Source organism: Streptomyces sp. NPDC039424 (genome assembly GCF_055639495.1).
Window position 1 is genome coordinate 103,279 of the sequence record NZ_JBVKAI010000017.1, and the last position, 56,890, is coordinate 160,168.

The following is a 56,890-nucleotide window of genomic DNA, read 5'->3' on the forward strand; positions in this document are numbered from 1 at the left end:
ACGCGCTCGCCCGCCGGCGTCAGGGACCGTACGCGTTGGAGCGGGTCACCGTACGCCGCGCCACGGACGCGGAGGAGTTCGGGCGGCTACTCGAAGGCCGTTCGATCGCCCGCACCTTCGCCCGGGACCGTGCCCTCACCAAGGGGTACGCCGTTGTCCGCAGAGCCCGCCAGGTCCGCCGGAAGGCCATCCGCTGCCGTGTCTGACACGACCACCACCGAGGCCGCGACCGCCGCCACCGAGGCGCCCGAGCGGCCGGGGCGCCGGCTCCGCCTGCCCGGACGCGGCCGGTCCCCGGGCGGCAGCCAGCTCTTCCGCAACGCCTACGCGCTGATGCTCAACACCGGCATATCCGCGGTGCTGGGCCTGGGCTACTGGCTGATGGCCGCCCGTTACTACTCCGAGTCCGCGGTGGGCCAGGGCTCGGCCGCGATCGCCGCGATGAAGCTCCTCGCGGGGCTGACCGCGGTGACCCTGACGGGCGCCCTGGCCCGGTTCATCCCGGTGTCGGGGCGCTCCACCGGACGCCTCATCGCCCGTACGTACCTGGCGAGTTCGGTCGTCGTGGCGTTCGCGGCGGGGTCCTTCCTGCTGACCCTGGACGCGTGGGGGCCGTCGTACCGGTTCCTGCACGGGTCCGTCAAAGGGCTGGGCTTCGTCATGGCTGTCGCCGCCTGGAACCTGCTCACCTTGCAGGACGGGGTGCTGACCGGGCTGCGCAGCGCGCCCTGGGTGCCGGTGGGCAACACGGTGTTCTCCGCCGTGAAGCTGGGGCTGCTGGTGTCGCTCGCCGCCACGATGCCCACGACCGGCGTCTTCGCCTCCTGGGTCCTGGCGATCGCCACCTCCGTGGTGCCGCTGGGCCTGCTGGTGTTCCGGCGGCTGGTCCCCCGGCATGTCGAGGCGACCGCGGAACAGGCCCGGCCGCCCACGCCGAAGGAGATCGGCAGGTTCCTCGCCGGGGACTACACCGGCTCGCTGTTCTCCCTCGCCGTGGTCTACCTGGTCCCGGTGATCATCGCCGCCCAGGTCAGCTCCGAGGACAACGCGTACTTCTACATCACCACCACCATCGGCGGCACGGTCAACCTGCTCGCCATCAACATGGGCGCGTCCCTCACCGTCGAGGGCTCGCACGAACCGGGGCGGCTCGCGGCCGACACCCGGTCGGCGCTGAAGCGGATGGCGCGGATCATGCTGCCGATCTGCGGCCTGCTGTTCCTCGCCGCGCCGTGGATCCTAGGTGTCTTCGGCGCCGGCTACGCGCACGCCGCGACCCCGCTGCTGCGCTGGTTCGCGGTCGGCGCGCTGCTGCGGGTGGTGATGGAGACGTACTTCGCGGTGCTGCGCGCCCAGAGCCGCACCTCCGGACTGGCCTGGCTGCAGGGCCTGTTGTGCGTACTGGTGCTGGGCCTGACGCTGCTGCTGCTCCCCCGTATGGGCCTGACCGGCGCGGGCGTCGCCGAGATCTCCAGCCTCGCGGTGATCGTGGCCATCGCGGCGCCCAAGCTGTTCAGGACCGTCAGGGCCGCCCCGGACACCGTCCCGGAGGCGGCGGCGCCGGACGGGGATCTCGCCGACCTGGGGGCGCGCGAGGTCCCCGCCCAGGCCGGGCCCCGCAGGCGGGGTCCGGCCTGGGCACTGGACGGCGACACCCTCGCCCTCGGCGTCCACGTCGACTTCGACCACCAGGAACGCCGTCCCGACGTACGTCCCGGGCCGGGCACCCCGCCCACGGGCACGCCCGCGGCACCCACCGGCCACCGGCCGGCCCGGGCGCCGAGCCGGGAGTGGGCGAGGGAACCGGGCGCGGAGGCCTCGCTGGGTCCCGCCGAGGCGTCGCTGCTGCGGGAGGCCGAGGCGGAGGCGGACCCGCCGTTCGGGACGGCGGCCGCACCCGAACCGGCGCGGTCACCGCTCCCGCGCCGTGCCCGCCTCCTGCCCACCCTCCCCGGAGTCGTCCTCGGCTGTCTGCTGATCGCCGCGCTCCTGCTGTACTGGGTGCCGGCGCTGCGGCTCGACGAGGCCGACCTGGACCGGATGGGCGGGCTCGGCCTGATCTCCGTACTGCCGCCGCCGACGCTGATCGGCGCGGCGCTGCTGGTCGCGGTGTTCGCCGCGCTGCTGTGGCTGCGCCGCGAGCACCGGACGCTGCTGCTGCTGACGCTGCTGGCGACGGTGGTGTCGCTGCACGCGCTGCCCGCCGTGATCGAGACCGAGCCGCGGTTCGCGACGGCCTGGCAGCACCTGGGGTTCATCGACTACATCGACCGCACCGGGTCCGCCGTACCGGACCTGGACGCGCGCTGGAGCTGGCCGGGTTTCTTCGCGGCGGCGGCGTTCGTCGCGCAGGCCTGCGGGATCGGCGACTTCACCGAGGTCATCCGCTGGTGGCCGCTGGCCGTCCAGCTCGCCTGTCTGGCGCCGATGTTCCTGCTCACCCGCTCGCTGCGGGCGGGCTGGCGGGCCAGATGGACCGGCGTGTGGATCTTCGTGCTCAGCGGCTGGGTCGGCCAGGACTACTTCTCGCCGCAGGGCTTCACCTATCTGCTCTATCTCGCCTTCGTCGCGATCCTCCTCGTCTGGTTTCGCGCACCGCACGTGCTGTGGGGCAGGTTCCGCCCCGGCGAGGCGGAGGTCGAGCCGACCGACCGGCGGCAACGGGCCGTGCTGCTTCTGGTGTTGATCGGCCTGTACGCGGCGAGCGTCCCGGCGCACCAGCTCACCCCGTTCGTGATGCTGGGCGTGCTCACCGTGCTGGTGCTGACCGGCAGGTCGGAACTGCGGGGCCTGCCCATCCTGTTCGCGGTGCTGGTCGCGGTGTGGGTCGGCTTCATGGCGGAGCCGTACTGGTCCGGGCACTTCGACGAGCTGTTCGGCGGAGTCGGCGGAGTCGGCAGCAATGTGTCGACATCCGTGTCCGGCCGTATCCAGGGCGGCGACCCGACGCACAAGCTGGTCCTGTACACGCGGGTGCTGCTGGCCGGCGGGGTGGTGGCGTTCGCCTGCCTCGGCTGGTTGCGGCGGCGCGGGAACGGATACCGCGAGCGGTCGCTGCTGGTGCTCACCTTCGTCCCGTTCCTCGGCTTCGGCATGCAGTCGTACGGCGGGGAGATGGCCCTGCGGGTCTTCATGTTCGCCCTGCCCGGCGCCGGGCTGCTCGCCGGACTCGCCCTCTTCCCGCGCACCGGCGCCACCGCGCGGGAGCGCGAGAAGGACCGCGTCCGGCTGGCACCACTGGCCGCGCTGCTGGCGGGCCTGCTGCTGATGGGCGGGTTCCTGGTGGCCCGCTGGGGCAACGAGCCGTTCGAGCGGATCCGGACCGGCGAGGTCGCCGCGATGGACTACGTGTACGCCCACGACAGACCGACGGTACGGCTGCTGTGGCTGAGCAACGACACGGTGAACAACGTGACGCCGGCGATGCCGTGGGGCGCGCAGGACATGGAGCGCGTGAACTACGTGCCGACGCTCGCGCCGACCGACCCGGTGCTGGTGTCGGGCCTGGTCAAGGCGCTCAAGGACGCGGGCCCGAACTCGTATCTGATGATCAACGAGAGCCAGGTCACCTACCTCCGGATGGACGTGGGCTACCCGGCGGCCTGGGAGTCCCGGCTGATTCGGAACCTGGACGACCGGCGGGAGTTGACCAAGGTCCTGGCCAACGACGACGTGACCATGTACGCACTGCGCGAACCGCCCGCGGGCAAGGTGCCGCGGCCGGATCCCGGGCCGATCGGGCCGCGGGTGACCTGGACGCCGTGGTCGGTGGTCGGTGCTCTCGCCGCCGTCGCGCTGGTCCTGCTGCTCACCGCGCGCGAGGTGGTCCGGGTCGCGGTCCGGCCGAGCGTGCGGCAACTGCGCCGGCTGCAGGGCAGTTTCTGGTTCTCGCTGCCGCTGCTGGCGGTGCTGCTGGCGTCTGTGGTGCAGCGGTTCGCGACGATGAAGTGACGGGACACGGGCCGTGGTGGCTCAGCGGGCGAGCCACTTCACCTCGTACGCCTTCATGTCGAACCGCTTGCCGTCGACCTTCGCGCTGATCGGCCGGTCGAGGGTGTTGACCACCAGGACCGTCTTGTCGGTGGCGAGGACGCGCAGGTTGGGCACGTCGTCCGGGGCGACCGGCACCGTCTCGTACCCGGTCCCCGGCGGGAACGCCTTCCCGAACCGCGCGACCAGGTCGTACATGGGCAGCGCCGCGCCGCCGTCCGCGCCGGTGGTCGGTGTCCACAGGCAGCCGGGGCAGTCGGTGCCCTTCTGCTCCTCCGGGTTCCAGTAGAAGCCGGAGTCCGCGCCGCCCCTGGCCATGGCGATCATGCCGGTGGCCTGGACGGCGACCCGGTGCGGCTCCGACCAGGCCTTGCGGTCGTCGTTGCCGTCGGCGGGCTCGACGTAGTACTCGGCCCACCACAGCGGCAGGTCGCGGGTCTGCCGCCGCACCCACTCGCTCACCGCCGTGAGCTTGTCGGTGGCCGCGAACTCGTTCGGCAGCAGCTCGTCGTCCTTGGTGTAACTGGAGCCGTCGACGACCACGAAGTCGGCGCCGGCCTTGTGCGCGTTCCAGTAGCCGAAGGCGTCGAGCACCCGCTGGTCCATGGCGCCCCACGGGCCCCGCAGGGTGGTGGAGGCGTTCTCCTGCTGCCGGGGGTCGACGCTGTCCATGACCAGGTACGGGCCGCCGACCATGATGTCCTTGTTCACCTTCTTCAGCGCCTTGTACACCAGGTTGTACAGCCGGGTGTAGCCCTCGTAGTCCCAGCGGCCCTCGGCGTTGTTCCAGAAGCCCTTGAACTCGTTCCAGACGATGAAGTGGCGTACGTCCGGATAGCGCTTGGCGACGGTCGCGGCGAGGTCGGCGAAGTCCTGGTAGTGGGCGGGCGTCGGGGCGGTCTCCAGGGCGGCCTGGCTCCAGTCCGTGTTGTCGACGCCGGCCCTGCCGCCCTTCATCCAGTCCGGGGAGCAGCACAGCGTGATCACCGGGGTGCCGCCGGAGGCGCGGACGAAGTCGACGCGCCGGTCCATCGCCGCGAAGTCGTAACGGCCCTTCACCGGTTCGGGGTTGTCGGCGCCCCAGCCCATGATGTGCTGGTTCTGCGGCAGCCCGCGGTCCTTCTGGAGCAGCCGCCGGACGCGCCCGGTGGCCGCGGCGCCGCCGTCGTCGGCGCTGTACCGGGTGTGGGTGAAGCCCCAGCCCACGTACGGCTCCGTCCGCTCGGGCGGTTCGGCCGGCGTGCCGTGCACCTTGTCGCCGTCGCGCGAGGTGCCCGCGGTGCCGCCCCCGCCGGGAAGCGTGTTGATCAGGGTCACCACCAGGGCCAGAGCGGCCACGCCCACACCGAGCAGGGCGGTGAACCGCCACCGCCGAACCCCCGAATTCCACCCATGACGTGCCATCAAGGACAACGGTAGCGGGGGGCGTCGTCCACCGGGCAGGGATCGCGCATGCACGGCTCTGTAACAGGACGGAGGGTGCGGCGGGGCAGAAACCGGGTGCGCGGGGCGGCCCCGTGCCGGATCATGGCGGCATGTCTGCGAACCCACACGACGCTCTGCCGATCCGGCTCAACGTCGACGACTCCGACTCGCCGTCCGACGTCGTCGACGCGCTGTTCCTCGGCCGCTTCGCGACGGGCGAGCAGCCGTACGCGCACGCGGCCAACATCGACCGCGTCCGCTCCGGCGTGACCCTGCTGCCACGCGAGGCCCGGGTGCTGCGCGTGGCCCGCGACGACGACCGCAGCGCCACGCTCGCCGAGGGCGACGGCTGGACCCTGCTGGTCTCCCGCTGGAACCGGGGCGCGGACGTCACCGTGACCGCGACCACCGCCGAGCTCGCGGCGAAGGTGCTGAACGAGGCGACGGACGGCGCGGCCGACGAACCGGAGCCGCAGCCGGAGAATGTCACGATGGGGTTCTGGTACGTGTCCCCGAGGCGCGGCCCGCACCGCACCACCCGTCAGATCTCCGCGGGTACCTGGGAGGAGATCCGCGCCAACTACACCGCGCCGGTGGCGGAGGCGATGGACCGGCTGATGAAGACGACCCCCGAGGACATCGCGGGCCGTCTGCTGCTGCTGCACGGCCCGCCCGGCACCGGCAAGACCTCGGCGCTGCGCACCCTGGCCCGCTCCTGGCGGGACTGGTGCCAGGTGGACTGCGTGCTGGACCCCGAGCGGCTCTTCTCCGACGTCGGCTATCTGATGGACATCGCGATCGGCGAGGAGGACGCGGCGGGCAAGGGCCGCTGGCGGCTGCTCCTGCTGGAGGACTGCGACGAACTGATCCGCGGCGAGGCCAAGCACACCGCCGGCCAGGCCCTGTCCCGTCTGCTGAACCTGACCGACGGCCTGCTCGGCCAGGGCCGCAACGTACTGGTCGGCGTCACCACCAACGAGGACCTGGAGCGTCTGCACCCCGCCGTGGTCCGCCCCGGCCGCTGTCTGGCCCGGATCGAGGTCGGCCGGCTGACCCGGCCGGAGGCGGTGGCCTGGCTGGGCAGTGAGTTCCCCGACCGGGAGGCTGCCGTGGGCCGGCAGGGGGCGACGCTGGCGGAGTTGTACGCGCTGCGCCGGGGCACGTCACCGGCCTCGGTGCCGGGGGCTCGGGAAGGGGCGGACGCGGGGCTGTATCTGTAGCCCTTCACCTCTGGTGCTTTGATGGAGGTATGACCCTGTTCGTCGGGACCTCGGGGTGGCAGTACAAGGACTGGCGGGACCTGGTGTACCCGGCCGGGCTTCCGACGCGGCTGTGGCTGGAGGAGTACACACGGTTCTTCGCCACGGTGGAGATCAACAACGCGTTCTACCGGCTGCCGTCACGGGAGACCTTCGAGTCCTGGCGCGACCGCGTACCGCCGGACTTCGTGGTCGCGGTCAAGGCCAGCCGGTACCTCACCCACATCAAGCGCCTGAAGGAACCGGAGGAGCCGGTCGACCGCCTGATGAGCCACGCGGCCGGTCTCGGCGACCGCCTGGGCCCGGTCCTGCTCCAGCTCCCGCCGACCCTGCGCGCCGACCCGGCCCTGCTGGACGCCTGTCTCGCCTGCTTCCCCGCCGGCACCCGGGTCGCGGTCGAGCCCCGGCACGACTCCTGGTGGACGCCCGAGGTCCGCGAGGTGCTGGAGTCCCGGCGCGCCGCCCTGTGCTGGGCCGACGTCCAGGCCCGTCCGGTGACCCCCCTCTGGCGCACCACCGACTGGGGGTACGTCCGCTTCCACCAGGGCCGCGCCCAGCCCTGGCCGCGCTACGGCCGGCGCTCCCTGGAGACCTGGGTCGACCGCGTCGCGACCACCTGGTCCGACGCCCAGGACGTGTACGCCTACTTCAACAACGACCCGGGCGGGGCGGCGGTGACGGACGCGGTGGCCTTCGGCAGGGCGGCGACGAGGGCGCGGCTGACGGTGACCCGCACTCCGGAACCGACAGCACTCCACTGACGCACGCCGTCCGCCTTTCGGACGCCGCCGGCCAGGCCCCTCACCCCTCCCCGTAAGCCGCCCGCAGGGCATCCCGCACGGCGGCGAGCGCCGCGTCCTCGTCCAGGCCCAGCCGCCGGACCCGCTCCACATAGGCCTGAGCGGCAGTCGCCGCTTCCCGGACCGCCGCCGAGCCCGCGGCAGCCACGAACGTTCCGTTGCGGCCCCGCGTCTCGATCACCCCGTCCGTCTCCAGCGCCCGGTACGCCTTGGCCACCGTGTTCACCGCGAGCCCCAGCGACTCGGCCAGCCCCCGCACGGTCGGCAGCCGGTAGCCCACCGGCAGCTCACCGGAGCGCGCCTGCTCGGAAATCCGCGCCCGCACCTGTTCGTACGGCGGCGCGCTGTCGTCGATGTGGATCTTCAAGGTCACGGGCCGATTGTCCCGTACCCGCGGGAAAATGAGAGGCATCCGGGTGTGGGCCCGCATAGCGTGCGGCCCCATGACAGTGATCGTGCGCGACCTGCGTCCCGATGTCCGAGCCGACCTGGAGGGCTTCGTCCGGGTCCGGTGCACCGCCCTGCCCTTCATGCTGACCACCCCGGAGTCCGTCGCCCACGACCTGGCCGGCGCCCACCCGGAGGCCCATCTGCGCAGACTCGTCGCCGAAGAGGACGGCGAGATCATCGGCACCGCCCAGGTCGGCATCGCGCACGACAGCGCGCAGCCGGGCCAGGGCTATCTCAATGTCTATGTGCATCCGGAACGGACCCGGCGCCGCGCCGGCACGCTGCTGGTGCGTAGCGCCGAAGAGCACCTGGCGGCACGGGGCGCCCGACGGATCTTCGCCTGGGTCCTGGACGAGCCCGGCAACCGGGCCTTCGCCGAACGGCACGGTTACCGGAGCAGTCGCTCCGCGCACTTCCTCCGCCTGGACCTGGCCGGCGGCACGCTGCCGCCCCGCCAGGACCCGCCGCCCGGCGTGGAGCTGCGCACGGCCGCCGACTTCGCCGACGACCCGCGCCCGCTGTTCGAACTGGACGCCGAGACGGTGTCGGACGAACCCAGCGACGTCGGGGCCGAGTTCACCGACTACCAGGCCTGGATCGAGCAGTACTGGCGGAATCCGCTGCTGGACCGGTCCCTGACCTCGGTCGCGGTCGCGGAGGGCCGCCCCGTCGCCTTCAGCGTGGTCCACACCGACGGCCACACCCTCCCCCACTCTCGAATCCGCTCGAGCGGGGGGACCCCCATCGGCACCGCCATGACCGGCACCGCCCGCGCCTTCCGCGGCCGGGGCCTGGCCAAGCTCGCCAAGAACGACTCCCTGCACCGCGCCCGCGCGGCCGGGTACACAGAGGCGTTCACGGGCAACGACACCGGCAACGGCCCGATGCTGGCGATCAACAAGTGGTTCGGGTACGAGGTCTGCGCCACGGAGGTGCGGTATGTCCGCGAACTCGGCTGAGCCCACGGGCCCGGTGGAGGTCGTCCTGGTCAAGGGCGGCCGGACGAAGATCCGGTACGAGAGCACGCTGCTTGAGGACGACGGCACCCGGGTCACCGTACGGGCCCCCTGGGCGGGCGCCGGGGTCCGCGACTTCGGCTTCGTCCGCTTCGAGCCGGGTGACGTCTTCACCGAGTACTACTGGCGGGACCGCTGGTACTCGGTCAAGGAGGTCCGGGCCGCCGACGGTGCCGTCAAGGGCTGGTACTGCGACATCACCCGCCCGGCGGTTCTCTCCGGCCGGGAGCTGGTCGTCGAGGATCTCGACCTGGACCTGTGGCGCTCCGCCGACGGCCACGACGTACGGCGGCTGGACGAGGACGAGTTCGCCGAAAGCGGCCTGGCCGGGAGGGACCCGGAGGCCGCCGCCGCGGCCGTGGCCGCGCTCGACGAGCTGGAGGCGCTGGCGCGCGGGGACGGCTTCGGCGCCCTGCTGTCCTGACGCGGGTGTCGAAAGCCGGGGCTCACACCGTCGCCACCACCGCGTACCGCTCGTCGTCCACGGCCTTCCCCCACAGCGACGCGTCGCCCGACAGCCGCTCCACGCGCACGCCCCCGGCGATCGGCGCGAGGAGACCGGCGACCCGGTCGGCGGACACGCCGACCGGGGAGAGCGTTCCCCACACGCCCTCCACCAGGACGAACCGCCCTCCCGGCCGCAGCAGCCCGCGCCAGTGCCGCAGGACGCGGGCCGGGTCGGGCAGCGTCCACAGCACATGGCGTACGAGCACCACGTCGAAGCGCTGTTCACCGACCGGGGGCGCCGCCGCGTCCCCCACCAGGAAGACCGCGTCGCGGCCGGCCAGCTTGGCGCGGGCCAGCTCCACCATTGGTGCGGACAGGTCGACGCCGGTGACGCGGTGTCCCCGCTCGGCGGCGAGGAGCGACAGGCTGCCGGTGCCGCAGCCGAGGTCGAGGACATCGGCCGCTCGCCCCGGGAGCCACGCCTCCAGCCGGGCCGCCCAGGCCGCGCGCACCTCGGGATCGCGCAGACCGTGGTCCGGCTCCTCGTCGAAGGAGGCGGCCTCGGCGTCCCAGTCGACACTCACCGCAGTGGTGCGGTCACCCTTGTTTGCCATGTCCTCAAGAGTGACACCCGCCACTGACAGACCGGGACCGATGAGGAACTCTCAGCGAAAGGGTCTACCTCCGTGACAACACGGAACCCGGTAGGCACTGAAGGAGGCAGCCATGCGCCGCGCAACCGTGCACAAGCCCCTGAAGAGGACGGATGCCCGCCGGGTCCGCGAGGAGGCCGAAGAGCGCCCCGCGGGACGCCCGGAGGTCCGCAAGGACATCGCCCGCACCTGGTGGCCGGACGGCTGAGCCACAGAGCGCAGAGGGCACCACGCGCGCGTGCGCAACCTGATCGCAGTCTCAGCGCTCCCTTAACGCGACCATAAGGACCTCCATCGACCGCCCTCGGCAGGCGATTTCGCGGTTCCTCGGGACTAGTTTCGGATCACCGGGTCGCACACCGACGGGACCTGTCCGGCGGCTCAGGCCGGACAGGCCCCGGCGACGGTCAGCTGAACACCGACGCGCAGGTGGTGGCGGTGGCGTGGGCCGGGTCGAGGGCGTTGACCACCTCATGGAAGGCGATCCGGTCGAAGAGCCCGATCGCCACGTGCTCGGAGAGGTCGAGCGGGCACAGGTCCTGCAGCAGGACGTTGGTGACGCCCGAGCCGCTCAGATACTGGCTGCGCCAGGGCGTGGCCACCTCGTCGTACTTGGTGGCGATCACCGTGTACCGCACTCCCGGGACGGTGTCGCCGCCCGCGTTGAGCTTGGTGAGGAAGGCGGACCCGGCGATCTGGTCCGCGAGACCGGGGGTGGTGGCCTTGATCAGGTCCTCGGCGCCGGGGAAGTACGGCAGCAGGTTGGTGAGGCCGCTCAGCGTGGCGCCGTGGTTGTCGGGGGCGATGCCGACGAGGGCGTTCACCTTGGCGGCTCCGCCGAGGAACTTGAGGTAGTAGCGGGGCATCAGGCCGCCCTGCGAATGGCCGACCAGGTCGGCCTCGGTGGCGCCGGTCGCGGCGAGCACCTTGTCGACGAAGGCCGAAAGTTGCTCCGCCGACTTGTCGATGGGGCCGAGGCCGTGAAAGAAGGGGACACCGGACAGCTGTCCGTAGTCGAGGGAGTAGACGCAGTACCCGCGGTCCTTCAGGTACGGCGCGAGGGACAGCCAGTTGTCGACGGAGTTGCCGAGCGTTCCGTGGACCAGGACGACGGGGCGGGGGTGCGCGGCGGACGGCTGGCAGGAGTAGTCGTTCCAGCCGCTGCTGGTGCCGGACGAGGTGGAGGCGTGGGCGGTGGCGGCGGGGACGGTGGCGACGGCGGCGGTCAGGAGCAGCGCGGCCAGGGGTCTGAGCACTCTCTTCCAGGGCAGCATCGGGTGATCTCCTTGCGGCTCAAGGGAGTTCGACGGCCTTACGCCCTGTGATCCGGATCACGGGATGCTGTTCATTCGTCAAGTTACGGACGAGTAGCAGACGTGTGAAGTTACGCGTCAGTAAAAACTTCCAGCGGTGACTGGTGCAGCGCTCAACCACCGATGGACCGTCACCAGGCGGGCCTGATCGGACCGTGCGGGGCGATCCGCGCCAGACGGTCCCGCAGCGCGCGCACCTCCCTCTCGCCGAGGACCTCGGCCCACTCCCCCACCGCCTCGGCCGCCGCCTCCTCCGCCGCTCGGGTGCAGGCCCAGCCGCGCTCGGTCAGCACGATCAGCCGCGCGCGGGCGTCCTCGGGATGCGGGCGCCGCTCGGCGTACCCCTTGCGCACGATCTCGTCGACGAGCTGGCTGGCGGCCTGCTTGGTGACGCCGAGGTGAGCCGCGATGTCGGTCACGGTCGCGCCGTCCGGTGCGAGCCGGGCGAACGCGAACCCGTGCGCCGGCCGCACCTCGAACCCACGGGCGACGACACCGTCGTTGATGCGCTTGGTCAGGTCGCCCGCGGCGGCGAGCAGGGCTGCGGTCAGGGCCAGGGCCTCGGAGTTCTGCACACCGCATTGAAACACCCTTGACAGGTTGGTCAAGCAGCTTGACCATATAGTCAAGTTGCTTGACCAAATTACCGGAGGTCGCCCGCCCATGCCCGTCATCCACTCGTCCCAAGCCGTGACCCACGAGATCCACGGCGCCCGCTTCGTCTCGTACGCCACCCCGCTCACCGGCGCCAAGGAACTGTGCGCCTGGCGGGGTGAGATCCCGGCCGGGACGAAGGCTCCGACCCACACCGTCAACCGCGAGGAGATATTCCACCTGCTCGTCGGCGAGCTGCTGATCACCCTCGGCGGCGACACCGAGCGGATCACCGCGGGCGACACCGTGATCATCAACCCGGGGGTGGCGTTCGGCGTCGAGAACCCGACCGACCACACCGCGATCTCCTGGGTCACCACCTCCATCGGCATGGAGGCCGAGCTGGCCGACGGCACGCGCATCGTGCCGCCGTGGGCCAACTGACGTAGAGAAAGGGGAGTTACGCGGCCAGCGTTCCCGGCATCACCGCCCGGGGCCCGAACTTCGCCCGCGCGCGGTCCGCGACCTCCTCGATGCGGCGGACCTTCTCGTCCACGGGGTCGAAGGTGAGCTGGTGGGAGGCCTGGTCGGCGGAGGCGAGCCCCTCGGCGCGCAGGCCGAGCGCACGGACCCGGGCGCGCTGGAGGCCAAGGGCCTCGTACATGCCGTACGCCGTCCTCGTCAGCGCCGCGGAGTGGGCGGTCGGCTCCTTGAGGGTGCGGCTGCGGGTCGTCGAGGTGCGGTCGGCGTAGCGCACGGTGAGGGTCAGGGTGCGGCAGACCTTCTCCAGGGCGCGCAGCCGGGCGCCCAGTTCCTCGGCGGCGGACAGCAGCGCCCTGCGGTGGCGGTCCGGGTCCAGCTCGTCGCGGTCGAAGGGGTGTTCGGCGACCAGAGAGCGGGAGACCGCGTTCGGGACCACCCGGCCGCGGTCGACCCCGTTCGCCTTCTCGCGCAGGTCGCGGCCCGCCTTCGCGCCGACCAGGCGCTGGAGCGTGGACAGGGGCGCGCCGGCGACCCGGCCCAGGGTGTCGAGGCCGTACTCGCACAGCGTGCGGGCGGTGGCGGTGCCGACGCCGGGGAGCGCGGCCACGGGGCGGTCGGCGAGGAACTCCCGGATCGCGTCCGGGTCTTCAGGGACCGCGCGGGTCAGCCCCGGCCGCGCGTCGCGCAGTGCCATGCGGGCCAGCAGCGGGCCGGGCCCGGCGCCGATCACGCAGTCGACGCCGTACAGCGCGAGGGCGCGGACCCGGAGCACCGCCGCCAGCTCGACGGCGCTGCGCCCGAAGTACCGCTCGGCGCCGCGCAGATCGGCCAGCGCCCCGTCCGGGGGCAGGGCCTCGACGACCGGGGTGAACTCCTCCAGCAACCCGAGCAGCCCGGGCAGGGCCGCCTCGTACATCGGCGACAGCTGGAAACGTACGCAGAGAATGGTCATCCCGCACTCCCCGGACTCTGGTGCCACAACTTCTTCCCACCCGCCGGGCCCTCGCCCGCGGGACGCAGATCGGCCCAGGGGTGCATCTCGTACCCCGTGGGCATGCGGATCGTCCGGTCCGCGGCCGGGTCTCCCCACCGCTGGGGCACGGGCTCCGCCAGCCGCGCCGCCACCTCGTCGAGGCCGCCCTCGGCGCGCAGTTCGACCAGCTCGGCGAGGTTCCAGGCGGCCGAGCCCACCACGCTGAGGCTGCGCGGGCCGCGCCGCTGCACCACCCCGCGCACCAGCAGCAGCCAGGAGTGGAAGACCGTGTGCGCGCAGGCGTCGTGGGAGTCGTCGAAGAAGGCGAGGTCGACCAGGCCCGTGCCGTCGTCCAGCGTGGTGAAGATGACCCGCTTGCCGGACCGGATCGGCGGGGTCTGGGTGGCCGCCTTGGCGCCCGCGACCAGCACCGTCTCACCGTGCCGGGCCTCGCGCAGCCGGCGCGCCGAGACCACGCCCAGCTCCTTGAGGAACTCCCGGTGGTCGTCCATCAGGTTGCGCGAGGCGTCCATGGACAGCACGCCCAGTTCGGCGCTGAGCCGCTCCTGAGAGGTGAGGTCGGGCAGCCCGGCCGGGGCGGTCTTCCGCCCGCCGGACAGGGGGAGCTGACCGCCGCCCGCGCCCCGGGCACCCCGGTGCAGCTCGGACAGGTGCAGCTGCAGATCGCGGCGGTTGGCGCCGAAGGCGTCCAGCGCGCCGACCTGGGCCAGCCGCCCGGCCAGCGGACGGCTCGGGCGGGCCCGCTCCCAGAAGTCCAGCAGGGAGGCGTACGGCTGGCCGTCGGCGATCCGCTTCGCCTCGGCCTCACTGATGCCGTGCACGTCGGAAAGGGCCAGGCGCAGCCCCCACACCCCATCAGATTCAGACACCAGTTCGATCCTGTGTGCGACCCCCGACTCGTTCACGTCCAACGGCAGGATCGGCACCCCGCGCCGCCGCGCGTCCGCCAGCAGCAGCCGCTTCGGGTACATCCCGGGGTCGTGCGTGAGCAGCCCCGCGTAGAAGGCGGCCGGGTGATGCGCCTTCAGCCATGCCGACTGGTAGGTCGGTACGGCGAAGGCGACCGCGTGCGCCTTGCAGAAGCCGTAGGAGCCGAAGGCCTCGACGATCTCCCAGGTCCGCTGAATCGTTTCCGCGTCATAGCCGTTCGCCGCGGCGTGCTGAGCGAACCAGAACCTGATCCGCCCCTGCGACTCCGGGTCGGACAGCCCGCGCCGGATCCGGTCCGCCTCGCCGCGCCCGCAACCGGTCATGATGGCGACGATGTCGATGATCTGCTCGTGGAAGACGACGACCCCGTAGGTGTCCCGCAGCGGCTCCTCCAGGTCCGGGTGCGGATACCGGACGGGCGCCCGCCCGTGCCGGGCCTCGATGAACGGCCGCACCATGTCGGCGGCGACCGGACCGGGCCGGAACAGCGAGATGTCGACGACCAGGTCGTGGAAGGTGGCCGGCTGCAGACGCCCGACCAGGTCCCGCTGGCCCGGCGACTCGATCTGGAAACAGCCCAGCGTCTCGGTGGAGCGGATGAGCCGGTACGTCGCCGGGTCGCCGGGCGGCACGGCGTCCAGGTCGACCTCGGCGCCCGTGGCCCGCTTCACCTCCGCGACCGCGTGCGCCATCGCCGACTGCATCCGCACGCCCAGCACGTCCAGTTTGAGCAGTCCGAGGTCCTCCACGTCGTCCTTGTCGAACTGCGACATGGGGAAGCCCTCGCCGCTGGTCGGCATGACCGGCGTACGGGAGAGGAGGGAGGCGTCCGAAAGCAGCACTCCGCAAGGGTGCATGGCGACTCCGCGCGGGAGGGCGTCGAGGGCCTCGACCAGCTCCCATAGCCGGCCGTACTTCGCCCCTTCCCGTCGGCACTCCCCCGCCAGCTCCCTGAGTTCGGGCAGCTCCTCCAGAGCCGCGCGGGCGTCACGTGCCCGGATGTGCGGGAAGGACTTGGCTACGCGGTCGATCTCGGCCGGGTCCATGGACAGGGCCGCGCCCACATCGCGGATCGCGTGCCTGACCCGGTACGTCTCCGGCATCGCGACCGTCGCGACCCGCTCGGTGCCGAACCGGCCGATGATCGCCCGGTAGACCTCCAGGCGGCGCGCGGACTCCACGTCGATGTCGATGTCGGGCAGCACGACCCGCTCCTTCGACAGGAAGCGCTCCATCAGCAGCCCGTGCTCGACCGGATCGGCGTGCGCGATACCGAGCAGGTGGTTGACGAGGGAACCCGCGCCGGAGCCCCGCGCCGCGACCCGGATGCCCATCTCCCGTACGTCGTCCACCACTTGGGCGACGGTCAGGAAGTACGAGGCGAAGCCGTGGTGGGCGATGATGTCCAGCTCCCGGTGCATCCGCTCCCAGTAGGCGCGCCGGGTGTCGTAGCCGCGCAGCACCATCCCCGCCGCCGCCCGCGAGGCCAGCGTCCGCTGGGCGGTGCGGCGGCCGGCGCCGACCAGGTGCGCCTCGGGGAAGTGGACGGTGCCGATGCCGAGATCGTCCTCGGGGTCGACCAGGCACTCCGCGGCGGTCGCCCGGGTCTGCTCCAGCAGGCGGTGGGCGGTGTCGCGCCGGTAGCCCGCGGCCTCCACCACCCGCTCGGCGACGCGCAGCATCGCCTCCGCGTCCTTCAGCCACGCCTCGCCGGAGTCCAGCTCCTTGGCGGGGTCGACGGGGACCAGCCGGCGGGCGGCGTCCAGGACGTCGGCGACCGGGCCCTGTCCGGGGTCGGCGTACCGGACGGCGTTGCTGAGCACCGGCCGGATCCGCTGTTCGGCGGCGAAGCCGACGGTACGGGCGGCCAGGCGCAGGGAGCCGGGGCCGGTGCCCTCACGGCCGTGGCAGACGGTCTCCAGGCGCAGGGCGTCGCCGTAGACCTCGCGCCAGGGCACGAGGAGTCTCGCGGCCCGGTCGGGGCGGCCCGCGGCGAGGGCGCGGCCGACGTCGGAGGCGGGGCCGAGGATGACGATGAGGCCGTCGGCCCGGTTGTCGGACCAGGGCAGCAGCGGGGTGCCCTCGGCGGTGTGGGCGGCGGTGACCAGCCGGCACAGGTCGGCCCAGCCGCGGGCTCCGTCCCGGGCGAGGAAGGTCACGCGGGGTGTCGACTCGTCGATGAAGGCACCGCCGCGGACGGGGGTACGGCGCCGTTCCGTCGATACGGCTTCGTCTCGTCGTATGGCACCGTCCCGGCGTACGGCACCGTCTCGTCGTACAGCCCCGTCCCGACGTACGGCACCGTCCCGGCCCACGCCCCTCTCCGGCTCCCCCACCGCCAGCTCCACGCCGAACAGCGGGCGGACGCCCGCCTTCGCGCAGGCCTTGGTGAAGCGGACCGTGCCGGCGAGGGTGTCGCGGTCGGTGAGGGCGAGGGCGTCCATGCCCCGCTCGGAGGCGCGCTCGGCCAGCCGCTCCGGGTGCGAGGCGCCGTAGCGCAGGGAGAACCCGGAGACGGTGTGCAGATGCGTGAAACCCGGCACACGCACCTCCCGCACTCGTGAACCCCGAACGGCTCTCGAACATCAGTTCCCTACTCTCAACCCCACCATACCCCTATCCCCGAACAAGTGTGCGACATCCATTCGGGCGCGTCCTACCTGCGCAAACGCGGAAGTCCCGCCCCTCGCGCGCGTGGGGCGGGACTTCCGGGAGCATGATCCCGGCGGGTCAGCCGATCTTGGCGCCCGTCGCCGACAGGGCCTCCGTGACCGGCTGGAAGAACGTCTCGCCGCCGGAGGCGCAGTCGCCGCTGCCGCCGGAGGTCAGGCCGATCGCGTTGCCGCCCGAGAAGAGCGAGCCGCCGCTGTCGCCGGGCTCGGCGCACACGTCGGTCTGGATGAGGCCGCCGACCGTGCCCTCGGAGTAGTTCACGGTGGCGTTCAGACCGGTGACCGTGCCGGAGTGCACCTGGGTGGTCGAGCCGCTGCGGGTGACCTTCATGCCGACGGTGGCCTCGGCCGCGCCGGTGATCCGCTGGGCGGAGCCGTTGTAGAGGTCGACCTCGCTCGGGTGGTCGGTGTCCGAGGTGTACTTGACCAGACCGTAGTCGTCGCCCGGGAAGCTGGACTGCTCGTTCTTCCCGATCACGGTGCCGGACGAGTCCGACCAGGTGGAGATGGACTCGGTGCAGTGCCCGGCGGTCAGGAAGTACGGCTGCCCGTCCTTGACCACGTTGAAGCCGAGCGAGCAGCGTCCGCCCGAGCCGGTGATCGCGTCGCCGCCCGCGAGGAAGGGCTTGAACTTCCCCTTGGACCGCTCCAGTTCGGCCGTGCCGCCGAGCCCGTCCACGACCTTGGAGAGCTTGGCCCACTCGGTCTTCGAGACGGTCCTGTCCGCCGTGACGACGACCTTGTCGGTGACCGGGTCGGTCGCCCACGAGGTGCCGGGGATGGTCGCGTCCCGCTTCAACGTCGCCCGGGCGCCGTCGAGTTCGGCCAGGGAGTTGGCCACGACTCTGGCCTTGGCGCCGGCCGCCTCGACGACCTTGGCGGCGGTCTCGTCGAGCACGTTCACGACGAGGTTCCTCGCCTTCGCGTCGTAGTACGTACCCGCCGCGTCCGCGCCGAGGTCGTCCACGAGCGTGGAGGCGAGCTTTCCGGCCGCCGGTGCCGAAAGGGTCTCCGGCGTGGCGGTCTTCGGGGTCTCGCTGGCGTTCGCACTCTGGAAGGTGACTCCCGCGGCGACCAGTGCGGCGACACCCGCGCCTGCCACGGCCGCCCGCCGCCCGGGTATGCGTCGGTGCTTCAACTCACGTCCTCCTGTGGGGGATCGGTCCGAGAGGTTGTGGGGACCTCACGGCCGGAAGGCTGGTTGACGGGCGCCTACTATTCCGAGATCCACAGGGAGCACACAAGGTCGACTTCAGGACGCGCGTACGAAGGCACCACACGCCCCCCTGGCGCCATTGACCGTCCACGGTCGCCCCAGGAAATTCGCACTGCAAACACTACGTGCGAGTAACCCTCAGCGGACGGTGAGGTTCCGCCCTGTCCTGAATTCGCCCTCGGAGGGCAAGAGAGAGCCCCCGCACGCGGATTGCGTGCGGGGGCTCGCCCCGAAGCCGACCCGGAGGGATCGTCAGCCGACGCTCACGCCGTACGCGCTCAGCGCCTCGGTGACCGGCTGGAAGAAGGTCGTACCGCCGGAGCTGCAGTCGCCGCTGCCGCCGGAGGTCAGACCGTAGGCCACGGAACCCCTGTAGAGCGGGCCGCCGCTGTCGCCGCCCTCGGCGCAGACCGTGGTCTGGATCAGACCGGAGACGATGTCACCGCTGCCGTAGTTGACCGTGGCGTTCAGCGCCGTGACCCGGCCGCTGTGGGTGCCGGTGGTGGAGCCGCGGCGGTAGACGGTCGTGCCCACCGACGGGGTGGCCGCGCTGGAGATGGTCTGGCTGCCGACCGCGCTCGGGTGCGCCACCGAGGAGTTGGTGTAGCGGACCAGCGCGTAGTCGTTGCCCGGGAAGCTGTAGTTGACGTTCGTGCCCAGCACCGTGGTGTGGCCGGAGTTGCTGTACCACGTGGAGGCGACCTCACCGCAGTGCCCGGCGGTCAGGAAGTAGTAGGTGCTTCCGCTGTGCACGTTGAAGCCGAGTGAACAGCGGTAGGAGCCGCCGTAGATGGCGTCGCCGCCGGTGATCAGCTTGTTGAACTTGCCGGGGGTGTGCTTGATGGTCAGGGCGCCGGCGTTGGTGCCCGCCTGCTGCTTGATCTTGGTGATCTCGGTCGGCGAGACGGTGCTGTCGACGGTGACGACGACCCGGTTGGTCTTGCTGTCGACCGCCCAGGCGGTGCCGGGCACGTCCGCCTTGAGCACGGAACCGCTCACCGTGGTGAGCTGGGCGGCGCTGAACGTCTGCGCGTCGCTCGCGTTCGCGGTGGGGACGGCGAACGCGGCTGCAGCCACGAAGCCGGTGGCCACGGCGATCAGCCGGGTCCGTCTCGCGATGGGGCTGCTGGGGGTGGTGCGCTTGATCCTCACTTTTCGTTCCCTCCCAGGGGAAGTCGGGGGCCCGCGTGGGGGTCGGGGCCCGTGAGGCGCAGCCAGGGGTGGGGGGTCAAAGGCCCGGATTCCGGACACGCCGTGCCCCTGACAAGCGCTGTGGGGGAGTATTCGGCCGAACGGCCGGTAGGCGCAAGGGCGCCTTTCGGCCGTGCGACTGTGTGCGATCTGTGCCGACTGTGTGCGTTCTTGGTGCGGTTCGGGCGATTGACGCCCGGTCATATCCCCCCGGAAGGAAGGAGGCTCAGCGCAGTCGCCGCTCCCCCGCCTCGACGGCGAGGCCCAGCGTGTTCCCGGGCGGCGGGAAGGGGCAGAGGAAGTGGTCGGCGAAGGCGCACGGCGGCAGCACGGCCCGGTTGAAGTCGACCGTGGTCCACCCGTAGGCATCGGGGGCCGCCGTATGCAGGAACCGGAACCGGAAACCGCCGTCGCCGCTGGTGGCGTCGGCGAACACCGCCCACAGCGAGCCGTTCGCCTGCCGCGCCACCTTGAGTGTCAGATTCCGGCCGTTCAGCGCGAAGCCGAGCTCACCGGCGAGCGCGAACCCGCGCTCGACCCCGTCCGCGTTCTCCAGGCGGACGGTGCGCGTGCCGTCGTACGGGGTGAAGTGTCCCGGCACCGACCAGCGCGGATCGTACGGGGTGGCGTCGATGCCCCGGAACGTCCGGCGGGCCTCGGCGTCCGGGTCGTAGTCGCGTACACCCCAGACCCCTCGCGTATCAGTACGAACAGCCGCCGCTCGCCGAGCGCGACCCGGGCCGACTCCTCCGGCCCGCTGTCGGCGGCGAGGCGCGTCTCGCCGGAGAAGGGCCGTCCGTCGACGGTCAGGCCGTCGGCCGCGGTCGCGGTGAGCACCACCGCGTCGCCGTCCACGGCCCAGGTCCCGGGGATGTCCGGAAGTCGCCCCTCCGGATAGTCCTGGATCCAGTGCGTGCCGGTGAGCGAGAGCGGCCCGTAGGGCCCGGACACCGTGTCCACCCGGTGCTCGTGCCACCGCTTCCACTCGTCGGCTGCGTCCGTCGTCATGCGCTCAAACCTTCCATATGCTGATCAACGCTTCCATATAAGATCACCCATTCCCTACCGGATCGGGCAGCCCGAGGTGCGAGCGCAGCGTGTCGCCCCGGTATTCGGTGCGGAACGCGCCACGCTCCTGGAGCAGCGGGACCACCCGGTCCACGAACTCGTCGAGCCCACCGGGTGTGAGGTGGGGGACGAGGATGAAGCCGTCGGCGGCGTCGCGCCGCACGAACTCCTCGAGTTCGGTGGCCACCGCCTCGGGTGTGCCGATGAAGGACTGGCGGCCGCTCGCCTCGATCACGGTCTGCCGGATGGACAGCCCCTTCTCCTTCGACAGCGCCCGCCACTTCTCGGCGATGGCCATGGTGTCGCCGGGCCGGGTCCGGCCCTGGGTGATCGACGGATCCGGCACCGGGTCGGTCTCGGGGAGCGGGCCGTCGGGGTCGTAGCCGGAGAGGTCGACTCCCCAGATCTGCTCGAGTGTCAGGAGGGCGTTCTGCGGCGAGACCTGCTGCCGTCTGATCTCGGTGGCCCGCTCCTGCGCCTCGGCTGCGGTGTCACCGAGGACGACCGAGACGCCGGGCATGATCTTGAGATCGTCCGGTGCGCGGCCGTACCTCTCCAGGCGGCGCTTGACGTCGGCGTAGAAGGAGCGCCCGGCCTCCAAGGTCCCGTGCCGGGTGAAGATCACGTCGGCGGTGGACGCGGCGAACTCCCGGCCCTCGTGCGAGTCCCCCGCCTGGATCACCACCGGATGCCCCTGCGGTGAGCGCGGCACGGTGAACTCGCCCGCGATGTCGAAGTGCCGCCCCTGGTGCGCGAACGGCCTGGCCGGCCCGTCCGGGGTCCAGGAGTCCCACAACTCCCGCGCGGTGGCGACGAACTCGGCCGCCCGGGTGATGGGGGTCCCCCCGCTCGAGCGAAGCCGAGAGTGGGGGAGCTCGGCCCGGTCCAGATAGCCGCCGCGCCGGAAGTTCTCGCCGGTGAAGGCGTCCGAGGAGGTCACCACGTTCCAGGCGGCCCGGCCCCCGCTCAGGTGGTCGAGCGTGGCGAGCCGGCGGGCGAGTTCGTAGGGCTCGTTGAAGGTCGCGTTGACCGTGGCGGCGAGCCCCAGCCGCTCGGTCACGGCGGCCAGGGCGTTCAGCACGGTGAGCGACTCGGGGCGTCCGACCACGTCCAGGTCGTGGATACGGCCCTTGTGCTCGCGCAGCCGCAGCCCCTCGGCGAGGAAGAAGAAGTCGAACAGACCCCGTTCGGCGGTGCGGGCCAGATGTGCGAAGGAGGAGAACTCGATCTGCGACTTCGAGCGCGGGTCGGCCCAGACGGTGGTGTTGTTGACGCCCGGGAAGTGCGCTGCCAGATGCATCTGCTTGCGCGGTCGTACGGTCATGACGCTCCCCCGGTCACGGCGTACTGGTTGGCGGGCCGGGCCAGGCCCAGGTGCTCCCGGAGCGTGCTGCCCGGGTAGAAGGTGCGGAACAGGCCGCGGTGCTGGAGCAGCGCGACGGTGCCGTTGACGAGCCGCTCCAGGTCACGGCGCGGCTCGACGGGGACGAGGTGGAAGCCGTCGACGACGCCGTCCGCGTGCCAGGCGGCGATCAGCTCCGCGAGGTCGACGGGGCCGCCCCGGTACAGCGGGCCCTGCACGGTCTGCCGGGGACCGCCCCCGCCGTGACCCGGTTCGGCCGCGTGCTCGCCGTCGCCCAGGTCGACGAGCAGGCCGGCCAGCACCCTCAAGGTGTCCGGGTTGCGCCCGGCCCCGGCCGCGGCGGCGCGCAACTGGTCGCGTACGGCGGCGGCCTGCGCGGGATCCGCGACACGGACCAGGGCGACGTCGGCGTACCGGGCCGCGGCCGGCCGGGCGGGGCCCTCGGTGGCGTCGACCACGCGGACGGGGTGGCCCTGTGGGGGGCGGGGCACGATCGAGGGTCCCTTGACCGAGAAGGCCGAGCCGGTGAAGTCGACGTGGTGCAGCTTGTCCCGGTCGATGAAGCGGCCGGTCGCCACGTCCCGTATCTCGGCGTCGTCCTCCCAGCTGTCCCACAGCCGCGCGGCCACGTCGGCCACTTCACCCGCCTCCTGCCACAGGGCGTCGGCGGCCGCGGCGTGCCGGCGGCCGAAGAGGCGGGCCTCGCCCTCGCTGGTCGAGACGTCGATCCGCCAGCCCGCCCGGCCATGGCTGACCCAGTCGAGGGTGGCGACGGCGGCCTGCACGTGGAAGGGCTCGGTGTGCGTGGTCGTGACGGTCGGGACCAGGCCGATCCGGTGGGTGGCGGGCGCCACCCGGGACAGCACGGCGAGCGCGTCGAGCCCGGGGCGCGCGAACGTGTCGTCCAGGGTCACGAAGTCGAGCCCGCCGCTCTCGGCGAGCCGGGCCAGCTCCACGAAGGAGCCTGCGTCGTACGCCGACGGCTGGTCGATGGCGGCGGCCAGGTGCAGCAGCGCCCGGCCGGGTGGTGGGGTCATGTGGGGATGAACCTTTCGCTGAAATAACTACCGGAATCTCAGAGCACCTTCGAGAGAAACGCCCGGGTCCGCTCATGGCGCGGAGCGTCCAGTACGTCGGCGGGCGCGCCCTGCTCGACGATCCGCCCGGCGTCCATGAAGACGACGGTGTCGGCGACCTCGCGGGCGAAGCCGATCTCGTGCGTGACGACGATCATCGTGGTGCCCTGGCGGGCCAGGTCCTTGATGACGTCCAGGACCTCGCCCACCAGTTCGGGATCGAGCGCGGAGGTCGGTTCGTCGAAGAGCAGCAGCTTCGGCTCCAGGGCGAGCGCGCGGGCGATGGCCACCCGCTGCTGCTGGCCTCCGGACAGGTGCTTCGGGTAGGCGTCGGCCCTGTCGGCGAGACCCACCCGGGCGAGCAGCCGGCGCGCCTGCTCCACGGCCTGCCCGCGGGGGCGCTTCAGCGCGGACACCGGTGCCTCGATGACGTTGTCCAGCACGGTGAGGTGCGGGAAGAGGTTGAAGTTCTGGAAGACGAAGCCGATTCGGGTGCGCTGCCTGAGCACCTCGCGTTCGGGCAGCTCGTACAGCTTGTCGCCGGACCGCCGGTAGCCGACCAGGGTGCCGTCCACGCTGATGGCGCCCCGGTCCACCTTCTCCAGGTGGTTGACGGTGCGCAGCAGCGTCGACTTGCCGGAGCCGGAGGGGCCGAGGACGACGGTGACTTCGCCGGCCTGTACTTGCAGGTCGATGCCCTTGAGGACCTCGAGCGAGCCGAAGCTCTTGTGGACGGCCCTGATGTCGACCATGACGCTCATGGGGTGAATCCCTTGCTGAAGGTGGGTGGGGACGGCTCACGCGGCGGCGCGAGACACCAGGTCCCGCAGGAAGGCCAGGGCGGCCCGGGCGGTGGCGTCGTTCTGCCGGAACGCGGGCCCGCCGGTGCGCGGCCGGGTGAAGGCGCCGGGGGTACGGCCGTCGGTGTACGGCCCGAGGGCGAAGCGCCGGGGGTGCGGCCGGCCGGCCCGGTCGAGGATCCGCCCGTCGCCGGGGTCCACCCGGAGCAGCCCGTCGGGGGTCTCGGCGGCCCCGTCGGCGTGCAGCTCGCGCAGCAGGGTGTCGCGGGCCCGCCCGACGGTGGGTTCGGGCAGCCGCGCCTCGACCAGTGCCCGGGCCTCGACCGAGAAGCCGGGCACGGTGGCGCTGGAGGCCCGGAACCTCCCGTCCTCGGCGGTGACGGTCATACCGGCGCCGACGAACTTGAGCAGGCCCGCCCGGGACAGGGCGAGCATCTGCCGCAGCCGGGGTCCGGGCGGCCCGGAGGCGAGGTAGCTGAAGAAGCCGTGCCACCAGGGGCCGATGCCGCCGAGCCGGATCAGCTGCCCGTAGACGGAGAGCAGCCCGAGGAAGACGGCGAGGTCGGGGCTGTGGCCGGCGTGATGACGACGGTTCAGGTCGCCCTCGACGTACTCCCGCAGCCCTTTCTGGAACTCCTCGTGCGAGGCGTAGCGCACGCCGTCGAGCGGACGGTCGAGCGCGGCGAGGTCGAGGCGGTCGGCGGGGTCGGGTACGGCGGAGGCGACCAGGGTCTGGAGGTCGGCGGCGTCCCCCGCCGCGTACTTCTCCTCGAAGGTGGCCCAGGCGACCGCCGTCCGCTCGGGATGGGCGGTGAACAGCCGGTGGTAGTGCGCGTAGCCCAGTTCCTTCTCCACCAGCGGCCACACGTCCCGCCGGAAGTCGAAGCCCTCCGGCCGCGCCAGCAGCTCCTGGACCTCGGCGGGCCCGAAGAAGCGGGGCAGCGGGGGCCGTTCACCGGTCCAGTCGTAGCCGATCTTCGAGTGGTACGGGACGCCGCGCCGGGAGCCGACGTACAGTACGGGCTCCCGCCCCGACGGGAGGTACTCCTCCCCCTCGTACCGCCCGCCGCGTCCCTCGGTGAGCAGCACCATCAGGTCGACGAAGGCGAGCCCGAAGCCGCGGACGAGGACGGGTTCCCCGGGCCTCAGCGCGGTGAGGTCGGTGTCGGCGGTGAAGTCGGGCGGCAGGTGGACCAAGCCGTGTTCGCGGGCGTACGCGGTCAACTCGGCCTGGGTGTCGTCGAGTTCGGCGTCGAGGTGGCCGATGGCGAGGACGACGAGGTCGGCGAGGAGCGCGCTCGGGCGGCCCTCCAGCCACACCTGCTGGCGGCCCTCGGGCGAGCCGCTGACACGCAGGGCGCGCCGGGAGTGGTGGTGGACGGTGACGCCCGGCGGCAGGTCGGCCACCGCCCGGTCGTACACCCAGCGCAGGTAGTCGCCCTGGATCCGCCGGTCCGCGAATATGCGTCCGTCCAGGCCCGCCCATTCGTGCAGGGTGGGGCCCTCGCGCACCGGCCCGGCCATCTCCACCGTCTCGTCGGTGAACATGGTGACGTCCTCGGCGTGCGAGTTCATCCACAGCAGCGGGGACTGCGCCGCGCGCCAGATGCGTCCGGCGCCCGGCGGATGGGGGTCGACGAGGTGGATGTCGAGGCCCGTGCCGGCGTACAGCTCGGGCGCGTTGGCGGCGATGCGCTCCAGGAGTCCGGTCCCCCGCGGCCCGGCTCCGACGATCACCAGTGACGGCCTGGCGGCGCTCATCGGGTGCGCTCCGAACCGCGCGCGTAGTGCTTCTCCACGTAGTACTGGCCGACGCCGAGCACCGAGGTGACGAGGGTGTACCAGATCGTGGCCACCATCAGCAGGGGGATGACCTGGTAGGTGCGGTGGTAGATCAACTGCGCCGAGAACAGCAGGTCGTTGACGGCGATCACGCTGACGATGGAGGTGCCTTTGAGGGTGCCGATCAGCATGTTCCCGGCGGGCGGCACGATGGAGCGCATGGCCTGCGGCAGCACGATCCGCCGCCAGCGGCGCCACCGGCTCAGGCCGAGCGCCTGGGCGGCCTCGATCTGGCCGCGGTCGACGGAGAGGATGCCGCCGCGCACCACCTCGGCGGCGTACGCGGCCTCGTGCAGGGTGAGGCCGACGATCGCGACGGCGACCGGGCTGAGCAGGTTGACCGTCCGCACGCCGAAGACCTGCGGGTACAGCGCCCCGATGTTGAACCACAGCAGCAGCTGCACCAGGATCGGGATCGACCGGAACAGCCATACGTACCCCCAGCTCACCGCCCGCAGCACGGGGTTGGCGGAGAGCCGGAACGCGGCGAGCAGGGTGCCGAGGGCGAAGCCGAGGACCATCACCACCGCGGTCAGCCACAGCGTGAGCCACAGGCCGCGCAGGATGGAGTCCGAGGTGAAGTAGTCGGCGACGACGTCCCATTGGAACGCCTCGTTGCGCAGGACGGAGTTGACCGCGAGGCCGAGCAGCACCAGAACGGCGACGGCGGCGGTCCACTGGCCCGGCCGCCGCTGCGGAACGATCCGCGGGACGTCCGCCTGCTCCGGTATGTCCGGTGCGGCGGGGACTTTGGCGAGGGTGTCGGAAGACATGCGAAGGCTCCGTGACGCCGGTGGAACACGGGTGGGTGCCTTCACACGGACGCGCCGCGCGGCGCGATACGGCCGAGCCCCTCAGCAGGACCGTCCACCGACTGTACGGCGCGGTTTCCCCTCACTGTCAAGGGTGTCCATGATGTGAGCGGTACATCTCAACTCGGTTGACGCGGAACCGGATGCCTGTTCCACTTGGCCCATGCATCCACAGCAGTGGCTGGTCACGCGCTCCCACATCGACTTCGGTCGAGTGTGGTCCTCTTCCTGTTGAGCTGACCCCCTGCGCGCCACCGCCCCCCGATCCGGGCGGTGCGCCTTTCGCGTTCCACCCCTTTCGCCTTCACACGCGCACCCCTCCCCTCGCGCACCCCCCTCGCGCTCCGCATGCCCTTCTGCTCCCAGGAGACCGCACACGATGCGTACGTCCACGCGTACCCGTAAACGCCTTTTTGCACCTTTTGCCCTGATTACTTCGGCGACGCTGCTCCTCACGGCATGCGGCTCCGGTTCGGACGACTCCACCGACGCCGTGGGCGCCGCGGCCAAGGCCGACAAGGTCCCCGCCACGGACGTCGTCTCCGGCATCCGGAAGGACGCGTCGGCCGCCCGGCTGCTACCCCCGGGCACCGGTGGCCTCACCGTCGCCGTCAGCGTCGGCGGCACCCCGCCCGGCACCACCTACCTGGACGACGGCAAGACCCTGACCGGCCAGGACGTCGACTTCACCAAGGCCGTCGCGAAGGTGCTGGGCATCAAGCTCAAGGTGGAACAGGCGAGTTTCGAGGCGATCCTGCCCGCCCTGGACAGCGGCAAGTACGACTTCGGTGCCAGCAACTTCGGCGTCACCGACGAACGCCGCAAGACGATCGACTTCGTCACCTACATCAACGACGGCCAGGGCTTCGCCACCCGCAAGGACAGCAAGCTGTCGACGATCACCGACCTCGGGCAGCTGTGCGGCCTGAACGTCGCGACCGGCGCCGGCACGACCTTCGAGGCGACGCTCGAGGAGAACAAGCACGTCTGCACCGACGCGGGCAAGAAGGCCTACTCCGTGCAGACTTACTCCGAGTCCAGCGCCATCTGGTCCTCCGTCCAGCAGGGCCGCAGCGACGTGGTGATGTCCACCATCAACGGCCTGCGCTACGCCGTGGCCCACCAGCCGGGGCTGAAGTTCCTCAACGAGTACCACCGCCTCGACGTCGGCTTCGCCTTCAAGAAGGGCACCAAGCTGGCGCCCGCGTTCCAGGCGGCGGTGAACAAGCTCCTCGCGGACGGCACGTACGAGAAGATCCTGAAGAAGTGGGGTACGACGGGCTCGGCGATCGGCAAGTCGCGGATCTCCCCGCCGGAACTGAAGAACTGAGGAAATCAGGAACTCAGGAACCGAAAGGCCCTCACACCCCGCAGTCGCAGCACGAGCAGCACTCACAGCACTCGCAGCACTGGCAGGCCTCGCAGCACGAGCAGTCGCAGTTGCTGCAGCAACCCTCCCGCTTCTTCCGCGACCAGGGACCCTCGTACTCGTCGGCGCAGCACACCTTGCAGGTGCAGCACAGCCCGATGGCGACCGCGCACCCGGCCCAGAAGCCCCGCTTGTCCGGGCGCGGCGGTTCACCGCCGAAGGGGTTGCCGTACGGGTTGTGCGGCGCCCGGGGCGCATGGGGTCCCGGGGGCGGCCCGAAGGAGGCCTCGGGCGCGTGCCCGCAGGACCCCGTGCCGAACGCCCGGTCGACCGAGCGCCGCAGCTCGTGCGCGAGCAGCAGGTGTACGAGCTTCCCGTCGTCGAACTCGGCCTCGCGCAGGGCGAGCCGGATGCCGTGCAGCGCGTCGTCGGCGAGCCGCCGGGCCTCGGTGAGGGAGGTGCCGGTCGCGGTGAGCGGGTTCCAGGCGCCGGACGCGTCGTCTGCCGCCCGGTCCTCCACGGCGTCCAGGAGGTGCGCCAGCCGTCCGAAGAGCCGCCCGGCCTCGGCCAGGGGCTCGGCGTTGTCCGGCCGCCCGGCCAGCACGGCGGTGTGCGCGAAGGCGGCGGCGGTCGCCGTCTCGGTCGGCTCGGTGACCGTCAGGATCGGTGTGCCCGGACCCGCGAGGGCCTCGATGCCGAGCTGCCGGTCGACGGCGTCGACGAGCACGGCGGTGTCGAACCCGACGTCCGCCCCGGTACGGGCACCCGCGCGTCCCCAGTTGACGGCGACCCGGCGCGCGGCAAGCGCGACCGGCCGCCGGGCCAGCAGTCCGTCGCCGTCGGCGACATGGTCGCGCACCTTGGCCGACGCGAGCACCAGTGAGACGGCCGCCGCGAGCCGCGCGCCCTCACCCTGTGCGACGGAGGCGGTGCGCATCCCGCGCAACGGGCACGGCCCGGCCGTACGCCGCAGTCCGCCGTCCCTTCCGGCCTGAGCCTCCGTCAAAACAGATATAAGAAGTCCGTCATAATTCGTCACTATGCGCGCGAATTGTCCGTGATCTCCGCGCAGTGCCAGGCACAGCCCGCACAAATGGGCCATCCACTGGGCCTTGAGGCTCTCGCCGAGCCGGTGACTACAGGGCCTGACGATTCCGAACACGACGATCCCCCGTGATGTGATGCGACGTTGAGCTGCGGCATCGTATCGGCAGATGGTCGGTTCATAGGAGTGGGCGCGCTCACCCGTACGCACCACTCTTCACCCGTACGCCGCCGACGATCATATTTCACTCTCAGTCAGCAGCCGTGTAGAGCAGGACCCTTGGGGCACACGGGCTCTCGACGGATTCGCTGTGCACCAGTACCGTCACAAACCCCCCGCGCGGCGTCTATCCACTTGGCGCACCGTCCGCATCATGGATGACCATAGGGATGCGGAAAGCAATAAAGACCGCTGTGAGAGGAGGCGTCCATGGGATCGGTACGCAAGGCGAGTGCGTGGCTCGGCCTCGTTGACGACAACGATGACGAGCGCTACTACGACGACGACTACTCGGAGGGGACCGAGCCCGGGGATGCCTGGGTCACCGACCCCCGGGTGAAGGTGGCGACGGACGTCGCCGAGGAGAAGGGCAGAAGGATCGGCACGGTGACCCCGGACAGCTTCCGGGACGCGCGCGCCATCGGCGAGCTGTTCCGGGAGGGGGTCCCGGTCATCGTGAACCTCACGGCCATGGAGCCCGGCGACGCCAAGCGCGTGGTCGACTTCGCGGCCGGGCTCATCTTCGGGCTGCGCGGCTCGATCGACCGCGTCTCCAACCGGGTGTTCCTGCTGACCCCCGCCGACACCGAGATCGTCAGCGGCGAGGCGAGGTCCCACCGCTCGGACGGCTTCTTCAACCAGAGCTGAGGCAGGGCCGCTCACCGGCCCTGCCCCCCGCGGGGTCCTACCGGAAGGCGTCAAGCCCGGTGAGTGCCTTGCCCAGCACGAGCTGGTGCATCTCGACGGTGCCCTCGTAGGTGAGCACCGACTCCAGATTGGTCGCGTGCCGCATCACGGGGTATTCGAGTGAGATCCCGTTGGCACCGAGGATGGTCCGCGCCGTACGGCAGATGTCGATGGCCTCGCGGACGTTGTTGAGCTTGCCGAAGCTGACCTGCTCGGGACGCAGGCGGCCGGCGTCCATGCGCCGCCCCAGATGGTGGGCGAGCAGAATCCCCTTGTGCAGTTCCACCGCCATGTCGGCGAGTTTGGCCTGGGTGAGCTGGAAGCCCCCGATGGGCCGCCCGAACTGCTCCCGGCTCTTCGCGTAGTCGACCGCGGTCTCGAAACAGGACCGCGCCGCCCCCATCGCACCCCAGACGATGCCGTAGCGGGCGTGCGAGAGACAGCTGAGCGGCCCCTTGAGCCCGACGACCTCCGGCAGCACGGCATCGGCGGGCAGGCGTACGTCGTCGAGGACCAGCTCGCTGGTGACGGAGGCGCGCAGGGACCACTTGTGCCTGATCTCGGGCGCCGAGAAACCGGGGGCGTCGGTGGGGACGACGAACCCGCGGATCCCGTCGTCGGTCCGCGCCCATACGACGGCGACGCCGGCCACGGAGCCGTTGGTGATCCACATCTTGCGGCCGTTGAGCACCCAGTCGCCGCCGTCCCGCTTGGCGTGGGTGCGCATGGCCGCGGGGTCGGAGCCGTGGTCGGGCTCGGTGAGCCCGAAGCAGCCGATCACCTCGCCGGCGGCCATGCGCGGCAGCCACCGCTGCTTCTGCTCCTCGCTGCCGAACCGGTGGATCGCGTACATGGCGAGCGACCCCTGCACGGAGACGAGGGACCGGATCCCCGAGTCGGCGGCCTCCAGCTCCAGACACGCCAGTCCGTACTGCACGGCGCTCGCCCCGGCGCACCCGTAGCCGGTGAGCGACATCCCGAGCGCCCCGATACCGCCGAGTTCCCTCGCCAGCTCCCTGATCCCGGGGAGCTCCCCCTTCTCGTACCACTCGGCCACGTACGGCAGTACCTTGTCCGCCGCCCACCCGCGCACCGTCTCCCGGACCGCCAGGTCCTCCGGGGTCAGCAGGTCATCGATGCCGAGGGGATCGGCGGGGTCGAACGGGGGCGACTTCGGGGACGCGGACATGGACCCTCCGGTAAAACTAGCACCGCTAACCACTGTTGCCCCGACGTTACGACGCCACGGCACGGCAGGTCCACCCCCGACTCTCCTGCGTGAGAGACACAGCGGTCAGGCCGAGACGCGGGACCTCTCCGGCTCACGGGGCGCGGGCACCTCCACCTCGCCGCCCTCGCACTGCATCACCCGCGGCAACCGCACCGCCATCACCGCCCCGAGCAGCAAGAGCCCCGCGCTCACCAGCAGCGTCACATGCAGCCCGTGCACGAAGGACTCCCGGGCCGCCCTGCGCAGGGCACCCCCGACCCCTCCGCCCAGCTGGGCGGCAACCTCGTACGCCTCCCCCAGCGAATGCCCCGCCGAGGCCGCCGCGGGCGCAGGCACTCCGGGGACGGACGCCAGCCCGGGCGCGTACGCCGCGTTCATCACACTGCCGAGCAGCGCGATCCCGATCCCGGCGCCGAGCTGGTACGAGGTCTCCCCGATCGCCGCGGCCCCGCCCGCCTGCTCGGCCGGCGCCTCGCTCAGCATCGACTCGTACGCCCCGAACAGCGTCGTCTCCAGACCGAAGCCCAGCAGCACGAACCCGAACAGCAGCAGCGCGGGGTTGTCCCGCCCGCCCATTCCGGTCAGCGTCAGCACGGCGACCGCCGTCAGGCAGAACCCGAAGCACACCATCCGCCGCGGCCCGAACCGCCGCAGCATCCGCGCCCCCGCCAGCCCGGCCGCCATCGCCGCGATGGTCAGCGGCAGCAGCCTGAGGCCGGTCGCGAGTGGCGACAACCCCAGCACCAGCTGCAGGTACTGCGCCGCGATCAGCTCCAGCCCGACCAGCGCGAGCATCGCCAGCACGATGCACCCGACAGCCGTGCTGAACGCCGGCCGCGCGAACATCCGCAGGTCCACCAGCGGATACGGCCGCCGCCGCTGACGCCGTACGAAGAAGAAGAGCAGCGTCGCACCCACCACCAGCGGCGCCACCGTGAACACCCCGGACACCGGCTCGCCGCCCCCGAGTCGCTTCACACCCAGCACGACCCCGAACAGCCCGGCCGCCGCCATCAGGGCGCCGACCACGTCCCAGGGACCGTCCCGCTCCCCCGTCGACTCGGGCAGCAGCATCCGCCCGATCGGCAGGCTGACCAGCATCAGGGGGATGTTCACCAGGAACACCGAGCCCCACCAGAAGTGCTCCAGGAGGAAACCGCCGAGCAGCGGCCCCACCGCCGCGCCCACCGCGGCCACCGCACTCCAGATGCCGATCGCCAGCGCCCGCTCCCGCCGGTCGGGGAAGACCTGGCGGAGGAGGGACAGCGTGGCCGGCATGATCATCGCGCCGCCGACGCCGAGCAGCGCCCGGGCGAGGATCAGTACCTCGGCGCTCGGCGCGAAGGCCGCGAGGGCGGAGGCGACGCCGAACAGCGCGTACCCGAGGAGCAGGATCCGCCGACGGCCCACCCGGTCGCCGAGGCTGCCGAAGAGAATCAGCAGCGAGGCGCAGACGAGCGGGTAGACGTCGACGATCCAGAGCAGTTCGATGGCGCCGGGCCGGAGGTCCTCGGTGACGGCGGGCACAGCCACGTGCAGTACGGTCGCGTCGAGGGCGACGAGGAGCAGGCTGACACAGAGGACGACGAGGACGACCCAGCGGTTGGCACCGGCCCCGGCCGCCCGACGGCGCAGCGCGGCGGCAGCCGTGGTCGTCCCGGACATGTACGTACCTCCCAGATGTTCCCTCGGGTTCGGCGGGCTCACGGGGGTGGGGGTTCCCCGCGACTTCGGCCGGAGGAGCGGTGGTGGTCTCCGGCCCGCGCATACGAACGCGAGTGACTCGCCAGCGTACGCGAGTTCGTTCCGTATACGCGTGGCGGACCTCTCACACTCCCCGCGGAAACATGTGGCGTACGCCACTTCCGCTGTCCTTGACCACGCCCCGGTGAACCGTCCGGTTCCACGGCCGGTCGATAATCGACCCCGTGACCGATCTTGCGACGCGCGTGGCACCTCCCCGCGTCACACCTCTGCGCCGGGCGGCCCCGGCCCTCCTCGGGTATGCCGCCGTGCGCGCCCTGGGCCTGCTCGTGCTGGCGGGGTGGAGCGCGGCGCGCGGCAAGAGCGCGTACACGCTGCTCACCGCCCGCTGGGACGCGCTGTGGTACACGCGGGTCGCCGAGCTGGGTTACGGCTACGAGGTGCGCCTGCCCAACGGCGACGTCCACTCCAACCTGGCCTTCTTCCCGCTGCTGCCCTGGCTGGAGCGGCTGCTGCACGCCCTGACCCCGCTGTCGTACGCCGACGCCGGTTTCGTGGTCGGCCTGCTCGCCTCGCTCGCCGCGGCCTGGGGGATCTTCGCGGTGGCGGACCGGGTGTACGGACGCCGGACCGGGGTCTGCGCGGTACTGCTGTGGGCGCTGCTGCCGGTCGGGATCGTGCAGTCGATGGCGTACAGCGAGTCACTGTTCACGGCCCTCGCCGCCTGGTCGCTGTACGCCGTGCTGACCGGGCGGTGGGTGACCGCGGGCACCCTGGCCGCGCTGGCCGGGCTGACCCGGCCGGTGGGGCTCGCGGTGGTCGCGGCGGTGTGGACGGCCGGCGTGGTCTCGTTCGTGCGGGATCGCAGCGCGGTCACGACGCACGGCGCGCGGGACGACGAACGCGCCCCCGACTCGACGGGTGACCACCGCTCCCCGCGCGTGCCGCACATCACCCGCGCACGGAAGACCTCGCACGCCCCCTCCGTCGACGAGGGGCGGTCCGCGGCTCCGGACGGCGCACCACTCTGGCGTCGCGCCCTCGGTATGCTCCTCGCTCCCCTCGGCGCCGCCGCCTACGTCCTCTGGGTCGGCCACCGCACCGGCAAGGGCCCGCTCGGTTATCTGGACGTCCAAGCCGGGTGGCGCAACGGCTTCGACGGCGGATACGCCTTCGCCCGCTTCGTCGCCGACAAGTTCACGTCAATTCCGTCGGCCCTGGCCGGGGTTGCGCTGATCATCGGGGTCGGCCTGGTGATCTGGCTGTACGTCATCGGCGTACGGCAGCGCCAGCCGCTCCCGCTGCTGGTGTACACGGGTGTGGTCACCGCCCTCGCCCTGTGCGCGTCGAGCTACTTCGGCTCCAAGCCGCGCCTGCTGCTGCCCGCCTTCCCCCTGCTGCTGCCCCTCGCCCTGGCCCTCGCCCGCGCCCGCACGTCCCGATTCACGCTGGTCACCGGCGTGTTGGCGGTGGCCTCGGCGGCCTACGGGGCGTTCTGGCTGAACGGCTCCGGCCCCCCGTGAATTCCACCCCATGATTCGGTGAACGAATTCATAAGCCCCATAAAACCACCGCCCAGCATGATCAAAGGAATTACGGGAGACGGTCGGCGGGGATTGCCGAACTCACTGAATTGCAGGCACTCCTGAGAGGTTTCCCACATCACATCGTCATCACAAAGCCGCTGTTTCGCCCGGGCGGAGAGCTCACTCGCTGTAACGTCGATTGGGTGCGTACCGAACGAAACCTAACCCGTCGTCTGGACCGGGTGTTCGCCAGACTGGACCGTGAGCCGGAACGACCGGCCCACATCGATGTGCCGAGGATGAGCCGGCACCGGGTCGTGCTGTTCTCGGCGACCCTGGCTTTCTACCTGGCGATCGTGTGGGCCGTGGTGACGACCTCCTGGCTGGTCCGGCTCGACTGGCAGGTCATGTTCTTCCGGCCGTACCAACAGTGGTCGGGCATCCACTGGTTCGTCGACTACTACGTGGTGCTCGGCCAGCGCGGCCCCACCGCCGTGATGGTCGCGGCCTGGCTGGGCTGGCGCTCCTGGCGGCAGCACACGCTCCGCCCGCTGCTGACCCTCGGCGCCTCACTGCTGCTGCTGAACATCACGGTCGGCGCCGCCAAGATCGGCATGGGCCGCCTCGGCCCGCACTACGCCACCGTGATCGGCTCCAACGAGATGGGTCTGGGCGGCGATATATTCCCCAGCGGCCACACCGCCAACGCGGTGGTGACCTGGGGAATCCTGGCGTATCTGGCCTCCACCCCGAGAGCGCGCCGCTGGCTGTCCGCGGTGTCGGCCGTGACCTCGCTCGGCGTCGGGATGGCCACCGTCTACCTCGGTACGCACTGGCTGAGCGACGTGCTCCTGGGCTGGGCCGCGGGGCTGCTGATCCTGCTGGCGCTGCCGTGGTGCGAACCGCTGATCGCCCGGGCCGAGGCCGCCCTGTTCGACCTGCGCGACCGCCTGCGCGACCGTCGCGGCCGCACCGTGCCCGCACCGGCCGTCCCGGTCCCGGTCGTCCTCAAGCCGCGCACCGCGCCGGCCGAGGAGACGGCCCCGGCCCGCGAGCCGGTCTCCTCCGCCCATTCGCCCCGGGCGTCGGTCCACCGGACGCCGGGCCCGCACGCGGTCCGCTCGGAGCGCACCCCGGTCACCCCGGCGGGCAGCCGCCGCCCGCCCCACCCGGAGCGCGTCCCGCGCGGCGCGACCCCGGCGGCCCGCCCCCTCACGGGCGGCTGACCGCCACCGAGGCAGCGGGGCCGGTACGCACACACCACCCCCGCACCGCGAAGGCCCCGGTCCCGCACGCAGGACCGGGGCCTTCCGTATGGCGCTCGCCGGGCTCAGCCCTTCCAGGCGCGCGCCACCCTGCCGTCCCGCACCTCGAAGTTCAGCCGTCCCGCCCGGTACTCCATGGTGATGATCGCGCCGGGCGGCAGCGACCGCACCGTCGACCACCCCCGTTCCCGTGCGAGCCGCTCGGCGCGGGACGCGTCGAGGCCGACGTACCCTTCCGGACTGTCCTGGGGCTCCGCTGACGGAGTGGGAATCGGTGCCATACGCTCACGCTAGCCCGGGCGTCCCTCCCCGGTCACACTTCTGTCACAGGATCACGACACGCGTTTTCATCGAACTCCGTCACACGAACGAGGGTTTCTCCACGACTCATCGGGGTATTCGAACGTGATTTCCGCACCTGCGTGCGGCGGGTCGAATAGCCCGGCGGAAAGCGCCATTCCATTCCCGGTCGGGGCGCTGCCGGGCAAGCTGACACCGCATAAGCAATTCACTGCCCCGGCACAGAACGGCCGGGCGCAGGAGCTTCTCCGAGAGCGCGTGAGAGCCGGTCGCGGGCCCTCCTGACCGCCTCGGTGAGCTCGGCCGGCTCCAGCACCTCGAACTCGAGGCCGAGCATCGTCACGTGCACCACCATCACGTCCAGGCTCGCGGCACCGGCGCGCAGGAGGCAGGCGTCCGGCCCGTCAGGCTCCAGCGTCCCGGCAGACGGCGAGACCCGCTCGGCCGCCTCCGCCAGCGGCACGAGGAGCCGGACGACGGCATGCGTGGCGTACGCGTGCGTGGAGACCCCGCGCGAGACATAGGCGGCGAGGTCCTCGGCGGGTGGCTCCCGCGGGGTGAAGCGGGGGCCGTGCGGCGGCCTGGGCGTGATGCGGTCGACGCGGAAGGTCCGCCAGTCGGCGCGGTCGACGTCCCAGGCGACCAGGTACCACAGGCGCTCGGTGCACACCAGGCGGTGCGGTTCGACGGTACGGCGGCTCATGCCGCCGTCGTGTGCGCGGTACTCGAAGCGCAGCCGCTCGGCATCCCGGCACAGGTGGGCCAGTTCGGTCAGGACGGCCGGGTCGACGGCGGAGGGCTGCGGTCCGCGCAGCATCGGCACGGTGAACGCGTTGAGGGCGCCCACCCGGCGGCGCAGCCGGCTCGGCAGCACCTGTTCCAGCTTGGCGAGGGCCCGTACGGAGGTCTCGCCGATGCCCTCGATGCCCTGCCCGGCGGCCGTGCGCAGCCCGACGGCGACGGCGACCGCCTCGTCGTCGTCCAGCAGCAGCGGCGGCAGTTCGGCCCCCGCCCCGAGCTGGTAGCCGCCGCCGGTGCCGGGGCTGGCGTTGACGGGGTAGCCCAGCTCGCGCAGCCGGTCCACGTCCCGGCGGACCGTGCGCGGCGTGACGCCGAGCCGTTCGGCCAGTTCGGGGCCGGACCAGTCGCGGTGGGCCTGGAGCAGTGAGAGCAGGCGCAGCAGTCGTGCCGAGGTCTCCAGCATGGGAGCGAGTCTGTCAGGGGATGCGGACAGCCGCTGTCCTCATGAGGAGTCCATGAGGACAGCGGCTCGGCTCAGACCGCGAGGCGCTGTCCGGGCACGATCAGATCGGGGTCAGCGCCGATGACGGCCTTGTTGGCGGCGTAGATCCGCTGCCAGGTGGTCCCGTGCCGGGCGGCGATCTTGCTCAGCGTGTCGCCCTCGCGGACGGTGTAGTTCCCGTGGGACGAGCCGCTGGAGGTGCCCCGGGAGGTGCTGCGGTTCGTGTGGCCCGTCGAACGCTGCGGCGCCTTGGACGGCTTCGACGGAGCCGACTTCGTGGTGGCGGTACCGGAGGAGGCCGCCGCCGGTGCGGCTCCGGAGGCTCCGGCCCGGGCCGAACAGACCGGCCAGGCGCCCCAGCCCTGGGCGCGCTGGACCTTGGCGGCGACGGCGATCTGCTGTTCCCTGGTGGCCTGGTCGGCGGTCGGCGCGTAGGCCGTGCCGCCGTACGCGCGCCAGGTGGAGGCGGAGAACTGGAGCCCGCCGTAGTAGCCGTTGCCGGTGTTGATGTGCCAGTTGCCGCCGCTCTCGCACTGGGCGATGCGGTCCCACACTCCGTTGTCCGCCGCGTCGGCGTTGCCGGTCGCCGCCAGCAGTCCGAGCGGGGCGAGCAGTGCCGCCCCGGCGAGGACCGCCGTCGTACGTCCCTTGCGGGCGCTGTCCTTACGAGCGGTGCTGCGGGTGGTATCGGCACATTCGGACATGTAATTCCCTCTCCACGGACCCGGGGTCCCCCAGGCGGGGCGCGGCCCCGCGTATGGACGCGGTTCGCGCGCTCCGCCCCGTCCGCCTCAGCCGGTGCTGCGGTGGTGCCTGCCTGGTGCGGCCGGCGGACGTACCCGAGCGGTGCTCGTTGCACACGGCCGGGAATGTAAAGAGCCGGGCGGCCCGGCATCAACCAACTCCCCGTCCTGCCAGGCCAGTTCGCCGTTACCACGAGTATCAGCGATTTTCGGCCACCCACTTCATCCGCCGATTTCCCGATTTGTCGACCAGCCGCTCAGGCGATCTGTGACTCACTTCACCGGATCAAGTTCCTTTGATATGCGAAGAGTTGACGAGGAGTACACGATTCCGCACCAAGGGTGACCCTGTGCGGTGGATGGTTCGATTCCGTTCCCCTCGGGGCGTGACTCCCGCCACAGATCGTCCGTTGTCTTCTTCATGAGCCCGGAACCCCGGGGCTCATCGGCCGGGAGCCACCCGGCCGACCCAGCACCGCATCCGAGGGAGCCACCCGTGCCGCGCATGCTCGACGTCAGTGACGCCGTACGCGCCGAGATCGGCGACGAAGAAGCCGACCGGCTGCTCGCCGGAGAGAACGCCCCGGGCAGTTACGACTGCACGTCCTGCCGCACCCCGGGCGACTCCGAGCAGGAGCGCACCAGCACCGTCCTGTTCGTCGGGGACGAGACCGCCGTCCTCGCCTTCGCCCACGCCAGCTGCCTGCCCTCGCAGGTCGTCCAGGTCACCGAGGAGCAGTTGCAGGGCGCCGTCCGCTCCATCAGCGGCGATGCGCACTCCGCCGCCGGTGAGCCGCAGAGGGTCGTGCCCGAGCAGGCCGTACTCGGGGTGACCAGCGGACTCGTCCTGATCTCCGGGGAGTTGCACCCGGCGCTCGTCGTGGAGCCGACCGCGCCGATCGTGCGGCCGGGCACGACCGGGGCCGGCGACGACTTCCTGCCGCTGCTCATCGAGCAGGGCTTCATGCCGGTGACCGAGCTGGGCTCCGTACCGCCGGTGCTGCACGGGTGGTCGGTACTGCTGGCGGTCGGTCAGCTGCACGCGGTGCTCCAGCCGGGCCCGAACGGCGGACAGCCGGTCGCCTGGTGGCAGGCGCACCAGCCGCTGCAGGTGACGGACGGCTGGCGGGCCGCCGCCAACAAGCACCAGCAGGTGCTGATGTTCGCGGCGCCGGTCGGTTCCATCGGGCGGCAGCCGCGCGAGGACCTGCTGCGGGACGCGCTGGACAAGGCGGCGGCCAACGGGAAGCTGGTCGCGGCGGCGCTGCCGCTCGCCGGGACCTGAGCGCCCCCCTCGCCAATGGCATCACCCCCGGCCGCATCCCCAGAGGCCCGGGGTCGTTTGGACATACGTGCACACATACGACGTTCCTCCCCGCCGCCCGTCCTTCGTCCCCATTCCGTCCGCCCGGTCGGGGCAGGAGGCGCCGGGCGGGCCATCGGCCACGCCGATCTACGACTCGCTCTACGCGGAGTGGGTCAAGACCCTCCGGACACTGCCCGGCGACCGCAGCGGTGAGGAGGACCTCGGGTTCGTCGCCTTCGGGATCGCCCCGCACAGCACCGGCGCGGGGTCGTACGGCTCGAACGCGTACAGCGCGTACAGCGCGGGTGCGTACAGCGCCCGCCACGCCGGGCAGCAGCAGCCGCCCTCGTGGCAGCGGGTCGGGACGGTCGGCCGGCAGCACGACACCGGGATGCACCATGTCCCGGCGGCGCTGCCGCCCGCCCGGCGCCGGGGAGTCTGACGTACCGACGGCGAAAGGGCGGCCCCTGACCGAGTCAGGGGCCGCCCTTTCGCCGCGTGGGTCACTTCTTCTTCGCGCCGCGCTTCTCGCGCACCCGCACCGAGATATGGATCGGGGTGCCCTCGAAGCCGAACTCCTCGCGCAGCCGGCGCTCGATGAAGCGCCGGTAGCCCGCCTCGATGAAGCCGGAGGCGAACAGGACGAACCGCGGCGGCTTGGTGCCGGCCTGGGTGCCGAAGAGGATGCGCGGCTGCTTGCCGCCCCGGACCGGGTGCGGGTGGGCCGAGACCAGCTCGCCGAGGAACGCGTTGAGGCGTCCGGTCGGCACCCGGGTCTCCCAGCCCGCCAGGGCCGTCTCGATCGCCGGGACCAGCTTCTCCATGTGACGGCCGGTGCGCGCCGAGACGTTGACGCGGGGCGCCCAGGCCACCTGGCCGAGCTCGGTCTCGATCTCCCGCTCCAGGTAGTAGCGGCGCTCCTCGTCGAGGGTGTCCCACTTGTTGAAGGCGAGGACCACGGCACGGCCCGCCTCGACGGCCATGGTGACGATGCGCTGGTCCTGCACCGAGATGTTCTCGGAGGCGTCGAGCAGGATGACGGCCAGCTCGGCCTTCTCCACGGCGGCGGCCGTGCGCAGGGAGGCGTAGTAGTCGGCGCCCTGCTGGAGGTGGACCCGCTTGCGGATGCCGGCCGTGTCGACGAACTTCCAGGTCACGCCGCCCAGTTCGATCAGTTCGTCGACCGGGTCGCGGGTGGTGCCGGCCAGTTCGTTGACGACGACCCGCTCCTCGCCTGCCACCTTGTTCAGCAGCGAGGACTTGCCGACGTTCGGGCGGCCGATCAGCGCGATGCGGCGCGGGCCGCCGACGGCGGTGCCGAAGGTCTGCTCGGGCGCCTCCGGCAGTGCCTCCAGGACGGCGTCCAGCATGTCGCCGGTGCCGCGGCCGTGCAGGGCGGAGACGGGGTGCGGCTCGCCGAGGCCCAGCGACCACAGATAGGCCGCGTCGGCCTCGCCGCTGGGGCCGTCGACCTTGTTGGCGCACAGCACCACGGGCTTGCCGGCCTTGCGCAGCAGCCGTACGACGGCCTCGTCGGTGTCGGTGGCGCCGACCTTGGCGTCGACCACGAAGACCACCGCGTCGGCGGCCTCGATCGCGTACTCGGCCTGCGCGGCCACGGAGGCGTCGATGCCGAGGACGTCCTGCTCCCAGCCGCCGGTGTCGACCACCTTGAAGCGGCGGCCCGCCCACTCGGCCTCGTAGGTGACCCGGTCGCGGGTGACGCCCGGCTTGTCCTCGACGACCGCCTCACGGCGGCCGATGATCCGGTTCACCAGAGTCGACTTGCCGACATTGGGGCGGCCGACGACCGCGAGCACGGGCAGCGGACCGTGGCCCGCCGCCTCGATGGCGCCCTCGACGTCCTCCAGGTCGAAGCCCTCTTCCGCGGCGAGCTCCATGAACTCCGCGTACTCGGCGTCGCCGAGCGCCCCGTGCTCGTACTCGTGCGCGGCCGAGCCGTCGGGCTGGATCTGGTCGTTCATGAAGTCCGTACCTCGTTCATCGTGGTGATCGGTGGATCGCCCGCTTTCTCCCGGCTGATCCACTACTCAAGTGTCGCCTAACGCCCGGTGAGGCGCCTGGCGTTTTCCAGGTGAGCGGTGAGCTGCTTCTGGATGCGTTCGGTGGCCTCGTCCAAGGCCTTGCGCGTACGCCGCCCGCTGCCGTCGCCCGCCTCGAACGGGTCGCCGAAGACGACGTCGACGCGGGAGCGCAGCGGAGGCAGCCCCTTCAGCAACCGCCCCGGCCGGTCAGAACTTCCCAGGACGGCCACCGGCACGATCGGCGCCGCGCTGCGCACCGCGAAGTACGCCAGCCCGGCGCGCAGCGAGGCGAAGTCGCCCTCGCCCCGGGTGCCCTCGGGGAAGATGCCCAGCACTCCCCCGTTCTCCAGCACGCCGAGCGCCCGTGTGATCGCCGTGCGGTCGGTGGTGTCGCGGTCCACCTTCAGCTGGCCGATGCCCCGCAGGAACGGGTCGAGCGGGCCGACGAACGCCTCCTTCTTGATCAGGAAGTGCGTCGGCCGGGGTGCCACGCCCATGACCATCGGGCCGTCGATGTTGTGGGAGTGGTTGACGGCGAAGATCACCGGACCGCTCGCGGGCACCTTCCAGGCGCCGAGCACGCGCGGCTTCCACAGCCCGTACATCAGGCCGACGCCGATGCGCCGCCCGACCTCGGCGCCCTTCTCCGAAGGAACGGACGGCTGGGTCACTTCCCTGCCCGCTTCTCCTCGACGAGTGTGACGACGCACTCGATGACCTGTCCGAGCGTGAGCTCGGTGGTGTCCACCTCGACCGCGTCGCCCGCCTTGGCCAGCGGCGAGGTCTTGCGGCTGGAGTCGGCCGCGTCCCGCTTGATCAGCGCCTCGCGGGTGGCGTGCACGTCCGCGCCCTTCAGCTCGCCGCTGCGGCGGGCGGCACGCGCCTCCGGGGAGGCGGTGAGGAAGATCTTCAGGTCGGCGTCCGGCAGCACGGTCGTACCGATGTCACGGCCCTCGACGACGATGCCCGTCTCGGCGGAGGCGGCCAGCGAGCGCTGCAGCTCGGTGATCCGGGAGCGCACCTCGGGCACCGCGCTGACCGCGCTGACCTTGGAGGTGACCTCCTGGGTGCGGATCGGAGCGGCCACGTCCACGCCGTCGACCGTGATCGTCGGGTTGGCCGGGTCGGTGCCCGAGATTATCTCCGGCTTGCCGGCCACCGCGGCGATGGCGGTCGGGTCGTCGAGGTCGATGCCGTTGGCCACCATCCACCAGGTGATCGCCCGGTACTGGGCCCCGGTGTCCAGGTAGCTGAGGCCGAGCTGCGCGGCCACGGCCTTCGACGTGCTCGACTTGCCCGTGCCCGAGGGGCCGTCGATCGCGACAATCACGGGCTGGGCGGCGCCGTTTTCCACGGGTGGACACCTTCCTGGTGCGGTGTGGGTGGGGTGCGGGGAGCGAGAGCGCCCCGCACAAGGTTACTGGGTTCGGGTGACCCCGACGGACGGGCGCCTCTCGGCACCGGTCCGCACCGCCCGGTCTACTGCCGCAGTGCCCAGCCCCGCTCCCGCAGCGCGGCGACGAGCGTCGACGTCGCCTTCGGCTCCACCATCAGCTGCACCAGACCGGCCTGCTGACCGGTCGCGTGTTCGATGCGTACGTCCTCGATGTTGACCCCGGCGCGGCCCGCGTCCGCGAAGATGCGGGCCAGTTGCCCGGGCTGGTCGTCGATGAGCACCGCCACGGTCTCGTAGACCCGCGGCGCGGACCCGTGCTTGCCGGGCACCCGGACCTGCCCCGCGTTCCCGCGCCGCAGCACGTCCTCGATGCCGGCGGTGCCCTCGCGGCGCTTGGCCTCGTCGGAGGACTGCAGGGCGCGCAGGGCGCGGACGGTCTCGTCGAGGTCGGCGGAGACGTCGGTGAGCAGGTCGGCGACCGGGCCGGGGTTGGCGGACAGGATGTCGATCCACATCCGGGGGTCGGAGGCGGCGATCCGGGTCACGTCCCGGACGCCCTGCCCGCACAGTCGTACGGCCGCCTCCTCGGCGTGCTCCAGGCGGGCGGCGACCATGCTGGAGACCAGGTGGGGCATGTGGGAGACCAGCGCGACGGCGCGGTCGTGGGCGTCGGCGTCCATCACCACCGGCACCGCCCGGCAGTGCGAGACCAGTTCCAGGGCGAGGTTGAGCACCTCGGTGTCCGTGTCCCGGGTGGGCGTCAGCACCCAGGGGCGGCCCTCGAACAGATCGGCGGTGGCGGCCAGCGGCCCGGACTTCTCGCGGCCCGACATGGGGTGCGTGCCGATGTACGACGAGAGGTCGAGGCCGAGCGCCTCCAGCTCGCGGCGCGGGCCGCCCTTGACGCTGGCCACGTCGACGTAGCCGCGGGCCACGCCCCGGCGCATCGCGTCGGCGAGGACGGCCGCGACATGCGCGGGCGGCGCGGCGACGAGCGCCAGGTCCACGGGGCCGGAGGGGGCCTCGTCGGTGCCGGCGCCCAGCGCGGCGGCCGTCCGGGCCTGCTCGGGGTCGTGGTCGGCGAGGTGGACGACGACGCCCCGCTGGGACAGGGCGAGCGCGGCGGAGGTACCGATGAGACCGGTGCCGATGACGAGTGCGGTCCTCACTGGGCGATGTCCTTGCGCAGGGCGGCCGCGGCGCCGAGGTAGACGTGGGCGATGTCGGCGCGGGGCCGGTCGGACTCGATGTGCGCGAGGACGCGGACCACGCGGGGCATGGCGCCCGCGATGTCCAGCTCCTGGGCGCAGATCAGCGGCACGTCGACGATGCCGAGCTTGCGGGCGGCGGCCGCCGGGAAGTCGCTGTGCAGGTCCGGCGTGGCGGTGAACCAGATACTGATCAGGTCGTCCGCGGTCAGCCCGTTCCGCTCCAGGATGGCGGTGAGCAGGGCTCCGACCTGCTCGTCCATGTGCCCGGCCTCGTCCCGTTCCAGCTGGACGGCCCCCCGGACCGCTCGTACCGCCACGGTGCTGCTCCTTGCTGACGTGCGTTTTCGGCTCTTGGTCCGTCCAGCCTAGTCAGACCGCGCCGAGCGGGCGCGCGGCGCCCGTCCTCTGAGACATACGAAACGCACGTTTTCCTGCGTTACGCCCCGGGTTGCTTCGCCTTAGGCGCTTTCGGTGCGAAGATGCCGCTGACACCCGCTCTCTGCTTCTTCCGTACGTTCGGAGTGACGACATGACCCAGCCCTCGACGCGGCGCACGGTTCTCGCGACGGGCGCGGCGGCGCTCGCCGCGGGGTGCGTGGGATGCGGCAGCAACGAGAAGAGCTCTCCGTCGTCCGCGTCGGCGAACGCCTCCGGCGACCAGGGGCTGGCGACGACCGGTGACATCCCGGTCGGCGGCGGCAAGGTGTTCAAGGACCAGAAGGTCGTGGTCACCCAGCCGAAGAAGGACGACTTCAAGGCCTTCTCGGCGATCTGCACCCACCAGGGCTGCACGGTGAACAAGGTCGCGGACGGCACCATCGACTGCCCCTGCCACGGCAGCAAGTTCCGTATCGCCGACGGCTCGGTGGCCCACGGCCCGGCGACCAGGCCGCTGCCCGCCAAGGACATCACGGTGGACGGAGACTCCATCCGGCTGGCGTGAGCCTCCGCGTCCGCCGCGGCTCAGCCCGCGAGCCGGACCCGGACCACGAAGCCGTGCAGGGCCTCGTACGCGGTGGGGGCGTCCGGCAGGTCGGAGGCGGCCTGGGCCTCGTCGAGCACCGCGTGCAGCCTCTCGATGTCGGCGGCCACGCGCGCGTGGTCCACCTCGGCGCTCCCGTGCTCCCGTTCCGCCTTCGCCGCGATCAGCTCGGGCAGGTAGGCGGGCGCGGGCGAGCCGGTGCCGAGCAGGGTCGGCAGATGGGCCTGGACCTCGCCGCTGCGCATCAGGTGGATGCCGGTGAGCAGGACCCGGAAGGTGTACAGCAGCGGCTTGAGCTCACCGGTCTTCTGGAACAGCCGCCACTGGGTCACCGCGAAACCCCGGTAGTGGTGGGCGTGGTGGCTGGTCAGGACGCCGGGCGCGAGCGCGGCCAGCTCGCGGTGCGCCTCGGTGGTGTGCGCGACCAGGGGTGAGAGGAGCTGCTCCAGCACATAGCCGTTGCGGCGCAGCATCAGCCGTACGAACTTGCGCAGGTCGTGCGTGACGAGGTCCATCTCGACGCCGTAGCGCACCCAGATCCGCGACCGGGTCTCCTCCGGCTCGCGCAGTCCGACCAGGTCCGCGGCGGGCAGCAGGTGGACGCCACGCAGGTCCAGGTCGGAGTCCTGGGAGGGGAAGCCGTACAGGTGCGCGCCGGAGACCGTGGCGAACAGCAGCGGGTCGGGCTGCTCGGCTATGACGGGCGTCAGGTCCATGTCGAGGTCGTCGATCATGGACCAAGCGTCCCAGAGGGCCCCCGGCGCCAGGAGGCCGCCCTAGAGGTCGACCTCCTTCATCAGCATGCCGACCTCGGTGTTCGACAGGCGGCGCAGCCAGCCCGACTTCTGGTCGCCCAGGGTGATGGGGCCGAAGGCGGTGCGGACCAGCTTCTCGACGGGGAAGCCGGCCTCGGCGAGCATGCGGCGGACGATGTGCTTGCGGCCCTCGTGCAGGGTGACCTCGACGAGGTAGTTCTTGCCGGTCTGCTCGACGACCCGGAAGTGGTCCGCTCGCGCGTACCCGTCCTCCAGCTGGATGCCGTCCTTCAGCCGCTTGCCCAGGTCGCGCGGGATCGGGCCGACGATGGCGGCGAGGTAGGTCTTCTTCACGCCGTACTTGGGGTGGGTCAGCCGGTGCGCCAGCTCGCCGTGGTTGGTGAGCAGGATTACCCCTTCGGTCTCCGTGTCCAGGCGGCCGACGTGGAACAGGCGCGTCTCACGGTTGGTGACGTAGTCGCCGAGGCACTGGCGGCCCTCCGGGTCCTCCATCGTCGACACGACACCGGCGGGCTTGTTGAGGGCGAAGAACTGGTACGACTGGGTCGCGACCGTCAGGCCGTCGACCTTGACCTCGTCCTTCTCCGGGTCGACCCGCTTGCCCTGCTCCAGGACGATCTCGCCGTTGACCTCGACCCGCGCCTGCTCGATCAGCTCCTCGCAGGCGCGCCGGGAGCCGTAGCCCGCGCGTGCCAGGACCTTCTGCAGCCGCTCGCCCTCCTGCTCGGCGCCCGGGAAGGTCTTGGGCAGCTTGACGTCCTTCTTGCCCGCGTACCGGTCGCGGTTGCGCTCCTCGACCCGGGTCTCGTACTCACGGGAGCGCGCGGGGGCCGTACGACCGCCCTGCTGGGGCTTCTTGGGGCCGCCCTTGGCGCCGCCGCGGGCCGCGCCGCCGCGCCCGGACTTGGGGCCCTCCTTGGTGGCGCCGGGGCCCACGTCGTAGCGGCGCTCCTCGGGGCGGGGCTTGCGGGGACGGCCCTGCCCCTGCCGCTCGTCCCTGTCGTTGCCGGCGCCACGGTGGTTACCGCGTCCGCTGTTCCTGCCGCTGCCGCTGCCGCTGCTTCGCATCAAAGTTCCGTCGTCGTCGTGTCAGGCATGTTCGTCGCCGCGGCCGTCGTCCGTGTCCGGGGCATCCGGATCGAACGACGGTACGGCTTCCTGGGTCTCGGCCTCGATCGCCTCCGCCTCCGGGAGGAAGGGCGCGAGCTCCGGGAGTTCGTCCAGGCCGCGCAGGCCCATCCGTTCCAGGAAGTAGTTCGTCGTCCTGTACAGGATCGCACCTGTTTCGGGTTCCGTGCCCGCCTCCTCGACCAGACCCCGCTGCAGCAGGGTGCGCATCACGCCGTCGCAGTTCACCCCGCGTACGGCCGAGACGCGGCTGCGGCTGACCGGCTGGCGGTAGGCGACGACCGCCAGGGTCTCCAGTGCCGCCTGGGTGAGGCGGGCCTGCTGGCCGTCCAGGACGAAGCCCTCGACGGCGGGCGCGTATTCGGGGCGGGAGTAGAAGCGCCAGCCGCCCGCGATCAGTCTCAGCTCGAAGCCGCGTCCCTGCACGGTGTACTCGTCGGCCAGCTCGCGCAACGCGTCCGCGATCCGCCGCCGGGGCCGCTGGAGTATCTTCGCCAGGTGTTCCTCGGTCGCGGGCTCGTCCACGACCATCAGGACGGCCTCCAGGGCGGGCTTGAGTTCGAGGTCCGCGGCGCCGCGCGGGCCCACGGGGAGGTCGGTGGTCTCCTCGCTCACGTCTTCTTCTCCTCCTCGGGCTCCTCGGGCGGCCGGTCGAACTCGTCCGTGACCATCGGTGCCGTCTCCCCGTCCCCGCCGGTCCAGCGCACGATCAGCTCGCCGAGCGCGGCCTCCTGGTCCAGGGCGACGGCCTTCTCGCGGTACAGCTCCAGCAGCGCGAGGAAGCGGGCCACGACGGTCAGTGTGTCGTCGGTGTCCTCCACCAGTGCCCGGAAACTGGCCTCGCCCAGCTCCCGCAGGCGCGCGACCACGATCTGGGCCTGCTCCTGCACGCTGACCAGGGGCGCGTGGATGTGGTCGACGTACACCTGGGGCTTCGCCCTGGGCTGCATCGCCTTGACCGCGAGCCGGGCGAACCCTTCCGCGCCGATGCTGATGACGACCTCGGGCAGCAGCTCGGCGTGGTGGGGTTCCAGGCCGACGGTACGGGGGTAGCGGCGGGCCTCTTCCTCCAGCCGCTCGTTGAAGATGTCGGCGATCCGCTTGTACGCCCGGTACTGGAGCAGCCGTGCGAACAGCAGGTCGCGGGCCTCCAGCAGCGCCAGGTCGGCCTCGTCCTCGACCTCGGCGGCGGGCAGCAGCCGGGCCGCCTTCAGGTCCAGCAGCGTCGCCGCGACGACCAGGAACTCGGTCGTCTGGTCCAGGTCCCAGTCCGGCCCCATCGCGCGGATGTGTGCCATGAACTCGTCGGTGACCTTGGACAGCGCGACCTCGGTGACGTCCAGCTTGTGCTTCGAGATCAGCTGGAGCAACAGGTCGAAGGGCCCCTCGAAGTTGGCGAGCCGTACCTTGAACACACCGTCGGGGGCACCCTCGGCCGCATCGGCCGGTACCGCCTCGGGTTCGGGTGCGCGGTCCGTCTCCGCGGTCACCGTCTCCGCCTGTGGCTCCGGCTCGGCATACGCCGGAGGGGCAGGCACCGGCGCGGGAACCGGCACAGGCGCGGGCGCGGCCACAGCTTCCTCTGCGGGCGGCGCCGCGGTCGGCGGGGCCGGAGCCGCGCCCGGGCCTCGTCCCAGCGCACGCCTGCGACCGGCGGGTGCACCGGGGGCGGGAACGTCGTTCGAGGTCATGGCCGTCGCAGGCTACCGCTTCCCGCCCGTGGAGCCGACTACCGCCCGCGCAGCCGCCGTACCAGGATGCTCGCCTCGCCCCGGGACTCCAGGTCGGCCAGGACCACGGCCACCGCCTCGCGGACGATGCGGCCGCGGTCCACCGCCAGGCCGTGTTCGCCGCGGAGCACCAGGCGGGCGTGTTCGAGGTCCATCAGTTCCTCGGCGGAGACGTACACCGTGATCTTCTCGTCGTGCCGCTCGCGTCCGCTGGGCCGCCGGGCCGCCGCTCTGCCACGCTTGCGCGGCTGTGCGGCGGCAGAACCTTCCTGCGCCGCCGTCCGGGCCCGGGTGGAGCGCTCCCGGCCGCGGGACTCCCCGGCGTCGCCGGGCTCGGTCTCGACCGCCGCCACGTGCTCCGCGCCGTCGCCGTCACCGCTCTGCACGGGGACGGCCTGGGGCGCGTCCTCCGCCGCGGCGGTCGCCGGGTCGCTCTCTCCCGCGGGAGCCGGCACCCGGGCCTCGCCGTTGGCCCCTCGCCGGGGAGTGGACGCCTGGAGCGCCGTCCCCCCTGTCGTGCGGAACAGTTCGTCGGCCCCGGGCAGACTCACTCGGCGTGACACCGGGCGAGCACCTCCCTGGCGAGCTGGCGGTAGGCGGCGGCGCCGACGGAGTTGGAGGCGTACGTGGTGATCGGCTCACCGGCGACGGTGGTCTCCGGGAAGCGGACCGTGCGCCCGATGACCGTGTGGTAGACGTGGTCGTCGAACGCCTCGACGACACGCGCGAGCACCTCACGGCTGTGCACGGTGCGCGAGTCGTACATGGTGGCGAGGATCCCGTCGAGCTCCAGCTCCGGGTTGAGCCGCTCCTGGACCTTCTCGATGGTCTCGGTGAGCAGCGCGACACCGCGGAGGGCGAAGAACTCGCACTCCAGGGGGACGATCACCTTGTGGGCGGCCGTCAGCGCGTTCACCGTGAGCAGGCCGAGCGAGGGCTGACAGTCGATCACGATGTAGTCGTAGTCGGGCAGCAGCGGCTTGAGGGCGCGCTGGAGCGTGGACTCGCGCGCGACCTCGGAGACCAGCTGGACCTCGGCGGCGGACAGGTCGATGTTGCTGGGCAGCAGGTCCATGTTGGGGACCGCCGTCTTCAGGAGCACCTCGTCCGCCGACATGCCCCGCTCCATGAGCAGGTTGTAGACGGTGAGGTCGAGCTCCATCGGGTTGACGCCGAGACCGACCGACAGCGCGCCCTGCGGGTCGAAGTCCACGAGCAGCACGCGCCGGCCGTACTCCGCGAGCGCGGCACCCAGATTGATGGTCGACGTCGTCTTGCCGACGCCGCCCTTCTGGTTGCACATCGCGATGATCTTCGCGGGGCCGTGGTCGGTCAGCGGGCCCGGGATCGGGAAGTACGGCAGCGGGCGTCCGGTGGGACCGACGCGCTCACGGCGCTGGCGGGCCGCGTCGGGCGCGAGCGTGGCCGCGTACTCGGGATCGGGCTCGTACTCGGCGTCGGGGTCGTAGAAGTGCCCCTCGGGCAGTTCGTCGTAGTCGGCGAAGTGGTTGTGGGGCGCGCCACTTCCGTCGCCGGCCATGGCGTTCACGTGATGGCCATCCATGCTCTGGTGTGCTGGCTGAGTCACCACTGAACTCCGGTGACTCTGGTGGGCTGCGAAGGTGCGCACAGCAACGGAGCCGACAGCCTCGAGCCCCGTGGAGCCCTGGCCCCGCGCGGACATTCCTGGTTGACCACCCCCGGGAGAAAATGTCGACTCATTCACAAGTCGTCTTACCTCCTTGGTGACCAGGAAACTTCTAGACAGGTCAGCGTGGCACCATGCCGACGGTTGGCGACTCTATGGCGTGTCGGCGGTCCGCAGCAACACAATCCGCCGGACCCGACGGGATGTGTCGGCAATGAAACATCCCGCTGTCAAGGGCGTACGGCCGTCGCACAGCAGGTTTCACCGGTGTGCGAATCGGTCGAAGGGTTACGTTCGAGGCGAGTTGACCGCAAGTCGCAAAGTGACCATACACACATCCGGCCGGACCTTGTCGGGCAAGGTCCGGCCGGGTACGCGGCGTTGACGACCTGTGTTGACGTATCGCCTTTTACCTGTTGGTGACTTAGCGACCGCGAATCAGCCGAGCAGCGTCTCGAGGTCCACGTGCTCCAGGCCGTGCGCCTCGGCGACCTCCCGGTAAACGACCTTGCCGTCATGGGTGTTGAGGCCCTTGGCCAGCGCGGCGTCGCGGCGCAGCGCCTCCACCCAGCCCTTGTCGGCCAGCTCGACGATGTAGGGCAGCGTGGCGTTGGTCAGCGCGTAGGTGGAGGTGTTGGGCACCGCGCCCGGCATGTTGGCGACGCAGTAGAAGACCGAGTTGTGGACCCGGAAGGCCGGCTCGGCGTGCGTGGTCGGGTGGGAGTCCTCGAAGCAGCCGCCCTGGTCGATCGCGATGTCGACAAGGACACTTCCGGGCTTCATCCGGGACACCAGCTCGTTGGTGACCAGCTTCGGGGCCTTGGCGCCCGGGATGAGGACGGCGCCGACGACGAGGTCGGCGTCGAGGCAGGCCTTCTCCAGCTCGAAGGCGTTGGAGACGACGGTCTGGATCTTCGTGCCGAAGATCTTGTCCGCTTCCTTGAGCTTGTTGATGTCCTTGTCGAGCAGGGTCACGTGGAAGCCCAGGCCGATGGCGATCTGCGCGGCGTTCCAGCCGGAGACGCCACCGCCGATGATGACGGCCTTGCCGGCCGGCACGCCGGGCACGCCGCCGGGCAGCACACCGCGACCGCCGTTCGCGGCCATCAGGTGGTAGGCGCCGACCTGCGGGGCCAGCCGGCCCGCGACCTCCGACATCGGGGCGAGCAGCGGCAGGGCGCGGCTCGGCAGCTCGACGGTCTCGTACGCGATCGCCGTGGTGCCGGACTCCAGGAGGGCGTCCGTGCACTCCTTGGAGGCGGCCAGGTGCAGGTAGGTGAAGAGGATCTGGTCCTTGCGGAGGCGGTGGTACTCCTCGGCGATGGGCTCCTTGACCTTCAGCAGCAGGTCGGCGGTGGCCCAGACCTCGTCGGCGGTCTCCAGGATCTGGGCGCCGGCCGCCACGTACTCCTCGTCCGGGATCGAGGAGCCGACGCCGGCGTTCCGCTCGACGACGACCTGGTGGCCGTGGCGCACCAGCTCGTGCACGCCTGCGGGGGTGATGGCCACCCGGAACTCGTTGTTCTTGACCTCGCGGGGGATGCCGACCTTCACGTCGATCACGGTCCTTGGCTCAGGGGGGTATGGGGGCATAGCTAGACATACCCGGGCATGCACGGCACACCGGGAGACACCGCAGGAGAACGCGCGGCAGAGCCAGTTTAATGAAGGCGTTCCGCCTGTCTAGCCTTTCATTGCATCAATCTTCGCCGGATGTACTGCGGATTTCGCAGGCGCTAGCGTCGTGTTTCGGCTCTTTCTCGCCATCGGGGCCCTCCTCGGGCCCCTCCCCCAGCATGCGCTCGGCCGCCGAGCGGTGCAGCCGAGCGGCGGCGGGATCGCCGAGGCGTTCCAGGGTGTCGGCGAGCCGCAGCTGGACGGCGGCCTGCAGCCGGACGTCGTCGGCGCGGCGCGCCCACTCCACCGCCTCCTGGCAGGTAAGCAGCGACTCCGCGGGCCGTCCGGCGTACTCCTGGACCCGTGCCACCTCGCTCAACGCCCGTGCGTGGGCGGCGACATCGCCGTCCTTGCGGTACACCGCGGCGGCGGCCCGCCAGTTCCTGAGCGCCTCGCCGTAGCGGCCCGCGAAGGTGTGCGCGCCGGCGATACGGCCGTACAGCCGGGCGGCGTCCGCGCGCTCGCCCCGGGCCAGGCGCTGCGCCAGCGCCCGGCCGAACCAGTCGGCGGCCCGGTCGTAGTCCCCCAGCTCCTGGTGGGCACCCCCTACGGATTCCATCGCGCGGCCCGTCGCGTACGGGTCGTTCGCCTCGCGTGCGGCGTCCAGCGCGGCCCGGTAGCGGGCCAGCGCGTCCCGGGTGCGCCCGGTCCGGGCGTCCAGGTCGGCGAGGTTCAGCAGGGCCGCGGCCTTCTCGCGGGGCAGGTTCCGGCGCTCGGCCACGTCCAGGACGAGGCGGTGCACCCCGTACAGGTCGGGGGCGGCGGCCTGGGTGCCGAAGTGCGCCGCCATGGCCCTGACCAGCTGGGACATCAGACGGCGGGCCAGCGTGTCCAGCTCCCCGTCGGCGACCGCGAGGCGGACGGCGGCCAGCAGGGCGGGCCGGCGCACCCGCAGCCAGTCCTCGGCGGCCCGCGGAGTGGGGAAGCGCAGCTCGGGCGGCAGGCCCTGGAGTTTCTCGCGGAGCTCGGGATGGTCCGTCTCCGTGATCGCCCGGCAGGACTGCAGCAGCCGCACGGTCCGCTCCAGCATCCGCGCCCGGGCCAGCTGGAGCTCCCCCGGGCGGTCCTGGGTCTCGGCGAGCGCGCGCAGCAGCGGGTGCAGGCAGCCGGGGACCACGTACTGCGGCAGCGGGGAGCCCACCGCCCGCAGCAGGCCGAGGGTGACGAAGTCGTCCAGGGTGGCGCGGGTGCCGTTCACCGAGGATCCGGCCAGGGCGGAGGCGGTGTGCGGGTCGACCAGGCCGGCCGGGGCCAGGGAGAGCAGGCGCAGTATCCGGGCGGCCGGCCCGGGCAGGTGGTCGTAGACGAGCCGGAAGACGCGGGACAGGGGCGTGCCCTCGTCGGCCTCGGCGTGCAGGCGCTTGGCCAGGTCGGAGACGGCCGCCTTGGGACGGGCGGCGAGCCAGCCGCCCGCCAGGGTGAGCGCGGCGGGGTGCGCCTGGCACACCTCCACCAGGGTCTCGGCGGCCCGCGGGTCGACGGTGATGCGTACGGAGCCGGTGTAGCGGGTGAGCAGCTCCAGCGCCGACTTGGTGTCGAGGCCGCCCAGGGTGCACGGGCGGACGTCCGCGATCCCGGTGAGCGGGCCGCCGGACACGGCGACGACCAGGCACTCCGGGGTGTCCGGCAGCAGCGCGTCGACCTGCTCGGCGCTCGCCGCGTCGTCCAGCAGGAGCAGCGCCCGCCGCTCGGCCAGCGCCCCGCGCAGCGTCTCGGTCAGTTCGTCCTCGGCGGCGCCGGCCGGGGTGGGCAGGCCCAGGGCGGTGAGCAGCTCGCGGGCGGTGCGCTCCAGGGGAACGGGGGTCCCGTCGGGGTCGCTCAGGCGCCCTCTCAGTACGCCGCCCTCGTAACGGTGGGCGATCTGCCGCACGAGTTCCTCGGCGAGGGCCGTGCGTCCGGATCCGGGGCGGCCCGCGATGAGGAGCACCCGCGCGCGGGGGGCCTTGCGGCCGGAGAGGGTGTCCAGGCCCGCGCGTTGGATGTCGGCGCGCAGCTCCTTCAACTCCCTTGTGCGGCCCAGGAAACGGCCCGCCGCGGTCGCGTCGCCGGACAGCCGTACGCCGTCTGTGTCCACCGCCTGTTCCGCCACGGGCCACACTCCCGTCCCACCGCACGCCGGTGCCCGCCGGGACTCCGGTTCGGGCGTTTCCAGAGCCTAGTTCACGCTCTGCTACGGTCCGGGCGGAGCACGGCGGAGACATCCCCCGATCGGATCAGGCGATCGTCATACCGGAAGGGTCGCGGGGTCGTTCAGGACTCGAAGGGACGCGCCGGCCACGGCGCCTCCGCCGGGCGCAGCGCGTCGAGGCCGTCGCCGGCGCGGGCGGCGACCAGCGAGAGGACGCCGACGACGAGGCAGTTGTTGTGCAGATCGCCGGCGAGCACGCCACGGACGAGCTCGTCGAGCGGCACGCGCGCGTGCTCCATGTCGGACTCCTCGTCCTCGACCTCGAAGCGCTCCCCCTCGGCCTCCGCCAGTCCACGGGCGAGGAAGATCCGCACGGCCTCGTCGCAGCCGCCGGCGGTGGTGTACACGTCGGTCAGCACCCGCCAGTCCTCGGCCTTGACGTGCGCCTCCTCGTACAGCTCGCGCTGGGCGGCGTGCAGCGGGTTCTCACCGGGCACGTCGAGCAGGCCGGCCGGGATCTCCCACAGCTTGTGCCGCACCGGGTGGCGGTACTGCTTGATGAGCAGCACACGGTCGTCGTCGTCCAGGGCGAGGACGGCCACGGAGCCGGGGTGGACCTGGTAGTCGCGGCGGACCACCGAGCCGTCGGGCATGACCACGTCGTCCGTGCGGACGGAGGTCTTGTTCCCGGTGAAGGGGGTCTCCGTCGCCCGGATCTCCCACTCCTCGGGGGTGTCCTTGATCGTCATGCCCTGTCCTTCCACATGTGCAAGAGAAACCGGCCGAAGACGAAACCGGGGTGCCCACCTTTTGAAGGTATGCACCCCGGCCACCGTACAACCGGTGTGTTACTCGGAGTTCTGGCCCGCGCCCGCCGCCCGCTGGCGCTCGACGGCCGCCTTCACCAGGCCCGCGAACAGCGGGTGCGGACGCGTCGGCCGCGAGCGCAGCTCGGGGTGCGCCTGCGTGGCGACCAGGTAGGGGTGGACCTCGCGCGGGTACTCGACGTACTCGACGAGCTTGCCGTCCGGCGAGGTGCCCGAGAACAGGATGCCCGCCTTCTTCTCCAGCTCGGCGCGGTAGGCGTTGTTCACCTCGTAGCGGTGGCGGTGGCGCTCCTCGACGTACTCCTTGCCGTCGTACACCTCGCGCACGATCGAGCCCTCGGCCAGCTTCGCCGGGTACATGCCCAGGCGCATGGTGCCGCCCATGTCACCCTCGCCCGCGACGATGTCGAGCTGCTCGGCCATGGTGGAGATGACCGGGTGGGCGGTGGCCGGGTCGAACTCGGTGGAGTTGGCGTCCGAGATCTCGGCGAGGCTGCGCGCGGCCTCGATCACGATGCACTGCAGGCCCAGACAGAGACCGAGCAGCGGGATCCGGTTCTCGCGGGCGTAGCGGATGGCGCCGACCTTGCCGAGCACACCGCGGTCGCCGAAGCCGCCGGGGATGCAGATGCCGTCGACGTCGGCGAGCTGCGCCTTGGCACCGGCCGGGGTCTTGCAGTCGTCCGAGGTGACCCACTTGATCTTGACGCGGGCCTTGTTGGCGAAGCCGCCCGCGCGCAGCGCCTCGGTGACCGAGAGGTAGGCGTCGGGCAGGTCGATGTACTTGCCGACCAGGGCGAGGGTGATCTCGTGGTCGGGGTTGTGGACGCGGTCGAGCAGGTCGTCCCAGGTCGTCCAGTCCACGTCGCGGAACGGCAGGTCCAGCTTGCGGACCACGTAGGCGTCCAGGCCCTCGCCGTGCACGGTCTTCGGGATGTCGTAGATCGAGCGGGCGTCGGGGCAGGCGACCACGGCCGCCTCGTCGACGTCGCACATCAGGGAGATCTTGCGCTTGATCGCGGTGGGGACCTCGCGGTCGCAGCGCAGCACGATCGCGTCCGGCTGGATACCGATGTTCCGCAGCGCGGCCACGCTGTGCTGGGTCGGCTTGGTCTTCAGCTCGCCCGAGGGGCCGATGTAGGGCAGCAGCGAGATGTGCACCACGAAGACGTTGTCCCGGCCGACCTCGTGCCGGACCTGGCGGACGGTCTCCAGGAAGGGCAGCGACTCGATGTCGCCGACCGTGCCGCCGACCTCGGTGATCACCACGTCCACCTCGTCCGTCGCCATGCGCCGGATACGGTGCTTGATCTCGTTGGTGATGTGCGGGATGACCTGCACGGTGTCGCCCAGGTACTCGCCGCGCCGCTCCTTGGCGATGACGGTCGAGTAAACCTGGCCTGTAGTGACGTTGGCGGAGCCGTCCAAGTCGCGGTCAAGGAAGCGCTCGTAGTGTCCGATGTCCAGGTCGGTCTCGGCGCCGTCGTTGGTGACGAACACCTCACCGTGCTGGAACGGGTTCATGGTGCCCGGATCGACGTTCAGGTACGGATCGAGCTTCTGCATCACGACGCGCAGGCCCCGGGCCTTGAGCAGCATGCCGAGGCTGGAGGCGGTGAGGCCCTTGCCGAGAGAGGAGGCGACACCCCCGGTGACGAAGATGTGCTTGGTCGTCGTAGTGCTGTTTCGAAAAGCAGCGGGCGGCATGGCCAAGAGGGGGCTCCCGTGGTCGCGGTCTGGGGTGCGGGGCGGCTGCCGGCCCGGAGAATCAGGGTTTTCTCGCGGAGGCGCCGTCGCTGCGGTTCGGGGGTTTCGTGCCCACCGGTCCACGGGCTACCAGGGTATCAGCGCCTCGGCGGGATGGCGTCCGGCCACGCTCCGCGCATGTGTCGACACGGACATGCCGCGAGCACGGGTTTCTCACCCGTGGCTCACTCGTTCGGCTCACACGGGTTGCCCGGAGCGGCACGCAGATCATCTACGTGCGTCGTATCCTGCTCGGACACTCGCTGCCGAGTTCGGCCGGAAAGCACGGCACCACCCCCGCCTGTAAGCCACCGGAACAACGAGAGCTCGTCAGTTCGTTGAGCAAAGACTGTCGTTTTGCCTCAGGGCTCGGCGGGCTGCTTTGCTTCACCGCTCAACGACGCTTAACAACGACCCCTTGACCGCACTAGCGACAGCCCCCTTTTTCCCGGGGGCGACGTGGCCGTTCGACTGGAGTTGCACGTGGCCGGGCGCATCGAAGACTACGCACTCATCGGAGACATGCAGACCGCCGCTCTGGTCTGCCGGGACGGCACGGTGGAC

The 56,890-nt window shown here is 71.6% G+C and carries 51 protein-coding genes and 1 pseudogene (2 of these 52 running past the window's edge); 16 read left to right on the plus strand and 36 right to left on the minus strand.

Going from position 1 to position 56,890, the window contains the following annotated elements; genetic code table 11:
* Both ACZ7L0_RS32905 and ACZ7L0_RS32910 read left to right on the plus strand, forming a co-directional pair.
* Positions 1-206: the 3' end of a polysaccharide deacetylase family protein gene (locus ACZ7L0_RS32905; RefSeq protein ID WP_471246182.1), read on the plus strand. 595 nt of this gene lie to the left of the window's left edge; 206 of the gene's 801 nt are visible here — the last part of the coding sequence; its start codon lies off the left edge, out of view; the stop codon is at positions 204-206.
* On the plus strand, positions 199-3,951 hold the full coding sequence (locus ACZ7L0_RS32910) for a lipopolysaccharide biosynthesis protein (protein WP_471246183.1): 3,753 nt from the start codon (positions 199-201) through the stop codon (positions 3,949-3,951). The genes ACZ7L0_RS32905 and ACZ7L0_RS32910 overlap by 8 nt, the downstream gene beginning before the upstream one ends.
* A 21-nt stretch (positions 3,952-3,972) precedes the next feature.
* Here the strand turns inward: ACZ7L0_RS32910 and ACZ7L0_RS32915 are convergent, their stop codons facing one another.
* On the minus strand, positions 3,973-5,394 hold the full coding sequence (locus tag ACZ7L0_RS32915; protein WP_471246184.1) for a GH39 family glycosyl hydrolase: 1,422 nt from the start codon (positions 5,392-5,394) through the stop codon (positions 3,973-3,975).
* 131 nt (positions 5,395-5,525) lie between these two features.
* On the opposite strand from ACZ7L0_RS32915, the gene ACZ7L0_RS32920 reads away from it, so the two are divergent.
* Together ACZ7L0_RS32920 and ACZ7L0_RS32925 are read left to right on the plus strand one after the other, a co-directional pair.
* A complete protein-coding gene (locus tag ACZ7L0_RS32920) occupies positions 5,526-6,635 on the plus strand; it encodes a DUF5925 domain-containing protein (RefSeq protein ID WP_471246185.1) in 1,110 nt (369 codons plus the stop codon).
* A gap of 29 nt (positions 6,636-6,664) precedes the next feature.
* The gene (locus tag ACZ7L0_RS32925; protein ID WP_471246186.1) at positions 6,665-7,435 is read left to right on the plus strand and encodes a DUF72 domain-containing protein; all 771 of its coding nucleotides are present in this window, start codon (positions 6,665-6,667) and stop codon (positions 7,433-7,435) included.
* A gap of 40 nt (positions 7,436-7,475) precedes the next feature.
* Here ACZ7L0_RS32925 and ACZ7L0_RS32930 read toward each other — a convergent pair whose 3' ends face one another.
* Positions 7,476-7,847 (minus strand): GntR family transcriptional regulator, encoded by a 372-nt coding sequence (locus ACZ7L0_RS32930; RefSeq protein WP_471246187.1) that lies wholly within the window; start codon positions 7,845-7,847, stop codon positions 7,476-7,478.
* Between the two features lie 70 nt (positions 7,848-7,917).
* On the opposite strand from ACZ7L0_RS32930, the gene ACZ7L0_RS32935 reads away from it, so the two are divergent.
* Entirely contained in the window at positions 7,918-8,883 is a 966-nt protein-coding gene (locus ACZ7L0_RS32935; RefSeq protein ID WP_471246188.1) for a GNAT family N-acetyltransferase, read from the plus strand.
* On the plus strand, positions 8,864-9,364 hold the full coding sequence (locus ACZ7L0_RS32940; RefSeq protein ID WP_471246189.1) for a ribonuclease FAU-1 family protein: 501 nt from the start codon (positions 8,864-8,866) through the stop codon (positions 9,362-9,364). Before ACZ7L0_RS32935 ends, ACZ7L0_RS32940 begins: the two co-directional genes overlap by 20 nt.
* Positions 9,365-9,386: 22 nt before the next feature.
* On the opposite strand, the gene ACZ7L0_RS32945 is transcribed toward ACZ7L0_RS32940, so the two are convergent.
* Positions 9,387-10,001: a class I SAM-dependent methyltransferase gene (locus ACZ7L0_RS32945; RefSeq protein ID WP_471246190.1), complete on the minus strand. Its 615-nt coding sequence runs from the start codon at positions 9,999-10,001 to the stop codon at positions 9,387-9,389.
* A 112-nt stretch (positions 10,002-10,113) separates the two neighbouring features.
* Between ACZ7L0_RS32945 and ACZ7L0_RS32950 the strand changes: the two genes are divergently transcribed.
* Positions 10,114-10,248, plus strand: coding sequence for a hypothetical protein (locus ACZ7L0_RS32950; protein WP_471246191.1), 135 nt, complete (start codon positions 10,114-10,116; stop codon positions 10,246-10,248).
* Between the two features lie 199 nt (positions 10,249-10,447).
* Here ACZ7L0_RS32950 and ACZ7L0_RS32955 read toward each other — a convergent pair whose 3' ends face one another.
* A complete protein-coding gene (locus ACZ7L0_RS32955; RefSeq protein WP_471246192.1) occupies positions 10,448-11,314 on the minus strand; it encodes an esterase/lipase family protein in 867 nt (288 codons plus the stop codon).
* Between the two features lie 170 nt (positions 11,315-11,484).
* Positions 11,485-11,928 (minus strand): MarR family winged helix-turn-helix transcriptional regulator, encoded by a 444-nt coding sequence (locus tag ACZ7L0_RS32960; protein WP_471246193.1) that lies wholly within the window; start codon positions 11,926-11,928, stop codon positions 11,485-11,487.
* A gap of 88 nt (positions 11,929-12,016) precedes the next feature.
* Here ACZ7L0_RS32960 and ACZ7L0_RS32965 point away from each other — a divergent pair, with 88 nt between their 5' ends.
* On the plus strand, positions 12,017-12,391 hold the full coding sequence (locus tag ACZ7L0_RS32965; protein ID WP_471246194.1) for a cupin domain-containing protein: 375 nt from the start codon (positions 12,017-12,019) through the stop codon (positions 12,389-12,391).
* A gap of 16 nt (positions 12,392-12,407) precedes the next feature.
* Here the strand turns inward: ACZ7L0_RS32965 and ACZ7L0_RS32970 are convergent, their stop codons facing one another.
* The 10 genes and pseudogenes from ACZ7L0_RS32970 to ACZ7L0_RS33015 all read right to left on the minus strand — a co-directional run bounded on the left by ACZ7L0_RS32970 (position 12,408) and on the right by ACZ7L0_RS33015 (position 26,355).
* A complete protein-coding gene (locus ACZ7L0_RS32970) occupies positions 12,408-13,382 on the minus strand; it encodes a DNA polymerase Y family protein (RefSeq protein WP_471246195.1) in 975 nt (324 codons plus the stop codon).
* Positions 13,379-16,897, minus strand: a complete 3,519-nt coding sequence (locus tag ACZ7L0_RS32975) for a DNA polymerase III subunit alpha (protein WP_471246196.1) — start codon at positions 16,895-16,897, stop codon at positions 13,379-13,381. Before ACZ7L0_RS32975 ends, ACZ7L0_RS32970 begins: the two co-directional genes overlap by 4 nt.
* A 187-nt stretch (positions 16,898-17,084) precedes the next feature.
* A complete protein-coding gene (locus tag ACZ7L0_RS32980; protein ID WP_471246197.1) occupies positions 17,085-18,164 on the minus strand; it encodes a S1 family peptidase in 1,080 nt (359 codons plus the stop codon).
* A 330-nt stretch (positions 18,165-18,494) separates the two neighbouring features.
* Entirely contained in the window at positions 18,495-19,394 is a 900-nt protein-coding gene (locus tag ACZ7L0_RS32985; protein ID WP_471246198.1) for a S1 family peptidase, read from the minus strand.
* Positions 19,395-19,659: 265 nt separating this feature from the next.
* Positions 19,660-20,441: pseudogene (locus tag ACZ7L0_RS32990) on the minus strand (DUF1684 domain-containing protein).
* A 43-nt stretch (positions 20,442-20,484) separates the two neighbouring features.
* On the minus strand, positions 20,485-21,825 hold the full coding sequence (locus tag ACZ7L0_RS32995; RefSeq protein WP_471246199.1) for an NtaA/DmoA family FMN-dependent monooxygenase: 1,341 nt from the start codon (positions 21,823-21,825) through the stop codon (positions 20,485-20,487).
* The gene (locus tag ACZ7L0_RS33000; RefSeq protein WP_471246200.1) at positions 21,822-22,901 is read right to left on the minus strand and encodes an LLM class flavin-dependent oxidoreductase; all 1,080 of its coding nucleotides are present in this window, start codon (positions 22,899-22,901) and stop codon (positions 21,822-21,824) included. Before ACZ7L0_RS33000 ends, ACZ7L0_RS32995 begins: the two co-directional genes overlap by 4 nt.
* A gap of 38 nt (positions 22,902-22,939) precedes the next feature.
* The gene (locus ACZ7L0_RS33005; RefSeq protein ID WP_471246201.1) at positions 22,940-23,701 is read right to left on the minus strand and encodes an amino acid ABC transporter ATP-binding protein; all 762 of its coding nucleotides are present in this window, start codon (positions 23,699-23,701) and stop codon (positions 22,940-22,942) included.
* A 36-nt stretch (positions 23,702-23,737) separates the two neighbouring features.
* The gene (locus ACZ7L0_RS33010; protein ID WP_471246202.1) at positions 23,738-25,501 is read right to left on the minus strand and encodes an FAD/NAD(P)-binding protein; all 1,764 of its coding nucleotides are present in this window, start codon (positions 25,499-25,501) and stop codon (positions 23,738-23,740) included.
* The gene (locus ACZ7L0_RS33015) at positions 25,498-26,355 is read right to left on the minus strand and encodes an amino acid ABC transporter permease (protein ID WP_471246203.1); all 858 of its coding nucleotides are present in this window, start codon (positions 26,353-26,355) and stop codon (positions 25,498-25,500) included. The genes ACZ7L0_RS33010 and ACZ7L0_RS33015 overlap by 4 nt, the downstream gene beginning before the upstream one ends.
* Positions 26,356-26,773: 418 nt before the next feature.
* On the opposite strand from ACZ7L0_RS33015, the gene ACZ7L0_RS33020 reads away from it, so the two are divergent.
* Positions 26,774-27,724, plus strand: coding sequence for an ABC transporter substrate-binding protein (locus ACZ7L0_RS33020; protein ID WP_471246204.1), 951 nt, complete (start codon positions 26,774-26,776; stop codon positions 27,722-27,724).
* 31 nt (positions 27,725-27,755) lie between these two features.
* Here the strand turns inward: ACZ7L0_RS33020 and ACZ7L0_RS33025 are convergent, their stop codons facing one another.
* Positions 27,756-28,925, minus strand: a complete 1,170-nt coding sequence (locus tag ACZ7L0_RS33025; RefSeq protein WP_471246205.1) for a DUF5685 family protein — start codon at positions 28,923-28,925, stop codon at positions 27,756-27,758.
* Positions 28,926-29,237: 312 nt separating this feature from the next.
* Between ACZ7L0_RS33025 and ACZ7L0_RS33030 the strand changes: the two genes are divergently transcribed.
* Complete coding sequence (locus ACZ7L0_RS33030; protein WP_471246206.1) at positions 29,238-29,675, plus strand: cell division protein SepF; 438 nt, start codon at positions 29,238-29,240, stop codon at positions 29,673-29,675.
* Between the two features lie 37 nt (positions 29,676-29,712).
* Here ACZ7L0_RS33030 and ACZ7L0_RS33035 read toward each other — a convergent pair whose 3' ends face one another.
* Both ACZ7L0_RS33035 and ACZ7L0_RS33040 read right to left on the minus strand, forming a co-directional pair.
* Entirely contained in the window at positions 29,713-30,903 is a 1,191-nt protein-coding gene (locus ACZ7L0_RS33035; protein ID WP_471246207.1) for an acyl-CoA dehydrogenase family protein, read from the minus strand.
* 105 nt (positions 30,904-31,008) lie between these two features.
* On the minus strand, positions 31,009-32,610 hold the full coding sequence (locus tag ACZ7L0_RS33040) for an MFS transporter (protein ID WP_471246208.1): 1,602 nt from the start codon (positions 32,608-32,610) through the stop codon (positions 31,009-31,011).
* Between the two features lie 263 nt (positions 32,611-32,873).
* Between ACZ7L0_RS33040 and ACZ7L0_RS33045 the strand changes: the two genes are divergently transcribed.
* Both ACZ7L0_RS33045 and ACZ7L0_RS33050 read left to right on the plus strand, forming a co-directional pair.
* On the plus strand, positions 32,874-34,172 hold the full coding sequence (locus ACZ7L0_RS33045) for a mannosyltransferase family protein (protein ID WP_471246209.1): 1,299 nt from the start codon (positions 32,874-32,876) through the stop codon (positions 34,170-34,172).
* 206 nt (positions 34,173-34,378) lie between these two features.
* Positions 34,379-35,401 carry a phosphatase PAP2 family protein gene (locus ACZ7L0_RS33050; RefSeq protein ID WP_471246210.1) on the plus strand — a complete coding sequence of 341 codons (1,023 nt, stop codon included), beginning with the start codon at positions 34,379-34,381 and terminating at the stop codon, positions 35,399-35,401.
* 104 nt (positions 35,402-35,505) lie between these two features.
* On the opposite strand, the gene ACZ7L0_RS33055 is transcribed toward ACZ7L0_RS33050, so the two are convergent.
* The 3 genes from ACZ7L0_RS33055 to ACZ7L0_RS33065 form a co-directional block, all read right to left on the minus strand.
* Positions 35,506-35,721, minus strand: coding sequence for an I78 family peptidase inhibitor (locus tag ACZ7L0_RS33055; RefSeq protein WP_471246211.1), 216 nt, complete (start codon positions 35,719-35,721; stop codon positions 35,506-35,508).
* Between the two features lie 227 nt (positions 35,722-35,948).
* Entirely contained in the window at positions 35,949-36,944 is a 996-nt protein-coding gene (locus ACZ7L0_RS33060; RefSeq protein WP_471246212.1) for a helix-turn-helix transcriptional regulator, read from the minus strand.
* Between the two features lie 71 nt (positions 36,945-37,015).
* Positions 37,016-37,687, minus strand: a complete 672-nt coding sequence (locus tag ACZ7L0_RS33065) for a LysM peptidoglycan-binding domain-containing protein (protein WP_471246213.1) — start codon at positions 37,685-37,687, stop codon at positions 37,016-37,018.
* A gap of 535 nt (positions 37,688-38,222) precedes the next feature.
* Between ACZ7L0_RS33065 and ACZ7L0_RS33070 the strand changes: the two genes are divergently transcribed.
* Together ACZ7L0_RS33070 and ACZ7L0_RS33075 are read left to right on the plus strand one after the other, a co-directional pair.
* Positions 38,223-39,011 (plus strand): hypothetical protein, encoded by a 789-nt coding sequence (locus ACZ7L0_RS33070; RefSeq protein ID WP_471246214.1) that lies wholly within the window; start codon positions 38,223-38,225, stop codon positions 39,009-39,011.
* A gap of 67 nt (positions 39,012-39,078) precedes the next feature.
* Complete coding sequence (locus tag ACZ7L0_RS33075) at positions 39,079-39,474, plus strand: hypothetical protein (protein WP_471246215.1); 396 nt, start codon at positions 39,079-39,081, stop codon at positions 39,472-39,474.
* Positions 39,475-39,535: 61 nt separating this feature from the next.
* On the opposite strand, the gene der is transcribed toward ACZ7L0_RS33075, so the two are convergent.
* From der to aroH, 5 genes are all read right to left on the minus strand, one after another.
* A complete protein-coding gene (gene der, locus ACZ7L0_RS33080) occupies positions 39,536-41,017 on the minus strand; it encodes a ribosome biogenesis GTPase Der (RefSeq protein WP_471246216.1) in 1,482 nt (493 codons plus the stop codon).
* 77 nt (positions 41,018-41,094) lie between these two features.
* Entirely contained in the window at positions 41,095-41,682 is a 588-nt protein-coding gene (locus tag ACZ7L0_RS33085) for a lysophospholipid acyltransferase family protein (RefSeq protein WP_471246247.1), read from the minus strand.
* Positions 41,683-41,744: 62 nt separating this feature from the next.
* A complete protein-coding gene (cmk, locus tag ACZ7L0_RS33090; protein ID WP_471246217.1) occupies positions 41,745-42,431 on the minus strand; it encodes a (d)CMP kinase in 687 nt (228 codons plus the stop codon).
* 125 nt (positions 42,432-42,556) lie between these two features.
* A complete protein-coding gene (locus ACZ7L0_RS33095; RefSeq protein ID WP_471246218.1) occupies positions 42,557-43,642 on the minus strand; it encodes a prephenate dehydrogenase in 1,086 nt (361 codons plus the stop codon).
* Positions 43,639-44,001, minus strand: coding sequence for a chorismate mutase (gene aroH / locus ACZ7L0_RS33100; protein ID WP_471246219.1), 363 nt, complete (start codon positions 43,999-44,001; stop codon positions 43,639-43,641). Before aroH ends, ACZ7L0_RS33095 begins: the two co-directional genes overlap by 4 nt.
* A 212-nt stretch (positions 44,002-44,213) precedes the next feature.
* On the opposite strand from aroH, the gene ACZ7L0_RS33105 reads away from it, so the two are divergent.
* Positions 44,214-44,627: a Rieske (2Fe-2S) protein gene (locus tag ACZ7L0_RS33105; protein ID WP_471246220.1), complete on the plus strand. Its 414-nt coding sequence runs from the start codon at positions 44,214-44,216 to the stop codon at positions 44,625-44,627.
* Positions 44,628-44,647: 20 nt separating this feature from the next.
* Here the strand turns inward: ACZ7L0_RS33105 and ACZ7L0_RS33110 are convergent, their stop codons facing one another.
* The 10 genes from ACZ7L0_RS33110 to ACZ7L0_RS33155 form a co-directional block, all read right to left on the minus strand.
* Positions 44,648-45,400: a nucleotidyltransferase domain-containing protein gene (locus tag ACZ7L0_RS33110; protein WP_471246221.1), complete on the minus strand. Its 753-nt coding sequence runs from the start codon at positions 45,398-45,400 to the stop codon at positions 44,648-44,650.
* A gap of 42 nt (positions 45,401-45,442) precedes the next feature.
* Positions 45,443-46,510: a pseudouridine synthase gene (locus ACZ7L0_RS33115; protein WP_471246222.1), complete on the minus strand. Its 1,068-nt coding sequence runs from the start codon at positions 46,508-46,510 to the stop codon at positions 45,443-45,445.
* Between the two features lie 21 nt (positions 46,511-46,531).
* A complete protein-coding gene (scpB, locus tag ACZ7L0_RS33120; protein ID WP_471246223.1) occupies positions 46,532-47,185 on the minus strand; it encodes an SMC-Scp complex subunit ScpB in 654 nt (217 codons plus the stop codon).
* On the minus strand, positions 47,182-48,261 hold the full coding sequence (locus ACZ7L0_RS33125; protein WP_471246224.1) for a segregation and condensation protein A: 1,080 nt from the start codon (positions 48,259-48,261) through the stop codon (positions 47,182-47,184). Before ACZ7L0_RS33125 ends, scpB begins: the two co-directional genes overlap by 4 nt.
* 38 nt (positions 48,262-48,299) lie before the next feature.
* Entirely contained in the window at positions 48,300-48,863 is a 564-nt protein-coding gene (locus ACZ7L0_RS33130) for a hypothetical protein (protein WP_471246225.1), read from the minus strand.
* Positions 48,848-49,984, minus strand: a complete 1,137-nt coding sequence (locus tag ACZ7L0_RS33135; RefSeq protein WP_471246226.1) for a ParA family protein — start codon at positions 49,982-49,984, stop codon at positions 48,848-48,850. Before ACZ7L0_RS33135 ends, ACZ7L0_RS33130 begins: the two co-directional genes overlap by 16 nt.
* A gap of 402 nt (positions 49,985-50,386) precedes the next feature.
* Positions 50,387-51,511, minus strand: a complete 1,125-nt coding sequence (gene ald / locus ACZ7L0_RS33140) for an alanine dehydrogenase (RefSeq protein WP_471246227.1) — start codon at positions 51,509-51,511, stop codon at positions 50,387-50,389.
* A 136-nt stretch (positions 51,512-51,647) separates the two neighbouring features.
* A complete protein-coding gene (locus ACZ7L0_RS33145) occupies positions 51,648-53,714 on the minus strand; it encodes a tetratricopeptide repeat protein (protein WP_471246228.1) in 2,067 nt (688 codons plus the stop codon).
* A 161-nt stretch (positions 53,715-53,875) separates the two neighbouring features.
* A complete protein-coding gene (locus ACZ7L0_RS33150) occupies positions 53,876-54,502 on the minus strand; it encodes an NUDIX domain-containing protein (protein ID WP_471246229.1) in 627 nt (208 codons plus the stop codon).
* Between the two features lie 99 nt (positions 54,503-54,601).
* On the minus strand, positions 54,602-56,287 hold the full coding sequence (locus ACZ7L0_RS33155; RefSeq protein WP_471246248.1) for a CTP synthase: 1,686 nt from the start codon (positions 56,285-56,287) through the stop codon (positions 54,602-54,604).
* A 522-nt stretch (positions 56,288-56,809) separates the two neighbouring features.
* Here ACZ7L0_RS33155 and ACZ7L0_RS33160 point away from each other — a divergent pair.
* Positions 56,810-56,890, plus strand: the 5' portion of a protein-coding gene (locus ACZ7L0_RS33160; RefSeq protein WP_471246249.1) for a glycoside hydrolase family 15 protein. 1,722 nt of this gene lie beyond the right edge of the window; only the first 81 of its 1,803 coding nucleotides appear in the window; the start codon lies at positions 56,810-56,812; its stop codon lies beyond the right edge, outside the window.

Bases quoted from the DNA above. Each gene is read 5' to 3' on its own strand.
- ACZ7L0_RS33150 (WP_471246229.1), bottom strand. From the start codon at position 54,502: ATGACGATCAAGGACACCCCCGAGGAGTGGGAGATCCGGGCGACGGAG.
- ACZ7L0_RS32970 (WP_471246195.1), bottom strand. From the start codon at position 13,382: ATGACCATTCTCTGCGTACGTTTCCAGCTGTCGCCGATGTACGAGGCG.
- ACZ7L0_RS33105 (WP_471246220.1), top strand. From the start codon at position 44,214: ATGACCCAGCCCTCGACGCGGCGCACGGTTCTCGCGACGGGCGCGGCG.
- ACZ7L0_RS32965 (WP_471246194.1), top strand. From the start codon at position 12,017: ATGCCCGTCATCCACTCGTCCCAAGCCGTGACCCACGAGATCCACGGC.
- ACZ7L0_RS33040 (WP_471246208.1), bottom strand. From the start codon at position 32,610: ATGTCCGGGACGACCACGGCTGCCGCCGCGCTGCGCCGTCGGGCGGCC.
- ACZ7L0_RS32925 (WP_471246186.1), top strand. From the start codon at position 6,665: ATGACCCTGTTCGTCGGGACCTCGGGGTGGCAGTACAAGGACTGGCGG.
- ACZ7L0_RS33065 (WP_471246213.1), bottom strand. From the start codon at position 37,687: ATGTCCGAATGTGCCGATACCACCCGCAGCACCGCTCGTAAGGACAGC.
- ACZ7L0_RS32945 (WP_471246190.1), bottom strand. From the start codon at position 10,001: ATGGCAAACAAGGGTGACCGCACCACTGCGGTGAGTGTCGACTGGGAC.
- ACZ7L0_RS33030 (WP_471246206.1), top strand. From the start codon at position 29,238: ATGGGATCGGTACGCAAGGCGAGTGCGTGGCTCGGCCTCGTTGACGAC.
- ACZ7L0_RS33085 (WP_471246247.1), bottom strand. From the start codon at position 41,682: ATGTACGGGCTGTGGAAGCCGCGCGTGCTCGGCGCCTGGAAGGTGCCC.
- ACZ7L0_RS33000 (WP_471246200.1), bottom strand. From the start codon at position 22,901: ATGACCCCACCACCCGGCCGGGCGCTGCTGCACCTGGCCGCCGCCATC.
- ACZ7L0_RS33015 (WP_471246203.1), bottom strand. From the start codon at position 26,355: ATGTCTTCCGACACCCTCGCCAAAGTCCCCGCCGCACCGGACATACCG.
- ACZ7L0_RS32915 (WP_471246184.1), bottom strand. From the start codon at position 5,394: ATGGCACGTCATGGGTGGAATTCGGGGGTTCGGCGGTGGCGGTTCACC.
- ACZ7L0_RS33115 (WP_471246222.1), bottom strand. From the start codon at position 46,510: ATGCGAAGCAGCGGCAGCGGCAGCGGCAGGAACAGCGGACGCGGTAAC.
- ACZ7L0_RS32950 (WP_471246191.1), top strand. From the start codon at position 10,114: ATGCGCCGCGCAACCGTGCACAAGCCCCTGAAGAGGACGGATGCCCGC.
- ACZ7L0_RS33020 (WP_471246204.1), top strand. From the start codon at position 26,774: ATGCGTACGTCCACGCGTACCCGTAAACGCCTTTTTGCACCTTTTGCC.
- ACZ7L0_RS33060 (WP_471246212.1), bottom strand. From the start codon at position 36,944: ATGCTGGAGACCTCGGCACGACTGCTGCGCCTGCTCTCACTGCTCCAG.
- der (WP_471246216.1), bottom strand. From the start codon at position 41,017: ATGAACGACCAGATCCAGCCCGACGGCTCGGCCGCGCACGAGTACGAG.
- ACZ7L0_RS33055 (WP_471246211.1), bottom strand. From the start codon at position 35,721: ATGGCACCGATTCCCACTCCGTCAGCGGAGCCCCAGGACAGTCCGGAA.
- ACZ7L0_RS33005 (WP_471246201.1), bottom strand. From the start codon at position 23,701: ATGAGCGTCATGGTCGACATCAGGGCCGTCCACAAGAGCTTCGGCTCG.
- ACZ7L0_RS32955 (WP_471246192.1), bottom strand. From the start codon at position 11,314: ATGCTGCCCTGGAAGAGAGTGCTCAGACCCCTGGCCGCGCTGCTCCTG.
- ACZ7L0_RS33155 (WP_471246248.1), bottom strand. From the start codon at position 56,287: ATGCCGCCCGCTGCTTTTCGAAACAGCACTACGACGACCAAGCACATC.
- ACZ7L0_RS32995 (WP_471246199.1), bottom strand. From the start codon at position 21,825: ATGACCGTACGACCGCGCAAGCAGATGCATCTGGCAGCGCACTTCCCG.
- ACZ7L0_RS32920 (WP_471246185.1), top strand. From the start codon at position 5,526: ATGTCTGCGAACCCACACGACGCTCTGCCGATCCGGCTCAACGTCGAC.
- ACZ7L0_RS32940 (WP_471246189.1), top strand. From the start codon at position 8,864: ATGTCCGCGAACTCGGCTGAGCCCACGGGCCCGGTGGAGGTCGTCCTG.
- ACZ7L0_RS33110 (WP_471246221.1), bottom strand. From the start codon at position 45,400: ATGATCGACGACCTCGACATGGACCTGACGCCCGTCATAGCCGAGCAG.
- ACZ7L0_RS33035 (WP_471246207.1), bottom strand. From the start codon at position 30,903: ATGTCCGCGTCCCCGAAGTCGCCCCCGTTCGACCCCGCCGATCCCCTC.
- ACZ7L0_RS33125 (WP_471246224.1), bottom strand. From the start codon at position 48,261: ATGACCTCGAACGACGTTCCCGCCCCCGGTGCACCCGCCGGTCGCAGG.
- ACZ7L0_RS33010 (WP_471246202.1), bottom strand. From the start codon at position 25,501: ATGAGCGCCGCCAGGCCGTCACTGGTGATCGTCGGAGCCGGGCCGCGG.
- ACZ7L0_RS33135 (WP_471246226.1), bottom strand. From the start codon at position 49,984: ATGTCCGCGCGGGGCCAGGGCTCCACGGGGCTCGAGGCTGTCGGCTCC.
- ACZ7L0_RS32935 (WP_471246188.1), top strand. From the start codon at position 7,918: ATGACAGTGATCGTGCGCGACCTGCGTCCCGATGTCCGAGCCGACCTG.